This is a genomic window from Kutzneria sp. 744 (assembly GCF_000568255.1).
Classification (GTDB): domain Bacteria; phylum Actinomycetota; class Actinomycetes; order Mycobacteriales; family Pseudonocardiaceae; genus Kutzneria.
The window spans coordinates 8,655,257-8,712,927 of sequence record NZ_KK037166.1 but is presented as its reverse complement, the minus strand read 5'-3'; the positions used below and the strand labels follow the sequence as shown (position 1 = coordinate 8,712,927).

General features: G+C 70.2%; 17 protein-coding genes and 2 pseudogenes (1 of these 19 cut by a window edge). 2 read left to right on the top strand and 17 right to left on the bottom strand.

Annotated features, from left to right (window positions below):
- The 6 genes and pseudogenes from KUTG_RS40020 to KUTG_RS39995 form a co-directional block, all read right to left on the bottom strand.
- Nucleotides 1-5,414 (bottom strand): annotated as a pseudogene (locus tag KUTG_RS40020) (type I polyketide synthase); its annotated part reaches 3,604 nt to the left of the window's first position; the annotation flags it as partial.
- A 35-nt stretch (nucleotides 5,415-5,449) separates the two neighbouring features.
- Nucleotides 5,450-6,763 (bottom strand): methylaspartate mutase, encoded by a 1,314-nt coding sequence (locus KUTG_RS40015; protein WP_052395954.1) that lies wholly within the window; start codon nucleotides 6,761-6,763, stop codon nucleotides 5,450-5,452.
- On the bottom strand, nucleotides 6,760-7,254 hold the full coding sequence (locus KUTG_RS62195; RefSeq protein WP_043724441.1) for a cobalamin B12-binding domain-containing protein: 495 nt from the start codon (nucleotides 7,252-7,254) through the stop codon (nucleotides 6,760-6,762). The genes KUTG_RS40015 and KUTG_RS62195 overlap by 4 nt, the downstream gene beginning before the upstream one ends.
- Nucleotides 7,251-8,486, bottom strand: a complete 1,236-nt coding sequence (locus tag KUTG_RS40005) for a type III PLP-dependent enzyme domain-containing protein (RefSeq protein ID WP_043724437.1) — start codon at nucleotides 8,484-8,486, stop codon at nucleotides 7,251-7,253. The genes KUTG_RS62195 and KUTG_RS40005 overlap by 4 nt, the downstream gene beginning before the upstream one ends.
- The gene (locus KUTG_RS40000) at nucleotides 8,483-10,024 is read right to left on the bottom strand and encodes an AMP-binding protein (protein ID WP_084580345.1); all 1,542 of its coding nucleotides are present in this window, start codon (nucleotides 10,022-10,024) and stop codon (nucleotides 8,483-8,485) included. Before KUTG_RS40000 ends, KUTG_RS40005 begins: the two co-directional genes overlap by 4 nt.
- Before the next feature lie 139 nt (nucleotides 10,025-10,163).
- The gene (locus tag KUTG_RS39995; protein ID WP_043724434.1) at nucleotides 10,164-11,678 is read right to left on the bottom strand and encodes an AMP-binding protein; all 1,515 of its coding nucleotides are present in this window, start codon (nucleotides 11,676-11,678) and stop codon (nucleotides 10,164-10,166) included.
- A gap of 189 nt (nucleotides 11,679-11,867) precedes the next feature.
- Here KUTG_RS39995 and KUTG_RS39990 point away from each other — a divergent pair, with 189 nt between their 5' ends.
- Nucleotides 11,868-12,116: a phosphopantetheine-binding protein gene (locus KUTG_RS39990; protein ID WP_043724431.1), complete on the top strand. Its 249-nt coding sequence runs from the start codon at nucleotides 11,868-11,870 to the stop codon at nucleotides 12,114-12,116.
- 86 nt (nucleotides 12,117-12,202) lie between these two features.
- On the opposite strand, the gene KUTG_RS39985 is transcribed toward KUTG_RS39990, so the two are convergent.
- Nucleotides 12,203-13,147 (bottom strand): ACP S-malonyltransferase, encoded by a 945-nt coding sequence (locus tag KUTG_RS39985; RefSeq protein ID WP_043724428.1) that lies wholly within the window; start codon nucleotides 13,145-13,147, stop codon nucleotides 12,203-12,205.
- A 13-nt stretch (nucleotides 13,148-13,160) separates the two neighbouring features.
- Nucleotides 13,161-14,057, bottom strand: a complete 897-nt coding sequence (locus KUTG_RS39980) for a proline iminopeptidase-family hydrolase (protein ID WP_043724425.1) — start codon at nucleotides 14,055-14,057, stop codon at nucleotides 13,161-13,163.
- A gap of 201 nt (nucleotides 14,058-14,258) precedes the next feature.
- On the opposite strand from KUTG_RS39980, the gene KUTG_RS39975 reads away from it, so the two are divergent.
- Complete coding sequence (locus KUTG_RS39975) at nucleotides 14,259-14,672, top strand: SRPBCC family protein (RefSeq protein WP_052395953.1); 414 nt, start codon at nucleotides 14,259-14,261, stop codon at nucleotides 14,670-14,672.
- 335 nt (nucleotides 14,673-15,007) lie between these two features.
- Here the strand turns inward: KUTG_RS39975 and KUTG_RS39970 are convergent.
- The 9 genes and pseudogenes from KUTG_RS39970 to KUTG_RS39945 form a co-directional block, all read right to left on the bottom strand.
- Nucleotides 15,008-20,791: pseudogene (locus tag KUTG_RS39970) on the bottom strand (SDR family NAD(P)-dependent oxidoreductase); the annotation flags it as partial.
- Nucleotides 20,792-21,190: 399 nt separating this feature from the next.
- Complete coding sequence (locus KUTG_RS64450; RefSeq protein ID WP_232241527.1) at nucleotides 21,191-26,530, bottom strand: SDR family NAD(P)-dependent oxidoreductase; 5,340 nt, start codon at nucleotides 26,528-26,530, stop codon at nucleotides 21,191-21,193.
- Nucleotides 26,439-36,053 (bottom strand): type I polyketide synthase, encoded by a 9,615-nt coding sequence (locus tag KUTG_RS59530; protein WP_052395952.1) that lies wholly within the window; start codon nucleotides 36,051-36,053, stop codon nucleotides 26,439-26,441. Before KUTG_RS59530 ends, KUTG_RS64450 begins: the two co-directional genes overlap by 92 nt.
- Nucleotides 36,054-36,173: 120 nt before the next feature.
- Nucleotides 36,174-36,764: an acyl carrier protein gene (locus tag KUTG_RS64440; protein WP_232241526.1), complete on the bottom strand. Its 591-nt coding sequence runs from the start codon at nucleotides 36,762-36,764 to the stop codon at nucleotides 36,174-36,176.
- Nucleotides 36,761-40,870 carry a type I polyketide synthase gene (locus tag KUTG_RS39960; protein ID WP_157495107.1) on the bottom strand — a complete coding sequence of 1,370 codons (4,110 nt, stop codon included), beginning with the start codon at nucleotides 40,868-40,870 and terminating at the stop codon, nucleotides 36,761-36,763. The genes KUTG_RS64440 and KUTG_RS39960 overlap by 4 nt, the downstream gene beginning before the upstream one ends.
- Nucleotides 40,871-40,891: 21 nt before the next feature.
- A complete protein-coding gene (locus KUTG_RS64435) occupies nucleotides 40,892-51,727 on the bottom strand; it encodes a type I polyketide synthase (protein WP_052395951.1) in 10,836 nt (3,611 codons plus the stop codon).
- Nucleotides 51,681-55,469 (bottom strand): type I polyketide synthase, encoded by a 3,789-nt coding sequence (locus KUTG_RS64420; protein ID WP_084580339.1) that lies wholly within the window; start codon nucleotides 55,467-55,469, stop codon nucleotides 51,681-51,683. Before KUTG_RS64420 ends, KUTG_RS64435 begins: the two co-directional genes overlap by 47 nt.
- A gap of 101 nt (nucleotides 55,470-55,570) precedes the next feature.
- Entirely contained in the window at nucleotides 55,571-56,968 is a 1,398-nt protein-coding gene (locus KUTG_RS39950) for an NAD(P)/FAD-dependent oxidoreductase (protein WP_063753629.1), read from the bottom strand.
- Nucleotides 56,965-57,671: DUF993 family protein (locus KUTG_RS39945; RefSeq protein ID WP_043724418.1), on the bottom strand; the 707-nt coding region annotated here is incomplete at its 5' end. The genes KUTG_RS39945 and KUTG_RS39950, both read right to left, overlap by 4 nt.

Sequence of the window (57,671 nt, the reverse complement as noted above, 5' to 3'; positions counted from 1 at the left end):
AGCACGTCGGCGACCTGCTTGCGCACCAGGTCCAACAGCACCCGGTCACGCTCCACATCGGACAACTCCGCCAGCCGGCGGGCCAGCGTCTGTTCGACGGACACCGGTCCGGAGGCGGTCGGCCGCTGCGTGCGGACGAGGCCGCGCAGCAAGGCCGGCACACCGTCCGAACGGGACTGAAGCGCGCGGGCGTCGACCCGTACCGGCACGGCGTTGGCCAGGTCGGCGGCGACGGCGGCGTCGAACAGGGCCAGGCTTTCGTCGGCGTTCAAGGGATCCAGGCCGAGGCGGCGGATGCGCTGGATGGCCAGCTCGTCGAGCTGCTCCCCCATGCCCGCGCCGACCGCCCACAGGCCCCAGGCCAGCGCGGACGCCGGTAGGCCGAGGGCGTGCCGGTACCGGGCCAGTGCGTCGAGGAAGACGTTGGCGGCGGCGTAATTGCCCTGGCCTGAGCCGTCGACCAAGCCGGCCGACGAGGAGAACAGCACGAAGGCCTTGAGGTCCAGGTCCTTGGTGAGCTCGTGCAGGTGCCAGGCGGCCTCGGCCTTGGGCCGTAAAGTGGTATCGATCCTTTGGGAGGTCAGGGTTTCGACCAGGCCGTCGTCGATCACGCCGGCCGCGTGCACCACACCGGTCAGGTTGGTGATGCCCTCGATCACGGCCGCCAGCGCATCCCGGTCGGCGACGTCGACCGCCGCGATACCAACGGTGGCACCGAGTTCGGTCAGCTCGGCCGACAACTCCGCGGCGCCAGGGGCGTCCGCGCCGCGACGGCTGGTCAGGACCAGGTTGCGCACGCCGTGATTGGCCACGAGGTGCTTGGCGACGATGCCGCCCAGGCCGCCGGTGCCGCCGGTGATCAGCACCGTGCCGTCAGCGGTCCACGGGCCTTCCGCTGCGGCGACGGAGATCTTGGCCAGGCGCGGCACCAGCATCTCGCCGCCGTGCAGGGCCAGTTCCGGCTCGCCGGAGGCCAGCGCGGCCGGCAGCAGCTCGGCGGAGTTCTCGTCCACGTCGACGAGCACGATCCGACCCGGGTTCTCCACCTGCGCCGACCGCAGCAGGCCCCACAGCGGGGCGCAGCTCAGGGCGGCCGGGTCGGCGGAGCCGACGACCGCGCCCTGCGTCACGACGACCAGGCGGGAGGTGGTGAAACGCTCGTCGGACAGCCACTCCTGCACCAGCTCCAGCGCCCGGTACGTGGTGCGACGCACCGCGTTGGGCACATCGCCGTTGCAGCAGGCGAACGGGGCCAGCACGACCTCGCTAGGCAGCGCGCCGTAGTCCAGGGTCTCGCGGTGGGCCTGAAGGTCGGCATGCACGGTGATGCCGCTGCCGAGAGCGTCGGCGAGACCGATGTAGTCCGCGCCGACGACCGCCCAGCCCTTGCCCGACGGGACCTGCTCGACCGGGGCGATGGCCTCCCAGCGCACCTGGAACAGGGCCTCGCCGCCACGGCCGGCAGCCCGCAGCTGCTCCGCGGAAACGGCCCGCACGACGAAGGATTCGACCGTGGCGACGGGGGCGCCGGTCGAGTCGGCGATGTCCATGGCGACGGCCTCACGGCCGGTGGACTTGATGCGCACCCGCAGCGCCGAGGCGCCGGTGGAGTGCACGGAGACGCCGCTCCACGCGAACGGCAGGCGGATGTCGTCGCCGACCGGCTCGTCGGAGGCGAAGTCGGTGGCGTGCAGGACGGCGTCCAGCAGCGCCGGGTGCAGCGCGAACGCTGCGGCCTTCTCCTGCTCCGGCAGCGCGACCTCGGCAAACACCTCGGAACCGGTGCGCCACACGGCACGCAGGCCCCGGAACACCGGCCCGTAGCCGTACCCCTGGTCGGCCATGTCGGCGTACAGGGAGGAGATGTCGATCTTCGTGGCTCCCGGCGGCGGCCACGCGTCCAACGCGACCGGTTCAGAAGCGTTGCCACGCCCAAGGACACCGGCGGCGTGCCGGACCCAGGACTCGTCGGCCTCGCTGCGGGAGTAGAACTCCACGGTCCGACGGCCCTGATCCTCGGCCCCGACCACGATCTGCAGCGCCACGCCGCCGGTCTCGGGCAGCGCCAGCGGGCTCTCCAGGGTCAGGTCCTCGACGACGTCGAGGCCCACCTGGTCGCCGGCCCGAACGGCCAGCTCGACAAAAGCCGTGCCGGGGAACAGAACCACGCCGGACATCACGTGATCGGCCAGCCACGGGTGCGAACGCAGCGACACCCGGCCGGTCAGCACCACTCCGTCACCACCGGCCAAACCGACCACGGCCCCGAGCAGCGGGTGATCGGCGGCGACCTGGCCGAAGCCGGTCGCGTCGCCGGAGCCGATGGCCGCGGACATCCAGTAACGGCGGCGCTGGAAGGCGTAGGTGGGCAGCTCGACCGTTGCCGCGCCGGCAAAGTAGGCCGCCCAGTTGACCTTGGCCCCACGAGACCAAGCCGTGCCGAGGGCGGTCAGCAGCTCGCGGACCTCGTCCCGGTCACGGCGGAGCGCGGCCGCGAAGACGACGTCGCCGTCGACGCTTTCCTTGCCCATGGCCGAAAGAACCGGATCCGGGCCGAGCTCGATGAACGTCGTCACGCCCTCGTCGACCAGGGTCGTGATGCCGTCGGCGAAACGCACGGCCTCCCGCACGTGCCGGACCCAGTAGTCGGGCGAGCACAGGTCGGCCGAGCTGGCGACGCCGCCGGTCACGTTGGACACGACGGGAATCTGCGGCGGCTGGAAATCGAGCACGCTGGCGATGAGCCGGAACTCCTCCAGCATCGGCTCCATCAGCGCCGAGTGGAACGCGTGCGAAGTGCGCAGCCGCTTGGACTTCTCGAACTTCCCGGCGACGGCGAGCGCCTGCTCCTCGACGCCGGACAGGACAATGGATCGCGGGCCGTTGATGGCCGCGATGCTCACACCCTCGTAACCCTCAAGCGCGGCACGGACATCGCCCTCACTGGCCCGCACCGCCACCATCGCGCCGACACGCGGCAGCTCCTGCATCAGCCGGCCGCGCGCGGCGACCAGGGTGGCGGCGTCCTCCAGCGACAGCACGCCGGCGACGTGCGCGGCGACCAGCTCGCCGATGGAGTGGCCGGCGACCAGGTCCGGGGTGACGCCCCAGGACTCCAGCAGCCGGAACAGCGCCGTCTCGACCGCGAACAGCGCGGCCTGCGTGTAAGCGGTTTCCCCCAGCAGCTCCTCGTCGTCGCCGAACAGGACTTCGCTCAGGGGACGGTCCAGCTGCACGTCGAGGTGCGCGATGGCGTCTTCCAACGCTTCGGCGAAGACTGGGTATTTGCCAGAAAGTTCTCGTCCCATGGCGAGACGCTGGGAACCCTGGCCGGTGAACAGGAAGGCCAGCCGGCCGCCGGCCGTGGCGGTCGCGGCGTCGCCGGACGCGATGTTGGCCAGACCACGCAGCAGCTCGTCGCGGTCGCCGGCGATGACCACGGCGCGGTGCTCCAGCGCGGCCCGGGTCGTGGCCAGGGAGTTGGCCAGATCCACCAGCGGGGCATCCACTGTGGACAGCTTGGTGGCCTGCGCCTTCAACGCCTCGACGCTGCGGGCGGAAACGACAAAAGGAGACACCGTGCTTGTCTGCCCCGCCTCCGGCAGGGCGTCGGTCGCGCTCCAAGCCGCCGCCTTCCCCTTGTCTGCTTCGACCGCGCGTACGCCGTCGGCGCTTTCGGCGGGGGGCGCGGTCGAAGCAGCCTGCGGGTCCAGGCGACGGCGCGCGACCGAGTCCGGGGTCGGCTGTGCGGACTCGACATCTCCAGTGGGGGCCTGCTCCAGAATGAGGTGGGCGTTGGTGCCGCTGACACCGAAGGACGAGATGCCCGCTCGGCGAACCTCGCTGTCCCAGGGGACTTCGGAGGTCAGCAGCGTGACGGCCCCGGACGCCCAGTCGACGTGCGGCGAGGGCGCGTCGATGTGCAGGGTCTTGGGTAGCACCCCGTGCCGCATGGCCGTGACCATCTTGATCACGCCGGCCACACCGGCGGCCGCCTGCGTGTGCCCGATGTTGGACTTCAACGACCCCAACCACATCGGGCGCTCGCGGTGGCGGCCGTACACGGCCTGCAACGCGTTGGCCTCGATCGGGTCGCCGAGGGTGGTGCCGGTGCCGTGGGCCTCGACCGCGTCGACGTCCGCGGCCGTCAGGCCGGCGTTGGCCAGCGCCTGGCGGATGACCTTCTGCTGGGCCAGGCCGTTCGGTGCGGTGATGCCGTTGGACGCGCCGTCCTGGTTGATCGCGGAACCGCGGATCACGGCCAGCACGGTGTGCCCGTTGCGCTGCGCCTCGGACAGTCGCTCCAACACGAGAATGCCGACGCCCTCGGCAAAACCGGTGCCGTCGGCCGCCGCCGCGAAGGCCTTGACCACGCCGTCGGCGGCCAGGCCGCGCTGGCGGGCGAAGGCGGTGAAGGTACCCGGGCTGCCCATGATCGCGACGCCGCCGGCCAGGGCCAGCGTGCACTCGCCCAGACGCAGCGACTGCACCGCCAGGTGCAGCGCCACCAGCGAGCCGGAGCACGCGGTGTCAACCGTCAGAGTGGGGCCTTCCAGCCCCAGGGTGTAGGCCACGCGCCCGGAGACCACGCTGGGGGCGTTGCCGGTCAACAGGTATCCGTCGAAGCCGTCGGGCGCCTCGTGCAGGCGCACGCCGTACTCCTGCGGCTCGGCGCCGACGAAGACGCCGGATCGGCTGCCCCGCAACGAGTGCGGGTCGATGCCGGCGCGTTCGAGGGCCTGCCAGGAGGTTTCCAGCACCAGCCGCTGCTGCGGGTCCATCGCGGACGCCTCACGCGGGCTGATGCCGAAGAAGTCGGCGTCGAAGTCGCCGGCGTCGGGCAGGAAGCCGCCGTGCCGCACGTAGGTCGTGCCGGGGTTGTCGGGATTGGGGTCGTACAGGCGATCCAGGTCCCAGCCGCGGTCGGTCGGGAACTCGTCGCTGACGTGACGCCCCTCGGAAACCAGCTGCCACAGGGCATCCGGGGAGTCCACGTCGCCGGGGAGACGGATGCCGATGCCGACGATGGCGATCGGCTCGTCATCCGCGGAAGCGGAGGCAGGCGTCTCCGCCGCCTCCGCCTCCAGGCCGAGCAGTTCCGCCCGCAGGTGGGCGGCCAGCAGATTCGGTGTCGGGTAGTCGAAACCGACGGTGGGCGGCAGGGACAGACCCGTCTCGGCCCCGAGCCGCGTGTGCAGCTCGACCAGGCCGAGCGAGTCCAGACCCAGGTCACGGAAGGCCTCGTCGGGTCCGATCCGGACGGTCGTCTCCGGCCGGATCCGCCGCAGCACGGCGAGTGTGTGCTCGCTCACCAGACCCACCAGGATCCGGATCTGCTCGGCGGGTGGAACCGCGCCCAGCCGACTCGCGAGCGCCCCACCCGCGTCAGGAACGAAGTTTCCGGACTCGCTCATTCGCCCACTCTCCACACCGCTGCCCTCGACGACGCTCAGACGCCGACCTCGACCCGCGTCGACGGCTCCTCGTCATATTTGCGTCGAACGTATGACAAGTCGTCCAGCAAACCGCTAGAAGTGATGCGGCGGGACCGCGTCCTGGGCACCAGGTGCCCCAACGGCAGTGACCCGACCTCACCCCACCGCAGCCAGCCATCGGCGTCGATGTAGCTGCGGCTCCTTCCAGCATTGTCGGGGTGCAGGCAGTAGGGAACATCCAGATATCCCTGCTTGAAAGCCAGCAGCAGGGCCTGTCCGAGGTCGCTGTGCAGGTTCAACACCGCCATGACGAGCGCCCGGGCCTCCTGGTACGTCTGGGAATCCGCCAGTTCTCGCGAACGGCCGATCTCCGGACGGACGACCCGCGTGCTGTTGTGCGCGTGCTCCAGCGCCTGCACGTTCTCCGCGATTGTCGGGATGCGCCGCGACTCCGCGACGGTCTTGACGATCACCCTTTCCGCTCCGGTGGCCACGGCCAGCTGAGCGGCCGAGCCCAGCAGGTTCTCGCACCCGTGGTCGGTGGTCGGGTACATGCCCATGTACGTGTAGATCACGACGTGCCAGTTGTCGGTGGGCAGCAGCTCGGCGCACAGGGCCCGAAGTGCCTGCACCGCCTCGATGTCCTGGTCCAGGTTGGTCTGCTGGGCGTAGCTCACCGACACGCTGCGCAGCCCGTGGTTGGCGAAGAACAGGGCCTCCAGCACGCTGATCGCCACCAGCATGCTCGGCGGGCACAGCTGGCCCATCATGCAGCCGCCGAAGGTCTCCAGGTGCGGCTCGATGCCCCGGCTCTGCAACTGGGTGAACATCTCGCAGCACTGCGACCAGTTACGCACGGAGTCCTGCAGCGGAACCCGGCCGTAGGGCAGGCAGTAGGAGACCGGGCCGCCCTCGGTGGCGTTGAGGTTCAGCGCCACCATGGAGGCGAAGATGTTGAGCGGGGTGGCCGATCCGTGCCGGACCTGCACCGGGAACTCGTCGTCGCGGATGCCGTCCAGCACCCACTGGGTGGTCTCGACCGGGTGGTTGACGATGGGATATCCGTTGAGGGCCAAGCCCTCGCGGAGCGCGGTGTCCGCGGCCTCATGGTCGCCGACGCGGGTGTAGCTGTCCAGGGTGAGCGTGCCGACGGTGTGGGCGTCGGCCTTCTTGGTGGCGATGAGCCCCTCTCGCATGCGGTTCGGGTCGCTGAACCCCATCCTCGGCTGGGCCACGATCGAGCCGCGGCCGCCCCGGCTGCGGACGAACTCCCCGAAGTCGACGGGGTTCTCGTCCGCGCTGGGCCGAGTGGGGAAGCAGGCGCTCACACCGACACCTTGGTCCGGGCCGCTAGCGGTGTCGCCGCCGACGGCAGTCCAGCCATGAAGTCGTAGAAGCTCAGCACGGTGCGGGCGCCGTCCTCGAAGACGGCGTCGAAGCCGGCCGAGACCAGACGGTCCGACGCGCCCTCGTCGAGGGAGCCGGCGATGCCGAGCTTGCCGCCGATCACCACGGGGGTGGCCACGAGCTCGGAGCTGGCGCGGACCTCGTCGATCAGGCGCAGGCCGTCCTGGTAGCCGTGGCCGTTGACGCTGGAGATGACGACCAGCGCCGGCTTGTGCTGCTCGCACTCGGCCACCAGCAGCTCGGCCGGCACGCACGGGCCCAGGTTGACCACGTCGTAGCCGAGCTCCTCGATCATCAGCTGGAGGAACACCAGGTTCCACGTGTGGGCGTCGGAGGCGACACCGCTGACCACGACCGTGCCCCGGCCGGAGGTAGAAGTGGTGTTGCTGTCTTCGAAGATCTGCGCGCTCATCGGGCCACCGCCTGGTTCTCATACGTGCGGCTGTGGTCCAGCCGGGAAACGGACACGATCTCGTCACCGCGCACCACGACCTCGGTGGGCGAGGGGCGGCCGAGGAACATCAGCAGGCTCGCGGTCGGGCCGTAGGCGCCGACGTTGGGAATGGTGATCACGTCGCCGGCCTTGAGGTCCGGCACCTTGACGGCACGGCCGAAGGTGTCGCCGGGGGTGCACAGCGGCCCGACCAGGCTGACCGTCTCGACGGTCTCCTCGTCGTCGGTGGCCACCTGCACCGGCATCAGCCGGCCCAGCCCGGACATGCCGCCGAAGGTGTTGATGCCGGCGTCCAGGATGACGAACTTCTTGCCCCGGCTGACCTTCACGTTGCTCACGCCGGCCAGCAGCGTGCCGCTGGCGCCGATCAGGTAGCGGCCGGACTCGCAAGCCAGCTGCGGCGCTCCCTCGCGCCAGCTGGGGAAGTGCGTGTCCAGGGCGATCTCCAGCTCCTGGCGGAGCTTCGGATACGTGGCCCGGATGCCGGGAACACCGTAGGGAACGGAGAATCCGCCGCCGATGTCCAGGTAGCGCAACGGCAGGTCGAGCTGCTCGGCCAGGGCCGCCGCGCCGGCGATGGTGTTCTGGAACTCGCCGATCAGCGCGTCTTCATCGGTGGTGTTGGACAGGGGGAACAGATGCATGCCCGCGATGGTCACCCCGTCCACGCGGCGCAGCTCCGGCATGACCTCGGGAAGGTGCTCGGCGTCGAATCCGAACTGCGAGGGGGTGCCGGTCATCCGGATGCCGCTGCCGGCGCTGGCCGTGGCCAGGTTGACGCGCAGCAGGCACTCGGCGGTGATGCCCAGTTCCACGGCGACCTGGCCGACGTGCTGCACATCGGTGACGGAGTCCGTGGAGAACATCCGCACGCCCAGGCTCATCGCCTCGCGCAGCTCGCCGAAGGTCTTGCCGGGGCCGGTGTACATGCAGTCGCTGCCGGCGAACCCGGCGGCCAGGGCGTTGGCCAGCTCCCCGGTGGAGCTGATCTCGGCCCGGCACTTGCGGCCGTCGCCGGACCGCAGGGCACGCAGCAGATCGGGATGGGGGTTGGCCTTCAGGGCGTAGAACAACTCGAACGGCTCGGGCAGCTGGTCGAACAGCTGCTCGCGGGCGGCCAGGACCTCCTCGACGTCGTAGACGTACAGCGGGGTGCCGTACTCGGCGGCCAGCTTCTCGTAGCGGCTCATTTCGCGCTCCCTTCCAGCAGGCTCAGGAGCGCGGCCCGCGAGTTCTTGCCGTGCAGGGTCAGCGGGAACTCCTGGAGCACCCGGCAGATCGACGGGATCTTCTGCGCCTCCAGGCGCCGGGACAGCTCGCGCAGCACGATCGCCGGCTGGAGATCGGCCTCCACGAACAGGGCCAGGTCGTGGTCCTGGCTCGGCGGCAGCGCGGCCGCCGCCCGGACGCCCGGAATGTCCATGGCCGCCGCCTCGATCTCCAGCGTGCTCATGCGGATTCCCTTGCGCTTGAACATGTCGTCGCGGCGGCCCTCGAAGTACAGGTAGCCGTCGGCGTCGACGGAGCCGTAGTCCCCGGTGTGCAGCCGGGTGCGGCCGGTGCGCGGGTCGAGGCGGAACGCCTTGGCGGTGACCTCGGGGTTGCGCCAGTAGCCGGGCATCACGTGCGGCCCGTCGGCGACGATCTCGCCGACCGTGCCCGCCGGCACCTCGTCGCCGTTCTCGTCGACGATGGCGACCCGCGTGCCGGGCAACGGAATGCCCGACGAGCCGGGGCGCTCGGCGTCCTCGTCCGGCGGCATGACCGTGATGCGCTTGCACTCGGTCTGCCCGAACTGCCGGACCACCTTGACCCCGGGGAAGTTCTCCCGCAGGCCGTCGATGGTGGCCTCCGGCAGGGCCGCGCCGGTGTTGGTGAACATGCGCACCGGCGGCGGAATCTCCTTGTCCCGCGAGGCGAGCGACACGATCATCGAGGCCAGCGACGGCACGATCGGCACGATGGTCGCGCCGGTCTCCCTCATGCGCCGCAGCAGGCCCAGATCGGACTCCTCGCCGGCCAGCACGATCTCGCACCGGACGGCCGCGGTCATCAGGACCTTGTACAGGCCGTAGTCCCAGGACAGCGGGAACCGGCAGAACACGACGTCGTCCTGGCGGTACTCCAGCGCCTGCACCAGGGCGCGGGTCGCGAACACGACCTGCGAGTGCGGGCACATCACCGCCTTCGGGGCCGAGGTGCTGCCGGAGGTGTAGATGAGCACGGCCAGGTCGGTCGGCCGCACGTCGTGCACGAATGGCGTGGCGTCCTGCTCCTGGACGTCGGGCCAGACGGCGTCGAAGTCGTGCACCGGGATGGTCGCCGCGACCTCCCGGATGGCCTCGACCGCGTTGCCCTTGCCGATGACCAGCCGCGGCTCCGAGTTCTCGAACACCGAGGACATCAGGAACGGCTTCATGGCGGGGTTCAGCGGCACGAGGACCACGCCGGCGCGCACCGCGCCGTGCAGCATCGCGACCAGCTCCCGGGTGCTGGGCAGCTGGACCGCGACGCGGTCGCCGTGGTTGACACCGTGCAGGCGCAGCCAGTGCGCGAACCGGTGGCTGTGCTCGGCCAGCTGGCGGTAGGTCCAGTGGCCCTGCGAGTCGCGGACGGCGACGCTGTCCGCGTTTTCGATAAGGGCGCCGTCGAGCAACGAGTGAATCAGTTCACCCGGTGCGTGGTGCGCCGCGCTGACATTGACGACTGGAGTGGCTGTGGCATCCATGGTCGCTCTCCGTACGCTCGGAAAAGAACGACGAGTGATTCACCTCGCGGCCGGGTAATACCCGACGTGGTGCGAACTAAATCTCCTCACCACTCAAGAGTAAGATTTGTACATACGTTCGTCATCCCCCCTGGCACCCCTAACGTGCGCCCGCCTTCGCCGCCCGCAGCTCGGCCGCCACACCGGCCAGCGCACGCCGGTCCACCTTGCGGTTCGAGTTGAGCGGGAACTCCTCGACGTGCTGGTAGTGCTTGGGCACCATGCTCTGCGGCAGCCGGTCGCACAGCCGCTTGTTGAGCTCGGCGGCGGACACGCGCTCGCCCGTGTAGAAGACGACGAGCTCCAGCCCGCCCGGGGTCTCCCGGGTCACGGTGACGGCGTCCTCCACGCCGCTGGCCCGCACCGCGTTGTCGATCTCGGCCAGCTCGATGCGCAGCCCGTGGATCTGCACCTGGGAATCCAGCCGGCCCAGATAGGCCAGCTCGGTCGGCGTGACCCAGCGGACCCGGTCGCCCGTCCGGTACCAGAGCTTGCCGCCGTACTCCAGGAAACGGCCCTTGTCGTCCTCGGGATCGAGGTAGCCGGGCGTCATCTGCGGGCCGGTGATGCACAGCTCGCCCTCGTCCTCGGTGGGCTCGCCGTCCGGGTTGATGATCAGATGCTCGTGACCGGGGTTGAGGTCGCCGATCGGCACGACGCCGTTGACGCTCAGGCTCTCGGACTCCGTGGACCAGCGGTGGGCGGTGATGGTGACGGTGAGCTCGGTCGGCCCGTACAGGTTCTCCAGCGTCGAGCCGGCCGCGGCCGCCTGCCAGTCCGCGGCGTCCGCGCACTTGAGGGCCTCGCCGGCGAAGAAGCTCCAGCGCAGCGTGGGCATCGATCGGGCGTTCAGGCCGCCCATGCGTTTGACCAGGCCGATCGCCGACGGCGTGGAGAACCAGACGGTGATGTTCTGCGCGGCGAAGTAGGCCGGCATGTCGCGGTAGGCGTGCGGCGGGATCGCGCAGACGGTGGCGCCGGCGCCCCAGGCGCAGAACAGGTCGAACATCGCGCAGTCGAAGTTCAGGTCGAACGTCTGCGAGAAGACGTCGTCCGGGGTGAAGTCGAAGCGCTCGTCGAGGTACGAGAAGTAGTGGTGGGTGTTGCCGTGGGTGATCGGCACGCCCTTGGGCCGGCCGGTGGAGCCGCTGGTGAACAGCATGTACGCGGTGTCGGTCGCGGTCACCGGATGCGGTTCGGCCAGCTTGTGCGCCGAGTCGGGCTCGGTCGTCAGGTCGAACACCGGCATGGTGTCGCCGGCCAGCACGTCCTCCAACACGGCCAGGCCGTACTCGTCGGCCAGCAGCGCGGTCACCCCGGCCAGGTCGATCATGGCCCGCAGCCGCGGGCTGGGGAAGCTGACGTTGAGCGGGACGACGGTGGCGCCGGAGTACAGGGCGGCGAGAAGGCCCTGGTAGGACTCGATGGTCTTGCCGAACAGGACCCCGACGACCGCCGGCGGCCTCGGGCCGCTGCCGTGGAGTGATCCCGCCCACAGCAGGGCCCGTTCGTGCGCCTCGCGGTACGTGACCTCCCGGTCGCCGAACCGGATCGCGGCCCCGTCCGGCGAAGCGGCGAGGCCACGAAGGAAACGTGCGTGCAGCGATGAGTTCATTCTTCCTCCTCTATGACATGCATGGCATGGGTCTACTAGGGATTTCAAGGATCGGCCAGAGATTCGAGGGAAATCCCGCCCCCTGTTTGCGTCATGCTGGACAGGGGTAGCGACCGGGGGGATAGCGGTTTAGCGTCAACATCGGCCACAGCCGGACCAATTCGGCCCGGAAATAGATTGGAGTCACCCATGTGGGACGCACGGTTCGAGGAAGTGCTGCGCCCGTACCTGCCTTTCCTGCCGGCGGACGAGCCGCTGACGCAGGAGTCGAGCCTGCGCGACCTGGGGCTCGACTCGCTGGGCACCGTCGAGCTGCTCGGCGCGCTTGAGCACGAGTTCGGCGTCCGCTTCGTGGACGACGCCCTGAGCCTGGAGACCTTCGCCAACGCCGGCGTGCTCTGGGCCACCCTGGACAACCTGGACAAGCAGGCCGCCTGAGCGCTGCGTCGAAGCGGCCATGTCCACTGTGGACATGGCCGCTTCTGTTTGTAGGGGGACCGGCTTCGTGAGCCGGTCCCCCTTTCTCACGCCGCGGTGCGCTTGCGGGGGCTGACCGCGAGCTTCGGGTCGACCGCCGCGACCTCGAAGTTCTTGGTCGTCACGGCGACCCGGCCGAACAGGCTGTCCTGGCCGGCGATGTGCACCTTGGTCACGCCGAGGCACTTGAGCGTGGCCACCGCGTCCGGCCAGCGCACCGTGTTGACGATGCCGTCGAGCAGCATGTCCCGGACCTGCTCGCCGGTGGTGACGATCTCGCCGTTCTGGTCGTTGACCACGGGCAGCGTGGGGTCGGCGAACGCGAGCTGGTCGAAGACCTCGGTCCGGATCTTCTCGCGCAGCGGGCCGAAGCTGCTCACGTGCATCGGCGGATGCATGGTGTACAGCGACATGCCGCCGTTGCGGCGCAGCTTCTGCTGGAACCACTCCAGGTTGTCCCGGCTCAGCGACACCATGTGGAAGTCGTGGTCGATGTGGCAGGACACGTCGTGCCAGTAGCCCAGCTCGTCCATCTCGGCGAACAGCTGCGCGAGGATGTCCTGCGGCGTCCGGACGAACGAGTGCGTGACCACGTCGGCGAACTCCGTGGCGAAGAACTCGTCGAGGCAGCGGGCGAACTCGTAGGTCATCCACACGGCGTCCGAAAAGGACAGTGAGCCCGTGTAGGCGGCCAGCGCCTTGCCGCCGAAGCTCGGGCCGACGACAACCTCGGGCTTGGCGCCCAGCTCGCCCTCGGCCCACTGGGCCAGGGCGACGCAGTTGACCAGGAAGCTGACCTGGGCGTGCCGGCTGTAGTCGCCCTCGGTGTCGCGGAAGGCGTCCACCAGCGAGTAGCCCAGGCGCTCGTCGGCCTGGGCGACCAGGCGCCGCGCGTAGGGGTTGATGACCATGAACTTGCCGACGTCGGCGAAGCGGGACGGCCCCATGCCGGGGAAGACGACCGCTTCGGACGCGGTGAACTCGGTGCGCATTGGCTTGTCTCCGCTACAGGCTGGACAGGTAGGTGTGCAGGACGTCGTCGAACAGCTCGGGCTCCTCGAGGTGCGGCACGTGGCTGGACTCCTCGAAGATCTCCCAGCGGTTGTGGGGAATCAGGTCCTGGAAGGGCTGGACGGTGGCCGGCGTGGCCTCGTCGTGGCGGCCGGAGATGATCAGCGTCGGCACCTCGATGTCGGGCAGGACGTCGATGACGCCCCAGTCCCTGAGCGTGCCGATCACGTGGAACTCGCTGGGGCCGTTCATGGTGGAGTAGACGGTGGAGTCGTTGTAGATCTCGTACTGCGAGGCCTGCATGTCCCGCGGCGCCGGCTTGATCCGGCAGACGTGCTTGTCGTAGAAGGCCTGCATGGTGTTGTGGTAGTCGGGGCTGTCGGTCGTGCCCTCGGCCTCGTGGCGGCGCAGGATCTCGTCGACGCCGGGCGGCAGCTGGTCGCGCAGGACCTTCATCTCCTGCAGCCACAAGGGGTAGGAGGCCGGTGAGTTGGCGATCACCAGTCCCCTGAGGCCCTTCGGGCGCTTGGCGGCGTGCATGGCGACCAGCAGGCCGCCCCAGGACTGGCCGAAGGGCACGTAGTTGCCGTCGATGCCCAGCTGCCGCACCAGGTTCGTCAGCTCGGCCTCGAACAGCTCCGGGGTCCAGAAGTCCGCGCCCTTGTCCGGCAGGTGCGTGGAGCCGCCGTTGCCGAGCTGGTCGTAGTGCACGACCGGCCAGCCGCGGGCGGCCAGTTCGCTCAGGCGCAGCAGGTAGTCGTGGGTGCTGCCGGGACCGCCGTGGACCACCACCAGCACCGGCTTGCCGGAGCTCGGGTCGCCCGTCACCCGGTACCACGTCTTGTAATCACCGAACTTCACGGTCCCCTTGGCGCTGGGGGCAAGCGACATCGTTCCACCACCTCGTCGATAGTCCTTGGCCGCCAACGCGTGCGGCGGCGCACCGCAGGTCGACGGTAGCGCCGGAGAAGGTGGGGAAACCCTTCGATCGAAGTCCCTAACCTCGGGGGCGTTTGGTCCTTGTGCTGGATCGACGGGTGCTGTACAAATGTATTAGACGTAAGTACGTATGAACTTCACTGGAGGATCCCCGTGTGGCACTACGAGCGCAGCATCGACGCCGACGCGACCCCCGCGGCGGTCTGGGCGCGCTACACCGACGTGGCCACCTGGCCCGAGTGGAACGCCGGCATGGAGAAGATGACCCTCGACGGCCCGTTCGCCGGCGGCTCCACCGGCGTGATCACCAACGCGCAGCAGGGTCCGGCCCCGTTCACCCTCGTCGACGTCGTTGACGGGGTCAGCTTCACCACGGAGACGCAGATCGACGAGAACGTGGTCGTGCGGTCCCACTGCAAGGTCGTGGCGGCCGGTTCCGGTTCCACCATCACCCACCGCACCGAGCTCGACGGCCCCGGCAGCGACGAGATGGGCGCGGCCATCGGCCAGTTCCTCAGCGGCGGCATCGACGCGGGCCTCGACGCCCTGGCCAAGGTCGCGAGCTGAGGTCGTCGCCGAACGGAGGCCGGGGCCGCCGTCCTGACCCGACCTTCCCAAGATCAAGGGACCGATCCTCGCGTTGAACGTCAGGAAGGGCCCCTTCCTGACATCCCCCCACAACTTCATCGCCGGCGCGGCGCCGCGGATGGGATCCCCTCACATCCCGCGGTTTCCGCCCCGGCCACCGGACGTCAACCCCTCTGGCTCGACGCGGCGACCGGTGTCCCCCCCGCAGCCCCCTCCACCCCCTGGGGCTGCCAACAGCCCCGGCGTGATGGTCACGCCGGGGCTGTTGTCGTGCTGCCCCCGGTCTGCCGATCCCAGACCGGGGACAGCCGCCTTTATCGGGACGACAGCCAGTCGTTGACGGCCTGAGCCGTCGCGGCGGCGTGCTCCTCGACGATGGTGAAGTGGCTCGCGCCGGGCACGGTGACCACGTCGTGGGTCTTGTCCCAGGCCACGGCCCGCCAGTCGTCGCCCGTGTCGTCGGGATTCATGAAGGACTTGTCGGCCCGCAGGAACAGCACCGGCGCCTCGATCGGGCCGAGGTCGAAGCTGGGCAGCAGGTCGATGTAGGCGTTCATGCCGCTCAGCCTTGCGCTGTCGAACTTGCCGAACACGGATTCCTTCTCCAGCAGCACAACCGCCAGCTGCTCGAAGACGTCCCGCTCCTCGCCCTCGCTGACGTGATAGGTGTCGACGAGCACCACGCCGTCGGGCTTGATGCCTTGGGACTCAAGGTGTTTCGCCGTCGCGTGGGCCAGCACACCGCCGGAGGAGTAGCCGAGCAGCAGGAACGGCTCGCCCTCGGCCAGCTGGTTCACGGCTTCGCCGAGCACGCTGACGGCCGCTTCCGCCGTGGCTGGCAGGCTTTCGCCGCGGCCGAAGCCCGGCACCGGCAGCGCGTTGACCGACCGGCCGCCGCCGATGTTGGCGGCGACGCGGGCGTGTTGGTGCGTGCCGCCCAAGGCCATCGGGGTGCTGATGCAGATCAGTCGCGGCGTGGTCGTGCCTTCCGCGAAGGTGACCGGCTTGGGCAGGTGGTCGACGTCCGCCACGCCGGTGAACTTCGGCCGGATGTCCGCCACCGCCCGGAGCAGGGTCAGCCCCTTCTGGAGGTTGCCCGACAGCACCGAGTCCCGGAAGAAGTCGCTCAGGGTCTCGTCGGCGTTGCTGTCCTCCGTCTGTGTACTGGACAGTTCAGTACGCAGCCAGCGGGCCAGCTCGGCCGGCGACTTGTTGTCGAACACCACCATCGCCGGCAGGGTGAGGCCGGTCGCCGCGTTCAGGGCGTTGCGCAGCTCCATCGCCGTCAGCGAGTCGAAGCCCGAGGCCAGGAAGTCCCGGTCGGGGTCGACGCTGTCCGCGCTGGCGTGCCCGAGTACGACGGCCGCGTTGGCCAGGATCAGGTCCTTCAGCACCTGTTCCTGTCCCGCTTCGTCCATTCCGGACAGCTGCTTGCGCAGCACAGCCGGGTCGGCCGCCTTGCCCGCCGCCTTGCGGGTGGTGCGGATCAGGCCGTGGAACACCGGCGCCAGCCGGTCCTGTCCCACCGCGTTCAGCGCCTTCACGTCGATCCGGATCGGCGCCAGGGTTGACGTTTCGCTCGCCGTCGCCGCGTCAAACAGCGCCAGGCCTTCTTCCGTGGTCAGGCCCAGCACGCCGCTGCGCTGCATCCTGGCGGTGTCGGCATGGTCGCCCATGCCGTCGTCCCACAGGCCCCAGGCCAGTGACACCGCCGGCAGCCCCTCGGCCCGCCGTAGCTCCGCCAACGCATCCAAGTACGCATTTGCCGCCGCGTAGTTGCCTTGCCCCGGCGTGCCCAGGATCCCCGCAGCTGAACTGAACAGTACAAACGCGTCCAGCTCCAGGTCCTTGGTCAGCTCGTGCAGATTCCAGGCGGCATCGACCTTCGGCCCGAACACCTTGTCCAGCCGCTCCGGCGTCAATGCGGAGATAACCCCGTCATCGAGCACCCCCGCCGCGTGGATCACCGCCTTCAGATCCGGCGTGACCACCTTGGCCAGGGCTTCCCGGTCCGCCGCATCGCACGCCGCGACCTCGACCTTCGCGCCCAGCCCGGCCAGTTCCTCCCTCAGCTCCTGCGCCCCGGGAGCCGCCAAACCGCGACGGCTGGTCAGCACCAGCTCGGTGACGCCGTGCTCGGTCACCAGGTGTCGGGCCAGCTTCGCCCCCAGCCCGCCCGTGCCGCCGGTGATGAGCACCTTGCCGCCGAACGTCTTTGTCGACTCCGGCGCCGGCGCCCGGGCCAACCGGGCGGCCTCGATCTCTCCCCCGTGCACCCGAACCTGCGGTTCCCCCGACCCGATGATCTCGGCCAGCTTGTCGAGCGGTGCCCCGTCTTCCAGGTCCACCAGCACGACCCGCCCCGGGCTCTCCGACCACGCGGATCGCACCAGGCCACCGACGGCAGAGGCTGCGAGGCCGCCGCGGGTGACCACCACCAGCTGCGTGTCCTGCTGGAGCTCGGCTAGCGTGGCGTAGGTCGCCTCGCGCACATCACCGGTCGGCTCGAACACGGTCCAGCCGGCGGTGTCCGCGGGGCTGGCGGTGATCGGCGTCCACGTGAGACCGAACAGGGAATCGTTGGCGCGCCGGGCATTGCCCGCATCCAGGGCGACCGGCCTCAGCATGAGGGACTCGACCGAGACGACACTGCCACCGGCTGGGTCGACGGCGTGCAGGGAGACGACGCCCTCACCCGTAGGCCGGACGTGCACCCGGAGCGCGCTGGCCCCGGTGGCGTGCAGGGAAACGCCGGCCCATGAGAAGGGCAGCGCGGCCTGGTCGCCGGTGACGCCGGTGAGGCTGATGGCATGCAAAGCGGCATCCAGTAGCGCGGGATGCACGCCGTAGCCGTCGATCTCGACGCCCTCGGGCAACTGAACCTCGGCGTACACCTCGTCGCCACGCTTGAACGCCGTGTGCAGGCCCTGGAACACCGGGCCATAGGCGAGGCCGGCGTCGGCCAGGACGTCGTAGTGGCCGGTCAGGTCGACCGCCTCGGCGTTGGCGGGGGGCCATTCCACGGTCTCCGCCCGCCCGCCGCTGCCGAGGCGGCCGGTCGCGTGCCGCGTCCACGTCTCGTCCTGGTCGGCACGCGAGAAGACGCCGAGCTGCCGGTCGTCGCCGACCCGCACCTGCACCGCGACGCCGCCGCGCTCCGGCAGCACCAGCGGGGCCTCCAGCGTCAACTCCTCCACCACGTCGCAGCCGACGAACTCGCCGGCCCGCAGCGCCAGTTCCACGAATCCCGTGCCCGGGAAGAAGATAGAGCCGCCGACCACGTGATCGGCCAGCCACGGCAGCGTGGCCGGCGACAACCGCCCGGTCAGCACCAGCCCGTCGCCGTCCGGCGCGGTCAGCACGGCGCCGAGCAGCGGATGCCCGGCCGTCTCCAGCCCGGCCGACACCACGTCGCCCGCGCCGCCGCCGAGCCACGAATTGGCCAGGTAGTCCTGCGCGGTCAGCCAGAACGTCTCGTGCTGGAACGCATAGGTCGGCAGGTCCACCCGCCGCGCCTCGCGCCCCTCGAGGAACGCGGCCCAATCCACGTTCACGCCGTGGGCAAACGCTTGCGCCAGCCCGGAAACCAGCTCTCGCTCGGACTCCCGGTCGCGCCGCTGGGTGGCCACGAACACCGCGTCGTCCACGCAGGTGGCCGCCATCCCGGTCAGCACACCGTCCGGCCCGATCTCCACGAACCGGCCGACGCCCTTGCCGGCCAACGTCTTCACGGCGTCGGCGAACCGCACGGCCGCCCGGACGTGGTTGACCCAGTACTCCGGCTGGCTCCACTCCCCGCCGCCGGCGGACGTGGTCACCGCCTGGATCTTCGGGGCGCTGAACTCAAGCCCGGCGACAACAACGCGGAACTCGTCGAGCATCGGCTCCATCAGCAGCGAGTGGAACGCGTGCGACACCTTCAACCGCGACGTCTTCCGCCCCAACGCCTCGAACTCCGGCTGGATCGCCAGCACGGCCTCTTCGTCGCCAGAGATCACCAGTGACTTCGGCCCGTTCACGGCAGCAATGCCCATGCCGTCACGGAGCTTGACCTCGTCCTCGCTCGCCTGCAACGCCACCATCGCACCACCGGCCGGCAACGCCTGCATCAACCGCCCGCGAGCCGACACCAGCTTGCAGGCGTCTTCGAGGGACAGGACACCGGCGATGTGCGCGGCGGCGATCTCGCCCACGGAGTGACCGGCCACGAAGTCCGGCTTGACGCCCCAGGACTGAACTAAACGGTACAGTGCAACTTCGAACGCGAACAGTGCGGGCTGGGCGAAACCGGTCTGGTTGAGAAGGTCCTGGTCGGTGCCCCAAACGATGTCGCGCAGGGAAGACGACGTCGACGAAGCAGCGCCAAGGGCGGTAGCGAGGACCGGGTCGAGCAGATCAATGACCTCGTCCCAAGCCGCCGCGAACACCGGGAACCGCTCGTACAGCTCACGGCCCATGCCGATGCGCTGGGCGCCCTGACCCGTGAACAAAAAGGCCGTCGAGCCGCCACCACGCGCCGATCCACGCACCACACCCGGCGCGGAAGCGCCTTCGGACAAGGCGATCGCGCCCCGACGGAGCTCCTCAAGATCGGTACCGACGATCACGCCCCGGTGCTCGAACGCAGCACGGCCCGTCGCCAGCGAATAGGCGACGTCCAGCGGCACACCATCCACATGCGACAGCTTCGCAGCCTGATCGGCCAGCGCCTCGGGGGTCTTGCCGGAGAGGATCCACGGCACCGGCCGCTGGGCGACCGTGCGCTCGGCGATCTCCTCTTCGGGCGCCTCCTCGATGATCACGTGGGCGTTGGTGCCGCTGATGCCGAACGACGAGATACCGGCCCGGCGCGGGCGATCGGCCGACGGCCACGGCCGCGACTCGGTGAGCAGCTCGATGTTGCCGGCGGTCCAGTCCACCTGCGGCGTCGGCACGTCCACGTGCAGCGTCTTCGGCATGGTCCGGTTGCGGATGGCCATGACGACCTTGATGATGCCGGCCACGCCGGCCGCCGCCTGCGTGTGGCCCATGTTCGACTTGATCGACCCGAGCCACAGCGGCTCGGCCCGATCCTGGCCGTAGGTGGCCAGAAGTGCTTGCGCCTCAATGGGATCGCCCAGGGTGGTGCCAGTGCCGTGCGCCTCGACCATGTCCACCTGGTCGGCCGAGACCTGCGCGCCGGCCAGCGCCGCCTTGATCACCCGGCGCTGTGAGGGACCGTTCGGCGCCGTCAGGCCGTTCGACGCGCCGTCCTGGTTGATCGCCGAGCCCCGCACGATGGCCAGGACCTCATGCCCGTTGCGGCGTGCGTCGGAAAGCCGCTCCACCACCAGCATGCCAACGCCTTCGCCCCAGCCCGTGCCGTCGGTGGCCCCGGCGAAGGACTTGCACCGACCGTCCTTGGACAGCCCGCGCTGCTTGCTGAACTCGACGAACGTCTCCGGCGTCGCCATCACCGCCACGCCGCCGACCAGCGCCAGCGAGCAGTCCCCCGCCCGCAGCGCCTGTACTGCCCAGTGCAGTGCAACCAGCGACGACGAGCAGGCCGTGTCGATCGTGACCGCCGGTCCTTCGAGCCCGAACGTGTAGGAGACCCGGCCCGAGGCGATGGCACCGGTCGAGTTGTTGGCCGCGTAGTCGTGATACATCATGCCGGCGAACACGCCGGTGGAGCTGCCCTTGAGCGTCGTCGGGTCGATGCCCGCCCGCTCCAGCGCCTCCCAGGTCGCCTCCAGCAGCAGGCGCTGCTGCGGGTCCATCACCAGGGCTTCCCTCGGTGAGATGCCGAAGAAGCCCGGGTCGAAGTCCGCCGCGCCGTGCAGGAAGCCGCCCTGGTCCGTGTACGTCGTGTTGGGCCGCTGCCCGGTCGGGTCGAAGATCCGCTCCGCGTCCCAGCCCCGGTCGGTCGGGAACGACGTCACCGCGTCCTCGCCGTCGCGCACCAGCCGCCACAGCTCTTCCGGCGACGACACCCCGCCCGGGTATCGACACGCCATGCCCACGATCGCGATCGGCTCCCGGATCACCGCGTTCAGCTTCCGGTTCTGCTGCCGCAGCCGCTCGGTCTCCTTCAGCGACGCCCGCAGCGCGTCGACCAGCTTCTTGTCGGATTCGGCCATCGCACTCTCACGCTTCCCGCATCGCGTCGTCCAGCTCCAACCCGCTCAGCGCCTCGCCGACCGGGCCCCTTCGCCTGTCGCCCCTCCACATCCGCAACCGGGCCGCCTCCCGTTCAGCTCCGCCCACCGCGCTCACGCCTCCCGGGTCGCGTCATGGGGATCCACTCCCTGTCCGACCTCCGCGATCAGCCCCTTCTCGCATCCGGCCACCGCGCTCACGCCTCCCCAGTCAGGTCGTCGAGGTTCATCCCGACCGGCTGCGCGCCGACCGCTCTCCCGTGTCCGGCCATCACGCTCACGCCCGCCCGGCCGCGACATCGAGAGCCGGCTCCCAACCACCACAACCGGTTGTGCTCCACCGACGTCCGGTCATCGCGCTCACGCCTCCCGCATCGCGTCGTCGAGGTCCAGGTCGCCCAGGGCCATGCTGATCAGGCTGTCGGTGTCCATGTCGTCGATGGACTCGGTGTCGTCCTCGGTCCCGGCGGCCGGGGCCTGCTCCACCCGCACCCCGGCCAGTTCGAGCAGGCTGTCCATGAGGCCGGAGTCCCGCAGCCGGGCCAGCGGGATCGACTGCAGGACACGGCGGATCTCGTCGTCCCCGCTGCCGTCGGTGACGGTCGTCGCCAACTCCTCCAGGAGGTGGTCGGCGAGCGCCTTCGCGCTCGGGTAGTCGAAAATCAGCGTGGCCGGCAGCTTGAGCCCGGTCACGGTGTTGATCTGGTTGCGGAACTCGACCGCGGACAGCGAGTCGAAGCCGAGTTCGGAGAAGGCACGGTCCGGTTCGATGGCCTCCGGCCCGGCATGGCCGAGCACGGCGGCGGCTTCCCGACGCACCATATCCAGGACGGTGCTGGCACGATCCTCGATCGGCAGCCCGATCAGCTTGTCCCGCAGCGACCCGGCGACGGCGCCGCCGGCGGCCCGGCGGGTGGGGCGGATCAGTCCGTGGAACACCGGCGGCAGGCGGTCGGCGCCGGCGGTGTTGAGGGCCCGGATGTCGATATGGATCGGTGCCAGCGTGGGCGTCGAACTGCCGCACGTGGCGTCGAACAGGGCCAGGCCCTCCTCGGTGGACAGCCCGAGCACACCGGACTTCTGCATCCGGGCGGCGTCGGCGTGGTCACCGCCCATGCCGTCGTCCCAGAGGCCCCAGGCCAGCGACACGGCCGGCAGGCCCTCGCTGTGCCGGAGTTCGGCCAACGCATCCAAGTAGGCGTTTGCTGCCGCGTAGTTGCCCTGGCCGGGCGTGCCGAGCGTGCCGGCAGCTGAACTGAACAGTACAAATGCACTCAGATCGAGGTCGCGAGTCAGCTCGTGCAGGTTCCATGCCGCGTCCACCTTGGGCCGGAACACCTTGTCCAGCCGCTCGGGCGTCAGGGCGGAGATCACGCCGTCGTCCAGGACGCCGGCGGCGTGGATGACCACCCGCAGGTCCTTGGTGATCACCTTCTTCAGCGACTTCCGGTCGGCCGCGTCGCACGCCGCGATCTTGACCTTGGCCCCGAGCTCCTTCAGCTCCTTGGCCAGCTCCTTGGCCCCCGGGGCTTCCAGCCCTCGACGGCTGGTCAGCACCAGATCCGTGACGCCGTGGTTGACCACCAGGTGACGGGCCAGCTTCGCGCCGAGGCCGCCGGTGCCGCCGGTCAGCAACACCTTGCCGTCGAACGGATTCGTCGGCTCCGGCGTCGGCACCTTGGCCAGGCGGGCGGCGAACAGCTGCCCGTCACGCACCCGCAGCTGCGGCTCGCCGGACCCGATGATCTCCGCCAGCTTCTCCAGCGGGGCCCCGGGTTCGAGATCGACGAGCACGATCCGCCCCGGGCTCTCCGACCAGGCCGACCGCACCAGACCGGTCACGGCGGCAGCAGCCAGGCCAGCGTCGACCGCGCCAGCCGAGACCGCGCCGGTCGACCCGACGCCAGCCGATCCTGCTCCCCCGGCCAGGCCGCTGCGGGTCACCACCACGAGCTGCGTGTCCTTCTGGAGTTCGGCCAGCGTGGCATAGGTGGCCTCGCGGACGTCACCGGTCGGCTCGAACACCTCCCAGCCGGCGGTGTCGGCCGGTGTGGCGGTGATCGGCGTCCAGTTCAGGGCGAAGAGCGAGTCGTTGGAACGGCTGGTGGCCAGCTGGTCCATGGACATGGCCCGCAGGGCAAGCGTGGTCACGGTGACCACGGCACCGCCGGCCGGGTCGACGGCGTGCAGCTCGACGACGCCTTCGCCGACGGGCTTCACCTTGAGGCGCAAGGCCTTCGCACCGGTGGCGTGCAGGGCAACACCGCCCCATGAGAAGGGCAGCGCGGCTTGGTCGCCGGTGACACCGGTGAGACTGATGGCATGCAAAGCCGCATCTAGTAGCGCGGGATGCAGGCCGAAACCGTCGATGTCGACGTCGTCGGGCAACTGAACCTCGGCGTACACCTCGTCACCGCGCTTGAAGGCGGTGTGCAGGCCCTGGAACACCGGGCCGTAGGCGAGGCCGGCGTCGGCCAGGTTGTCGTACAGGCCGTCGAGGGAGATCGGCTCCGCGTCGGCCGGCGGCCATTCGACCGCGGTGGCGGCCGGGGCGCCGGTGCCGAGTCGGCCGGTGGCGTGCCGGGTCCACGCCTCGTCCTCGTCGGGACGGGAGTAGACGGCGATGCCCCGGTTCTCGTCGACCACGACCTGGATCGCCACGCTGCCGCGTTCCGGCAGCACCAGCGGGGCCTCCAGGGTCAGGTCCTCGACCACGTCGCAGCCGATGTGGTCGCCGGCCCGGACGGCGAGCTCCACGAATCCCGTGCCGGGGAAGAAGATCGAGCCGCCGACCACGTGATCGGCCAGCCACGGCTGGGTGTTGGCCGACAGCCGTCCGGTGAACACCACGCCCTCGGTGCCGGCCAGCGGAACAGCCGCGCCGAGCAGCGGGTGGTCGGCCGTGGTCAGGCCCATCGACGCAGCGTCGCCGCCGCCGTTGAGCTGGTCGGCCCGCAGCCAGAACCGCTGGTGCTGGAAGGCGTAGGTCGGCAGGTCGATCCGGCGCGCCCCGGCGAAGAACTTCGTCCAGTCCACGGCGACGCCGTTGGCGTAGGCCTGCGCGAGGCCCGCAACCAACTCCTGCTCTTGTGGCCGCTCACGCCGTTGGGTCGCGACCAGCACGGCGTTGTCCACGGAGTTCGCCGCCATCCCGGTCAGCACGCCGTCCGGCCCGATCTCGACGAACTTCGTCACGCCCAGCTCGGACAGCTGCCCGACCGCATCCGCGAACCGCACCGCCTCACGGACGTGGTTGACCCAGTACTCCGGCTCGCTCCACTCCCCGCCCCCGGCCGACGTGATCACGACCGGAATCTTCGGCGCGTTGAACGTCAGGCCGGCCACGACCTCGCGGAACTCATCCAGCATCGGGTCCATCAGCGCCGAGTGGAACGCGTGCGACACCTTCAACCGCGACGTCTTCCGCCCCAACGCCTCGAACTCCGGCTGGATCGCCAGCACGGCCTCTTCGTCGCCAGAGATCACCAGTGACTTCGGCCCGTTCACGGCAGCAATGCCCATGCCGTCACGGAGCTTGACCTCGTCCTCGCTCGCCTGCAACGCCACCATCGCACCACCGGCCGGCAACGCCTGCATCAACCGCCCGCGAGCCGACACCAGCTTGCAGGCGTCTTCGAGGGACAGGACACCGGCGATGTGCGCGGCGGCGATCTCGCCCACGGAGTGACCGGCCACGAAGTCCGGCTTGACGCCCCAGGACTGAACTAAACGGTACAGTGCAACTTCGAACGCGAAGAGCGCCGGCTGCGCATTCCCGGTCTGGTTGAGGGCCTCCTGGTCGTCGCCCCAGACAGTGGCGGCAACCTCCGGATCAATAGCCGCGTCCCACGCCTCAGCGAACACCGGGAACCGCTCGTGCAGCTCGCGCCCCATGCCGATCTGCTGCGAGCCCTGGCCCGTAAACAAGAACGCCGTCTTGCCACTTGCGGCCGTGCCGGTGGTCACGCCGGCACCGGAGGTGCCGGAGGAAAGGGCGATCAAGCCCCGGATCAGGTCGTCGCGGTCGGCGCCGACGACGACGCCGCGGTGGTCGAAGGCGGCACGGCTGGTGGTCAGCGAGTAGGCGACGTCCAACGGCTCCAGCGCGTCGACCCTGGTCAGGAGCCGGCTGGCCTGCTCGCGCAGGGCCTCTCGGGTCTTGCCGGAGACGACCCACGGCACGACGGTCGGGGTGATCTCCCGCGCCGGCTCCGCGGCCGCCGGCCCCTGCTCGATGATCACGTGGGCGTTGGTGCCGGAGATGCCGAAGGACGAAACACCCGCGCGGCGGGGACGATCCACGGACGGCCACGGGCGAGACTCGGTCAACAGCTCGACGCTGCCGGCGGCCCAGTCGACGTGCGGGGTGGGCTCATCCACGTGCAAGGTCTTGGGCAGCACGCCGTTACGCATGGCCATGACCATCTTGATGATCCCGGCAACACCAGCAGCGGCCTGCGTGTGCCCCATGTTCGACTTGATCGACCCCAGCCACAGCGGCTCATCGCGATCCTGACCATAGGTCGCCAACAAGGCCTGAGCCTCAATGGGATCACCCAGGGTCGTGCCGGTGCCGTGAGCCTCGACGGCGTCCACATCGGACACTGTCAGACCAGAGTTGGCCAGTGCCTGACGGATGACCCGCTGTTGTGCGGGACCATTCGGCGCGGTGAGGCCGTTCGAGGCGCCGTCCTGGTTGATGGCGGACCCGCGGACGATGGCCAGAACCTCGTGTCCATTGCGGACGGCGTCGGAAAGGCGTTCCACCAAGAGCAGACCGACACCTTCGCCCCAGCCGGTGCCGTTCGTCTGGCCGGCAAAGGACTTGCAACGGCCGTCGGGCGAAAGACCGCGCTGACGGGAGAACTCGACGAACGTCTCGGGTGTGGCCATCACGGTCACGCCGCCGGCCAGGGCCAGCGAGCACTCGCCGGTGCGCAGGGCCTGGATCGCCCAGTGCAGCGCGACCAACGACGACGAGCACGCGGTGTCGACCGTGACGGCCGGGCCCTCCAGCCCGAACACGTACGAAACCCGGCCGGAGGCAATGGATCCCGTGTTGTTGTTGGTCACGTAGTCGTGGTACATCATGCCGGCGAACACGCCGGTGTCGCTGCCCTTCAGCGTGGCCGGGTCGATACCGGCCCGCTCAAAGGTCTCCCACGCGGTCTCCAACAGGAGCCGTTGCTGCGGATCCATGATCAGCGCCTCGTTGGGGCTGATGCCGAAGAAAGCCGGATCGAACTCGGCCGCGCGGTGCAGGAAACCGCCCTCACGGGTGTAGGTGCTGCCGGGCCGCTCGCCGCTCGGGTCGAAGATCCGCTCGGTGTCCCAACCGCGGTCGGTCGGGAACTCGGAGATGGCGTCCACGCCGTCGAACACCAGCCGCCACAGGTCTTCCGGCGACAGCACGCCGCCGGGATAGCGGCAGGCCATGCTCACGATGGCGATGGGCTCGTCGGACGCCGAGGCTGTGGCCACGATCGCCGCCCCCGGCCCGTCGCCGCCGAGCACCTCGCCGAGCAGGTACTCAGCCAGCGCCACCGGCGTCGGGTAGTCGAACACCATCGTCGCCGGCAGGCGGATGCCCGCCTCCTCGCTGAGGGCGTTACGGAACTCCACGGAGGACAGTGAGTCGAAGCCCAGCTCGTTGAACGCCTTCTCCGGCTCGATCGCCTCCGGCCCGGCGTGGCCGAGCACGGCGGCGGCCTCGCGCCGGATCACGTCCAGCACAACGGTCAGCCGCTCCTCCACCGGCACGCCCGCGACCCGCTTCTGCAATGCGCCGGCCGCGGCGGCACCGCCGGCGACACGACGGCTGGCGCGGACCAGGCCGTGGAACACGGGCGGCAGCCGGTCGGCGCCGGCCGCGTTCAGGGCCCGGATGTCCAGGCGGATCGGCACCAGCGCGGCGGGCGTCGCTGCCGCTGACCGCGTCGAACAGGGCCAGGCCCTCCTCGGCCGACAGCCCGAGCACGCCGGTCCGCTGCATGCGGGCGGTGTCGACGTGATCGCCCATGCCGTCGTCCCAGAGGCCCCAGGCCAGGGACAGGCCCGGCAGACCCTCGGCCCGCCGCTGCTCGGCCAACGCATCCAAGTACGCATTTGCTGCCGCGTAGTTGCCCTGGCCGGGCGCGCCGATCACGCCGGCAGCTGAACTGAACAGTACAAATGCGCTCAGATCAAGATCGCGGGTCAGCTCGTGCAAGTTCCAGGCCGCATCGACCTTGGGGCGGAACACCTTGTCCAGGCGCTCGGGCGTCAGCGCGGAAATCACGCCGTCGTCCAGCACGCCGGCCACGTGGATCACGGCCCGAAGGTCGTCGGTGATCACGCCCGCCAGCGAGGCCCGGTCCGCGGCGTCGCAGGCCGCGACGGTGACCGTGGCACCGAGCTCCGCCAGCTCCGACCGCAGCTCAGCGGCCCCGGGCGCTTCCAGGCCGCGCCGACTGGTCAGTACCAGCTCGGTGACGCCGTGGTTGACCACCAGGTGCCGGGCCAGCTTGGCGCCGAGGCCGCCGGTGCCGCCGGTGATGAGCACCTTGCCGTCAAAGGGATTTGTCGACTCGGGCAGCGGCACCCGGGCCAGGCGCGGAGCCTCCAGCTTGCCGTCGCGGAGCCGGAGCTGCGGCTCGCCAGCGCCGATGACCTGCGGCAACACGGAGTTCGCGTCGACGCCGGGCTCCAGGTCGACCAGCACGAACGGCTCGGGGTTCTCCGACTGCGCTGAACGGACCAGCCCGGCCACCGCCGCGCCGACCAGGCCGCCGCGGGTGACGATCACCAGCTGCTCGCCGGTCTGGAGCTCGGCGAGCGTCGAGTAGGTGGCCTCGCGGACGTCACCTGACGGCTCGAAGACGCGGAAGCCCTCCACGGCAACGGGATTGGCGGTGATCGACGTCCAGGTGACGCCGAACAGCGAGTCTGCGGTGCGGCGTGCCCCGACCTGCTCGACCGCGACCGGCCGCAGCATCAGGGAGCCGACCGACACCACCGCAGCGCCGGCCGGGTCGGCGGCGCGCAGCGTGACCACGCCGTCGCCGGTCGGCTTGACGTGCACGCGGAGCGCGGACGCCCCGGTGGCGTGCAGGACGACGTCGGCCCAGGCGAAGGGCAGCGCGGCCTGCTCGCCGACGATGCCGGTGAGGCCGATGGCGTGCAGGGCCGAGTCGAGCAGCGCGGGGTGCACGCCGTAGCCGGCGACGTCGGTGCCGGCGGGCAACTGAACCTCGGCGTACACCTCGTCGCCGATCTTCCAGGCGTTGTGCAGGCCCTGGAAGGTGGGGCCGTAGTTCAGGCCGGCACCGGCGAGGTTGTCATAGAGACCATCCAGGTCAACGGGTTCCGCACCGGCCGGCGGCCACGCCGCCAGGTCGAACGTCGAGACCGGGGCCTTGCCGACGGCGGCGGTGGCGTGCTTGGTCCACGAGGTGTCGTCGTCGCCACGCGAGTACACGGTGACCTGGCCGTTGTCGACCACGAGCTGGAGCGCGACGCCGCCCAGCGGGGGCAGGACGAGCGGGGCCTCCAGAGTGAGATCCTCGATGACATCGCAGCCGACCTGGTCGGCCGCGCGCAGCACAAGCTCGACGATTCCGGTGCCGGGGAACAGGATCGTGTCACCGATGGCGTGATCACCCAGCCAGGACTGGGATCCGACGGTCAGCCGGCCGGTGAACACGAGGCCGTCCGACTCCGGCGAGCCGAGGATCGCGCCGAGCAGCGGGTGCTCGGCCGACTCCAGGCCGGCCGACAGCACGTCACCGAGCCCGGTAGCGGCCCCGGCCCATGCTTCCTTCATGTAGTTGGTGGTGCTGATCCAGAACGCCTGGTGCTGGAACGGATACGTCGGCAACTCGACCCGCCGCGCCCCGGTGCCCTCGAAGAACTTCGTCCAGTTGACAGGCACGCCGTTGGCGAATGCCTGCGCCACACCGGAAACCAGCTCGCGCTCCTGGTCCCGGTCGCGCCGCTGGGTCGCCACGAACGCCGCGTCCTCGACGGAGTTGGCACCCATGCCGGTCAGCACGCCGTCCGGTCCGACCTCCACGAACTTCGTCACGCCCTGCTCGTGCAGCGACGTGATGGCGTCCGCGAAGCGCACGGCCGCCCGAACGTGGTTGACCCAGTACTCCGGCTGCGTCCAGTCGCCGCCGCCGGCCGAGGTGATGACCACCGGGATCTTCGGCTCGGCGAACTCCAGACCAGCGACAACGGCCCGGAACTCATCAAGCATCGGATCCATCAACGGCGAGTGGAACGCATGCGACACCTTCAGCCGCGAAGTCTTGCGCCCCAACGCCTCGAACTCCGCCTTGATCGCCAGCACAGCCTCTTCATCGCCAGAGATCACGACCGACTGCGGACCGTTGATCGCCGCGACACCCATGCCCTCGCGAAAGGTGACCTCGTCCTCGGTCGCCTGCAGAGCCACCATCGCGCCACCGGCCGGCAGGGCCTGCATCAGGCGACCACGGGCCGCGACCAGCTTCTTCGCGTCGCCCAGCGACAGCACACCGGCGACGTGCGCGGCGGCGATCTCGCCGACCGAGTGACCGGCCACGAAGTCCGGCTTCACGCCCCACGATTCGAGGAGCCGGTACAGCGCCACCTCGAAGGCGAACAGGGCGGGCTGGGCATTGCCGGTCTGGTTCAGGAGATCCTGGTCGTCGCCCCAGACGAGGGCGTTGAGGTCGGCGTCGATCGCCGCGTCCCAGGCCCGGGCGAACACCGGGAACTTCTCGTGCAGCTCGCGACCCATGCCGACGCGCTGCGAACCCTGGCCGGTGAACAGAAAGGCCGTCGCACCGGTGGCCCGGGCCACGGAACGGTTCCGACCGGCGGCAATGGCTTCCAGCCCGCTGTCGAGCGCGTCGCTGAGGGCCACGGCCCGGTGCTCGAAGGCGACCCGATCCGTGAGCAGCGTGTACGCCAGGTCCAGCGGTGAAACGTCCGCTGCGGACAGTTGAGCCGCCTGCGCCGCCAGCGCCTCGGGGGTCTTGCCGGAGACGATCACCGGGACGATCCGTGCCGTCTCCGCCCGCTCGACCGGGGCGGCCTCGGGCACCTGCTCGATGATCACGTGCGAGTTGGTGCCGGAGATGCCGAACGACGAGATACCGGCCCGGCGCGGACGATCCACCGCCGGCCACGGGCGAGACTCGGTGATCAGCTGCACATTGCCGGCAGTCCAGTCCACGTGCGGGGTCGGCTCGTCGACGTGCAAAGTCTTGGGCAGCACGCCGTTCTGCATGGCCATGACCATCTTGATGATCCCGGCAACACCAGCAGCGGCCTGCGTGTGCCCCATGTTCGACTTGATCGACCCCAGCCACAACGGCTCGTCCCGATCCTGACCATAGGTCGCCAACAAGGCCTGAGCCTCAATGGGATCACCCAGAGTCGTACCGGTGCCATGGGCCTCGACAGCGTCCACATCGGACACCGTGAGACCGGCGGACGCCAGCGCCTGGCGGATAACCCGGCGCTGCGAAGGGCCGTTGGGGGCGGTCAAGCCGTTGGAAGCGCCGTCCTGGTTCACGGCCGAGCCGCGGACGATGGCGTGTACCGGGAGGCCGCGGCGCTTGGCCTCGGAGAGGCGGGTCACCAGCAGCATGCCGACGCCCTCGCCCCAGCTGGTGCCGTCCGTCGCGCCGGCAAAGGACTTCGCCCGGCCGTCGTGGGCCAGGCCCTTCTGCCGCGAGAACTCCACGAACAGCTCCGGCGTCGCCATGACTGCGACACCGCCGGCCAGCGCCAGGGTGCACTCCCCCGACCGCAGCGCCTGCATGGCCAGGTGCAGAGCCACCAGCGACGACGAGCAGGCGGTGTCGATGGTGACGGCCGGGCCTTCCAGACCGAACACATAGGACACTCGGCCGGAGGCGATGGCGCCGGTGCTGCTGTTGGCGGCGTAGTCGTGGTACATCATGCCGGCGAACACGCCGGTGTCGCTGCCCTTCAACGTCGCCGGGTCGATGCCGGCCCGCTCGAACGTCTCCCAGGTGGCCTCCAGCAGGAGCCGCTGCTGCGGGTCCATCATCAGCGCCTCGTTCGGGCTGATGCCGAAGAAGGCCGGGTCGAACTCGGCGGCCTCGTGCAGGAAACCGCCCTGGTTGGTGTAGCTGGTGGCCGGCCGCTCGTTCGCCGGGTCGAACAGCGCGGCCGTGTCCCAGCCGCGGTCCTCCGGGAAGGGCGTGATCGCGTCCACGCCGTCCGCCACCAGTCGCCACAGCTGCTCGGGCGTGGAAACCCCACCGGGGTAACGGCAGGCCATGGACACGATGACGACCGGATCGTCCGAAGTGGACGTGGTCGACACCGGCGCGACGATCTTGGCGTCCTCGCCGCTGCCCGAGACCTCGTCCAGCAGGTAGCGGGCCAGCACGATCGGCGTCGGGTAGTCGAACACCAGGGTCGCCGGCAGCCGCAGCCCGGTCTCGGTGTTCAGTGTGTTGCGCAGGTCGACCGCGGCCAGCGAGTCGAAGCCCAGGTCGCGGAAGGCCCGCTCGGGCTCGACGGCCTTGGCCGAGCTGAAGCCCAGCACGGCCGCGACCTTGGTCAGCACGAGGTTGAGAACCGTGCTTTCCCACTCCTCGGCCGGCAGCGCGGCCAGCAGTCGCCGCAGCGCACCGGATTCCGCCTTCGCACCAGCGGAACGCCTGCGCGCCAACGGAACGAGCGTGCGGAACAGCGGCGGCAGCTCCTCACCACGGGCCTTCAGCGCGGACAGGTCCAGGTGCACGGGAACGACGGCGCCACGATCGACAGCCAGTGCGGCGTCGAACAGCTCCAGGCCCTCATCCTTGCCCAGCGCGACCAGGCCGCCGGCCGAGATGCGGGACCGGTTGGCGTCGTCGATGGTGTCGGTCATGTCGCTGGAGTCGGCCCACAGGCCCCACGCCAGCGACAGGCCCGGCAGGCCCTCGGCTCGGCGCTGCTCGGCCAGCGCGTCCAAGTACGCATTTGCTGCCGCGTAGTTGCCCTGGCCGGGCGCGCCGATCACACCGGCAGCTGAACTGAACAGTACAAATGCCGAGAGGTCACGGTCGCGGGTCAGCTCGTGCAGGTTCCACGCCGCGTCGACCTTGGGGCGGAACACCGTGGCCAGGCGCTCGGGCGTCAGTGTGGAGATCACGCCGTCGTCCAGCACACCGGCGACGTGTACCACCGCGTTCAGGTCGGGGATGTCGGCCAGCAGTGCGGCCAGTGCGTCCCGGTCCGCGACGTCGCAGGCGGCAAAGGTGACCGCGTCGCCCAGCTCTGCCTTGAGCTCGGCCGCGCCGGGGGCGTCCGGGCCGCGTCGGCTGGTGATCAGCAGCTTGCTCACGCCGTGCTCGTTGACGAGGTGCCGGGCGAACAACACGCCCAGGCCGCCGGTGCCGCCGGTGAGCAGCACCGTGCCCTCGCCGAACGGCGTCGCCGGCTCATCCGGCGTGACGCGGGTCAGCCGGGCGGCCTGAATGACGCCGTCACGAACGATGACCTGCGGTTCGCCGGAGCCGATCACGTCCGGCAGCACGGAGCCGACGTCGACGCCGGGTTCCAGGTCGATCAGCACGTACCGGTCGGGGTTCTCCGACTGGGCCGACCGCACCAGGCCGCGCACGGCCGCGCCGGCCAGGTCGCCGCGCGTCACCACGGCCAGCACCGGGGCTTCGCTGGTCTGGAGCATGGCCAGGGTCTCGGCCGCCGCACCAAGGGCGGAGTTCGTAGCGGGCTCGAACACCTCGACGTCGCTGATGTCGGCGGGCGTGGTCGGGATCGGCGACCACGTGACACCGAACAGGGACTCGGCGGACTTCGACGCGCTGAGCTGGTCGACCGCGACCGGCCGCAGCATCAGGGAGCCGACCGACACGACCGCCGCACCGCCGGCGTCGGCAGCCTGCAACGAGATCGTGCCTTCGCCCACCGGCTTGACCCTGACCCGCAGCGCGGACGCACCGGCGGCCAGCAGCGTGACATCGGACCAGGAGAACGGCAGCGCCGCCTGGTCGCCGACCACGCCGGTCATCGGCACCACATGCAGGGCCGCGTCCAGCAGGGCCGGGTGCAGGCCGAACCGCTCGGCGTCGGCTCCCTCCGGCAACTGAACCTCGGCGTACACCTCGTCGCCGACCCGCCAGGCCGCCTTGAGGCCCTGGAACGTGGGGCCGTAGTTCATGCCGGCCTCGGCCAGGCCCGCGTACGTGCCGGTGACGTCGATGGCCTCGGCGCCGCGCGGCGGCCATTCGGTCAGATCGAACGAGGCGGAGGCCGTGCCGAGCACACCGGACGCGTGCCGGGTCCACGCCAGGTCGTCGTCGCCACGGGAGTAAACGCTGACTTGCCGCCGGCCGTCCTCGGGGCCACCGACCACGACCTGCACCGCGACGCCGCCGCGCTCGGGCAGGATCAGCGGGGCCTCGATGGTCAGCTCTTCGACCGCGTCGCAGCCGACCTGGTCGCCCGCGCGCAGGGTGAGCTCGACGAATCCCGTGCCGGGGAACAGGATCGCGCTCCCGATCACGTGATCGGCCAGCCACGCCTGGTTTCCGGCCGGGAGGCGGCCGGTCAGCACGACGCCGTCGGAGTCGGCAAGGGTGACGGTGGCACCGAGCAACGGGTGGTCCGCCGCGCCGAGGCCCATGGCGGTGGGGTCGCTGCCGACCACGCCGTCGCCACGCAGCCAGAACCGCTCGTTCTGGAACGCGTAGGTCGGCAGGTCGATGCGCCGAGCACCGTGGCCGCCGAAAAACGCCTCCCAGTCGGCCGACAGGCCCGAGACGTACAGGGCGCCGATCGCCGCGATGATCGCGGAGGCTTCGTCGCGGCCCTTGCGCAGCGCGGGAATCAGGGTGGCGTTGTCGACCGAGGCCTGGGCCATGCCGGTCAGCACGCCCTCGGGGCCGATCTCCAGGAACCGTCCGACGCCTTGGGCCGCAAGGTTCTTGACCGCGTCGGCGAAGCGGACGGCCTCGCGCACATGCTTGACCCAGTACTCCGGCTCGGTCCACTGCCCGCCACCGGCCGAGGTGGTCACGGCCGGGATCTTCGGCTCAGCGAACTCCAGACCAGCGACGACGGCCCGGAACTCGTCCAGCATCGGATCCATCAGCGCCGAGTGGAACGCGTGCGACACCTTGAGCCTGGTGGTCTTGCGGCCCAGGGCTTCGAACTCCGCCCTGATGGCCAGGCAGGCGGCCTCGTCACCGGAGATCACCACCGACTGCGGGCCATTCACCGCCGCAATGCCGACACCGTCGACCAGCGTGATCTCGTCCTCGGTGGCCTGCAACGCCACCATCGCGCCGCCGACCGGCAGGGCCTGCATGAGCCGGCCGCGAGCGGACACCAGCTTCCGCGCGTCCTCCAACGACAACACACCGGCCGCATGAGCGGCCGCGATCTCGCCGACCGAGTGACCGGCCACGAAGTCCGGCTTGATGCCCCAGGACTCGAACAGGCGGTACAGCGCGACCTCGAAGGCGAACAGGGCCGGCTGCGCGTTGCCGGTCTGGTTCAACAGATCCTGGTCGTCGCCCCACACGACGGCATTGAGCTCGGAGTCGATCGCCGCGTCCCACGCCTGGGCGAACACCGGGAACGCCTTGTGCAGCTCGCGGCCCATGCCGACGCGCTGCGAACCCTGGCCGGTGAACAGGAAAGCCGTCGGCACGTCCGCAGCCACGCCGCGAAGCGTCAACTCCGCCAGGCCTTCCAGTGCCTCCTCGCGGTTGCCAGCGACCACCGCAGCTCGGTGCTCCAAGGCGGCGCGGGAAGTGGCGAGGGAGTAAGCGAGGTCCAGGAGGTCACCCTCCACAGCGGACACTCGCGAAGCCTGAGCGGCCAACGACTCGGCGCTACGGCCGGACACCAGCAGCGGTAACGGCACACTGGCCGGCCACGGCGTGACGGGCTCGGTGTCCTCGGCCGCGTCGACCGCCGGCGGCTCCTCGATGATGATGTGCGCGTTGGTGCCGCTGACGCCGAAAGACGAGATGCCGGCCCGCCGGGGCTGGTCGGACGTCGGCCACGGCCGGGATTCGGTCAGTAGCTTGACATTGCCGGCGGTCCAGTCCACGTGCGTGGAGGGGTTCTCGGCGTGCAGGGTCTTGGGCAGCACGCCGTGCCGAATGGCCATGACCATCTTGATGATGCCGGAAACACCGGCCGCCGCCTGGGCGTGGCCGATGTTGGACTTGATGGACCCGAGCCACAGTGGACGGTCCTCGGGCCGGCCCTGACCGTAGGTGGCCAGAAGTGCCTGAGCCTCGATGGGGTCGCCCAGAGTGGTGCCGGTGCCGTGGCCCTCGATGAGGTCGATCTGCGACGCCGTGATCTGCGCGTTGGCCAGCGCCTCGCGAATCACCCGTTGCTGGGCCCGGCCGTTCGGCGCGGTCAGGCCGTTGGAGGCGCCGTCCTGGTTGATCGCCGAACCGCGAACCACAGCCAGGACGGGGTGTCCGTTGCGCTGGGCATCGGAAAGACGCTCCAGCAACAACATGCCGGCGCCCTCGGCCCACCCGGTGCCGGCGGCCTCGTCGGAGAAGGCGCGGCAGCGGCCGTCGAACGCGAGGCCCTTCTGCTTGCTGAAGGCGATGAACGGGCCGGGCGTGGCCATCACCATCACGCCACCGGCCAGGGCCATCGTGCACTCACGCTTACGGAGTGCCTGCGCCGCAAGGTGAAGGGCCACCAGCGAGGACGAGCAGGCGGTGTCGATGGTGACCGCCGGACCCTCAAGACCCAGCGTGTACGAGATGCGACCGGAGATCACCGCGGCGGCGTTGGCCGTGGTCAGGAACGCCTCGGCGATCTCGGGCTGCTGCGCCAGCACGTACTCGTAGTCCTGCACGCCGGAACCGGCGAACACACCCACCGGCTCACCGCGCACGGCATGCGGGTTGATGCCCGCGCGCTCGAAGGCCTCCCACGAAACCTGGAGCATGAGCCGCTGCTGCGGGTCCATGGCCAGCGCCTCGCGGGGCGAGATGCCGAAGAAGCCCGGGTCGAAGTCGCCGGCGTCGTGCACGAAACCGCCGCTGCTGACGTAGCTGGAGCCGGTGTCCGAGCCGCCGCTCAGCGCGTCCAGGTCCCAGCCGCGGTCGGTCGGGAACGGGGTGATCGCGTCGACGCCGTCGGCGACCAGCCGCCACAGGTCCTCGGGGGAGGAAACCCCGCCGGGGTATCGGCAGCTCATCGCCACGATGGCGATCGGGTCCTGCTCCTCGGTCTCCACCTCGAAAAAAAAGCATGCGCGTCTGGTGGAGCTCCGCGGTCACCTTCTTGAGGTAGTCGAGGAGTTTCTCGTCGTTCGCCATCCCAGCCTCACGCGTCCTTCAAGTGGGTCACCGCACGGTCAGGCAAGACCGAGTTCCTTGTCGATGAAGTCGAAAACGTCGTCGGCGCTGGCGTCGTCCAGTGCGACGCCCTCCTTGCCGTCGCCCAGCAGGTCGCCGATCCGGCCGATGAGGCTCTGCAGCCGGGAGGTGATGCGGTTTCGCTCAAGGTCCTCGGCCGACAGCGCCAGCACGGTCTCCTCCAGCCGGTCCAGGTCGGCCAGCACCGGCAGCACGCCGCCGGCGCTCTCGCCCAGCAGCGACTTGAGGTAGTCGGCCACCGCGGAGGTGGACGTGTACTCGAAGACCAAAGTGGACGACAGCTTCAGACCCGTTGCCGTGCCGAGACGATTGCGCAGGTCGACGGCGCTGACCGAGTCGAAGCCCAGCCCCTCGAACGGCCGACTCGGGTCCAGTGTGGACGGATCGTCGTAGCCGAGCACGGCGGCGACGTGGCTGCGCACCAGGTCCAGCACCGCGCGGCCGCGCTCGGCGTCGGACAGGCCGGCCAGCTTGGCGGCGAACGCCGACTCGCCGGCGGCTTCCTCTCCACCGTCGAGGACCTCGCGGACGTCCGGCAGCGCGTCGAGCAACGGCCGCGGGCGGGTCATGGTGAAGGTGGGCACGAACTTGGCCCAGTCGAAGTCGGCGATGACGATGTGCGCGTCGGCGTTGTCGAGGGCCTGCTGCATGGCGTTGATGGCCTGCTTGGGCGGCATCGCCGGCATGCGCTGCATGAAGGCGACGACCATCTCCTTACCATGCCGCTTTCCCAAGAGCTCCAGGCGATCGAGGTGACCGTGCGACCCCGGGCAATGCGTTGGTGGGCCAGGGCGTCGAGGTGGGCGTTGGCCGTGCCGTAGCCGGACTGGCCGCTGCTGCCCCAGATCGCGGAGCCGGAGGAGAAGAGCACGAAGGCGTCGAGCTCACGGTCCCCGAGCAGCTCGTCGAGGTGCACGGCGCCGAGGACCTTGGCCCGACCGACCTCGGCGAACTCGTCCAGCGTGATCTCCTCGACGGCCGCGATCCGTTGCGACACACCGGCCGCGTGCACGACGGTGGTCAGATTCGGGATGCCGTCGAGGAGTTCGCGCACGGCCTCGCGGTCGGCGACGTCGCAGGCGACGACGCTGACCTCGGCGCCAAGCTCCTTCAGCTCCGCCTCCAGCTCGCTGACGCCCTCGGCGGCGCTGCCCCGACGGCTGGTGAGCACCAGGTGCTCGGCGCCGTTGCCTGCGAGCCAGCGGGCGACGTGGGCACCGAGCCCGCCGGTGCCGCCGGTGATCAGCGTTGCGCCACGCGGCTTCCACGACCGCTTGGGCGCGGATCCGTTCAGGCCGGCGCGAACCATGCGGCGGGCGAATCGACCGTTGGCCCGCAGCGCGATCTGGTCCTCGTCGTCGATGCCGGACAGGGCGCCGAGCAGGCGGCGCACCGTCGTCTCGTCGACGCTCTCGATGTCGATCATGCCGCCGAAGGTGTCGGCGTGCTCCAGCGCCAGGACGCCGCCGAGGCCCCACAACGAACCCTGAGTGGCGCTGGTCAGCTCGGTGCTGTCGGCCACGGCGACACCGCCGGCCGTGACGCACCACAGCTTTCCGGTGACACCGGCGTCGGCCAAGGCCTGGGCGAGGGCGACGGTCGCGGTGCCGCCGGTGGACATCGCCGGGTAGAGCGGGTGCGGTGTGTCGTCCAGCGCCAGCAGCGAGAGCACGCCGGCCGGGGCGTGGCTGCCGAGCTGGGTGACGAGGCCGGCGCGGTCGGCGTCGGCGAACTCGAGGATCTCGACGTCGGTCGCGGCGGCAACGGCCCTGGTCAGCTCGTGGTCCTTGAAACCCTTGGGCACCACGACGAGCCAGGTGCCGAGCAGGGATTCGGCCTGCACCTCCTCGACCGGCAGCCAGCTCACCTTGTAGCGCCAGGAATCCACCATGGCCTGGTCGCGGTACTGCCTGCGCCACGCGGACATCGCCGGCAGCACCTCGCCGAGCACGCCCGGCTGGAGCTCCAGTCGGTCGGCCAGGTCGGCGAGGTCCTCACGCTCGACGGCGTCCCAGAAGGCGGCGTCGATCGGGTCGGCCGAGGCGACCAGGGCTTCCTTGTCCCGCCAGTAGAACTGGTGCTGGAAGGCGTAGGTCGGCAGGTCGATCCGCCGTGCCTCGCGGCCCTCGAAGAACTTGGTCCAGTCCACGGTCACGCCATGGGCAAACGCTTGCGCCAGGCCGGAAACCAGCTCGCGCTCCTCCGCCTTGTCGCGCCGCTGGAGGGCCGTGAAGGCCGCGTCCTCAACACAGTTCGAGCCCATGCCGGTCAGCACGCCGTCCGGGCCGATCTCCACGAACTTGGTCACGCCCTGGGCCCTGAGCCCGGCCACCGCGTCGGCGAACCGGACGGCCGCCCGCACGTGGTCGACCCAGTACTCCGGCTCGGTCCACTGCCCGCTGCCGGCCGAGGTGGTCACCACGCTCAGGGACGGTTCGGTGAAGGTCAGACCCTCGACAACCTTGCGGAACTCGTCCAGTATCGGCTCCATCAGGGCCGAGTGGAACGCGTGCGAGACCTTGAGCCGGGTGGTCTTGCGACCCCGCGCCTCGAAGTCCGCCTTGATCGCGAGACACGCGGCCTCGTCACCGGAGATCACCACCGACTGCGGGCCGTTGACCGCCGCGATGCTCACGCCGTCCCGCAGCTCGATCTCGCCCTCGGACGCCTGTATCGCCACCATCGCGCCGCCGGCCGGCAGGGCCTGCATCAGCTTGCCGCGGGCGTTGACCAGCTTCCGGGCGTCCTCCAGGGACAGCACGCCGGCCACGTGGGCCGCCGCGATCTCGCCGACCGAGTGGCCGGCCACGAAGTCGGGCTTCACACCCCAGGACTGAACTAAACGGTACAGTGCGACTTCGAACGCGAACAGCGCCGGCTGCGCGGTGCCGGTGCGGTTCAGAACGTCCTGGTCAGCGCCCCAGACCTGTGCGGACAGGTCGGCGTCGACCGCCTCGTCCCAAGCCGCCGCAAAGACCGGAAAAGCCGCATGCAGCTCGCGGCCCATGCCGATCCGCTGCGAACCCTGACCGGTGAACAGAAAGGCAGTCTTGCCGGCGAGGGCGGCGCCGGTCACCACTCCCGCGCCCGGTGTGCCGTCGGCGATGGACTTGAGACCGCGGATGAAGTCGTCCTGCTCGACGCCGATGACGGCGGCCCGTTGGTCGAACGCGGTACGCCCGGTGGCCAGCGAAAACGCCGCGTCGACCGGCTCAGTAGCGTCCACATCGGACAGACGCGAAGCCTGGTCCGCCAACGCCTGCGCGGTGCGGCCGGAGATCAGCCACGGCACCACCCGGCGTTCGACGTTCCGCGCCGGCACCTCGGCCACCGGCGCCTCTTCGATGATCACGTGCGCGTTGGTGCCGCTCAGGCCGAACGACGAGATGCCGGCCCGACGCGGCTCGCCGGTCTCCGGCCAGGGCTTGGTCTCGGCCAGCAGCTCGATGTTGCCGGCGGTCCAGTCCACCTGCGGCGTCGGCTCGTCCAGGTGCAGCAGCTTCGGCATGACGCCGTGCCGCATCGCCATGACCATCTTGATGATGCCGGACACGCCGGCCGCCGCCTGGGCGTGGCCGATGTTGGACTTGATCGAGCCCAGCCACAGCGGCCGCTCGCGGTCCTTCCCATACGTGGCCAGCAAAGCCTGCGCCTCGATCGGGTCGCCCAGCGTGGTGCCGGTGCCGTGCGCCTCGACGACGTCGACCTGGGCGGCGGAAAGCTGCGCGGCGGCCAGCGCCGCCTCGATCACCCGTCGCTGCGACGGGCCGTTGGGGGCGGACAGGCCGTTGGAGGCGCCGTCCTGGTTGACCGCGCTCCCCCGGACCACCGCGAGGATCGGGTGGCCGTTGCGCTGGGCGTCGGAAAGCCGCTCCACCAACAACATGCCGATGCCTTCGCCCCAGCCGGTGCCGTCGGCCGCGGCGGCGAAGGACTTGCAGCGGCCGTCGGCGGCCAGGCCGCGCTGCTCGCTGAAGCCGACGAAAGAGTCCGGTGTGGACATGACGGTCACGCCGCCGGCCAGTGCCAGCTCGCATTCCCCGTTGCGCAGGGCCTGCATCGCCCAGTGCAGCGCGACCAGCGAAGACGAGCACGCGGTGTCGACGGTGACCGCCGGCCCCTCCAGGCCCAGTGTGTAGGCGACACGGCCGGAGACGACGCTGGCCAGGCTGCCGACGCCGCCGCCGGGCCAGTAGTCGTGGTAGGCGACGCCGGCGAACACGCCGGTGCGGCTGCCCTTCAGCGTGGTCGGATCTATACCGGCGCGTTCAAGTGCCTCCCACACCAGCTCCAGCAGGAGCCGCTGCTGCGGGTCGGTCTCCTTGGCCTCGCGCGGGCTGATCCGGAAGAAGTCGGCGTCGAACTCGCCGGCGTCGTGCAGGAAGCCGCCCTCGCGCGAGTACGTCTTGCCCGGCGTGCCCGGCTCCGGGTCGTAAAGGCCCTCGACGTCCCAGCCGCGGTTGGTGGGCAGCATGCTGATGCCGTCGCCGCCGGAGGCGACCAGGTCCCACAGGCCCTCCGGCGTGGTGACGTCCCCGGGATAACGGCAGCTCATGGCCACGATGGCGATCGGCTCGTGCTGCCTGGCCTCGGCCTCGCGGAGCTGGCGGCGCACCTGCTGCAGTTCCGAGGTGGCCCGCTTGAGGTAGTCGCGGAGCTTGTCGTCGGTGCTCATCAAGTCAGCCAATCTCCGTGGTCAGGAAATGCCGAGTTCGTTGTCCAGGGCCGCGAACAGCTCGTCGTCGGTGGCCTCGTCCAGACTCCCCTCCGAGGCATTGGCGATTTCCTCGTTGTCGCGCCATTTGCGCAGCAGGGCCTCCAGCCGGGCGGTGACCTTGGGTCGGGACCCGTTCACCTCGGTGGCCGACAGCGTGGCCTCCAACCGGCCGATCTCGGCGATCAGCTGCTGGGCCGGGTCGAACTCGCCGGGCTGCAGCAGCTCCCGCAGGTGGTCGGCGACGTCCTGGGAGGTCGGGTAGTCGAAGACGAGCGTGGCCGGCAGCTGGAGGCCGGTGGCAAGGCCGAGTTGCTTGCGCAGCTCGACGGCGGTCAGCGAGTCGAAGCCCAGCTCCTTGAACGCCCGGTCCGGCTCGATCGAGGTGGACGAGTCGTGGCCGAGCACCGCCGCCACATGCTTGCCGACCAGGTCGAGCAGCAGCCGCTCGCGGTCGGCCTCGGGCAGCTCGGCCAGCCGTTCACGCAACGAAGTGTCACTTTGCTGCGACTGCCGGGCCGGGATCCGGACCAGGCCGCGCAGCAGCGTCGGCAGGCCCTCGGGCCGGGCCCGCAGCGCCGCCTTGTCCAGCTTCAGCGGCACGACCAGCGTGTCGTCGACGGTCAGGGCCCGGTCGAACAGGGGCCCGATCTCGTCGGCGGTGAGCACCGGGGTTCCCATGCGGCGCATGCGTTCCGCATAGGCCTCGTCGCCGTTGTCCAGCGCGCCGAAGGCGATGGCCACGCCGTTGTGGTGCGCGGCCAACAAGTTGAGGTAGCCGGTGGCGGCGGCGAAGTTGGCCTGGCCGGTGCCGAGCAGCAGGCTCGTCGCCGAGGAGACGAGGATCAGGTTGGCATCGCGGTGGTTCCAGGCGCCGTCGATCGTCTGGTCGAGGACGCGGTCGAGCTGATCGTCGGTCATGTCGGCCAACAACGCGTTGTCGGTCAGCGACTCGGCGTGGATGACCGTGTCGATCTTCTGTTTGCCCGGCTTGTGCAGGACCTTCACGCCCTTGGCGGCGAGGTGGTCGGCGATGGCCTTGCCGATGCCGTGCTTGCCGCCGGTGATCAGCACGGTCTTGCCGATCGGGCGTTCGGCGCCCGGTCGGGCGGCGGTCAGCCTCGGGATGAGGATCTTGCCGTCGCGGACGCGCAGCTCGGGTTCGCCGGTGTCGACGGCCTTCTTGGCGTCAACGCTGCCGTCGGTGTCGAGCAGTGCGAACCGGCCGGGGTTCTCCTCCTGGGCCGAGCGGACCAGGCCCCACAGCGCGCCGTTGTGGCCGGTGAGGACCAGCTTTCCGTCGAATTCCCGGATCAGGCCGAGGAGTTGTCGGGCGGCGGCCTTGGCCTCGGTCGGCGAGCCGTCGGGCGGGCACTGGACGTGCACGACGTCCGCGGCGTCGAGGGTCGGCAGCCACTCGGCCCAGTCGGCCAGCGGCAGCTCGTCCGACCACGTCTCGTCGGTGGGGCGGCCGTTCGGGGCGGCGACCCAGTCGACGCGGTACAGGTCGTCACCGGTCGCGGCGAGCTGGTCGGCGGTGATCGGGCGGGTTTCGACCGCGGCGATGGTCGCCACCGGGCCGTTGTCGTCGGCCAGGGTGATCGTCCCGCCGGCGATGCGAGCCCGAATCGTGCCGGTTCCCGTGCGGTGCAGGGCGATTCCGCGATAGGTGGACGGGATCACGGTGTCGGTGATCGTCGGCTGGAGCGCCGTTTCGAGCAGCGCCGGGTGCAGCGCAAAGCGCTCGTCGACCTCGGGCACCGTGACTTCGGCGTAGATCTCGTCGCCGACCTTGACCGCTTGGATGCCTTGGAGGGTTGGCCCGTAGCCGAAGCCGAGGGGCAGCAGGTCGATGTCGATCGGCGTGCCGCCGGTGGGCAGGTCGAAGGTCTCGCCGGCCGGGGCGCCGGTGGCCAGGACAGCCGTGGCGTGGCGGATCCACCCGTCTTCGCCGCGGGAGTAGATGCTGACTTTGTTGCTCGTGGCGACGACCTGGATCGTCACGTCGCCGGTCTCGGGCAGCACAAGCGGGGCTTCGAGGGTGAGCTCCTCGATCAGGTCGGCGTCGACCCGGGCTGCTGCCTGGAGGGCCAGTTCGACGAAGCCGGCGCCGGGGAACAGGATGCTGCCGAGCACGTCGTGGTCGGCCAGCCAGGGCTGGGTTTCCGTCGAGATGCGGCCGGTCAGCACCACGCCGTCGCCTTCGGCGGCCGGGACGGCCGCGCCGAGCAGCGGGTGGTCGATGGCGTCCAGGCCGGCCGAGTTGACGTCCGCGCCGTCGGCGATGACCGAGTTGACCCAGAAGTGCTGGTGCTGGAAGGCGTAGGTCGGCAGCTCGACGCGGCGGGCCTCGCGGCCGGCGAAGAACTTCGTCCAGTCGACGGTCACGCCGTTGGCCCAGGCCTGGGCCAGGCTCGCCACCAACTCCCGCTCTTGTGGCTTCTCCCGGCGCTGGGTGGCGAGGAACACCGCGTCCTCCACACAGGTGGCCCCCATGCCGGCCAGCACGCCGTCCGGTCCGATCTCGACGAACTTCGTAACGCCTTGGACGTTAAGTTCCGTGATGGCATCGGCGAACCGAACCGCTTCGCGGACGTGGTTGACCCAGTACTCCGGCTCCGCCCACGTGCCGCCGCCGGCCGAGGTGATCACCGCCGGGATCTTCGGCTCGGCGAAGGTCAGGCCTTCGACGATCGCCCGGAACTCCTCCAGCATCGGCTCCATCAACGGCGAGTGGAACGCGTGCGACACCTTCAGGCGTGTGGTCTTGCGGCCCATGGCCTCGAACTCGGCTTGGATGGCCAGCACGGCCTCTTCGTCGCCGGAGATGACCACGGACTGCGGGCCGTTGATGGCCGCGATACCCATGCCTTCGCGCAGGGTGATCTCGTCTTCGGTGGCCTGGATGGCGACCATGGCACCGCCGGTCGGCAGCGCCTGCATCAGACGACCACGGGCCGCGACCAGTTTCCGGGCGTCGGGCAGCGAGAGGACCCCGGCCACATGGGCCGCCGCGATCTCACCCACGGAGTGACCGGCCACGAAGTCGGGCCGCACGCCCCAAGACTGAACTAAACGGTACAGTGCAACTTCGAAGGCGAACAGCGCGGGCTGAGCGTTGCCGGTCTGATTGAGGGCATCCTGGTCCTCGCCCCAGATGATGGCGGCAACCTGGGGATCTACCGCCGCATCCCAAGCCTCCGCGAACACCGGGAACCGCTCGTACAGCTCCTGCCCCATGCCGATCCGCTGCGAACCCTGACCGGTGAACAGGAACGCCGTCAGGCCCTTGCCGGCGACGACGCGGTTGGCCGAAGCCAGCCCGCGGGCCAAGCCCTCGCGGTCGTCGGCGACGAAAGCGGCGCGGTGCTCCAGCGGGGCCCGCAGCGTAGCCAGCGAGTAGGCGACGTCCAGCACATCGCCGTCCACATCGGACAGACGCGCGAGCTGAGACGTCAGGCCATCGGCGGTCTTGGCGGAGACGAGCACCGGGACCGGGCGCGACTCGACGGTCCGCTCGGCGATCTCCGGCTCGGCCTGCTCGATGATGACGTGGGCGTTGGTGCCGCTGATGCCGAACGAAGAGATGCCGGCCCGGCGAGGGCGGTCGACCGACGGCCACGGGCGGGCCTCAGTGAGGAGCTCGATGTTGCCGGCGGTCCAGTCCACGTGCGGGGTCGGCACGTCGACGTGCAGCGTCCGTGGCAGCACCCCGTGCCGCATAGCCATGATCATCTTGATGATGCCGGCAACACCCGCGGCCGACTGGGTGTGGCCCATGTTGGACTTGATCGACCCCAACCACAGCGGCTCGGACCGGTCCTGGCCGTAGGTGGCCAGAAGTGCTTGCGCCTCAATGGGATCGCCTAGGGTGGTGCCGGTGCCGTGTGCCTCGACGGTGTCGACGTCGGCCGCCGACAGGCCGGCGTTGGCCAGGGCCTGCTGGATCACGCGCTGCTGCGCGGGGCCGTTGGGCGCGGTCAAGCCGTTGGACGCGCCGTCCTGATTGACGGCCGAACCCTTGACCACAGCAAGAACGTTGTGGCCGTTGCGGCGGGCGTCGGACAGCCGCTCGACCAGGATCAGGCCGACGCCCTCACCCCAACCCGTGCCGTCGGTGGCCCCGGCGAAGGACTTGCAGCGGCCGTCCGGAGAAAGCCCGCGCTGCTTGCTGAACTCGACGAACGTCTCCGGCGTCGCCATCACCGCGACACCGCCGGCCAATGCCAGCGAGCACTCCCCCGACCGCAGCGCCTGGATCGCCCAGTGCAGCGCGACCAGCGAGGACGAGCACGCCGTGTCGATGGTGACGGCCGGCCCCTCGAAACCGAAGGTGTAGGAAACCCGGCCCGAGGCAATGGATCCCGTGTTGTTGTTGACCTTGTAGTCGTGGTACATCATGCCGGCGAAAACGCCGGTGTCGCTGCCGCGCAACGGTCCCGGGTCGATGCCGGCGCTCTCGAACGTCTCCCACGCCGTCTCCAGCAGCAGCCGCTGCTGCGGGTCCATCTCCAGCGCCTCGTTCGGGCTGATGCCGAAGAAGCCCGGGTCGAACAGGGCCGCGTCGTGGAGGAAGGCGCCGCGCTTGGTGTAGGTGCTGCCGGGGCGCTCGCCGCTCGGGTCGTAGATCCGCTCGGTGTCCCAGCAACGGTCGGCCGGGAAGTCGGTGACCGCGTCGACGCCGTTGAACACCAGCTGCCACAGGTCGTCCGGCGAGGTGACGCCGCCGGGGTAGCGGCAGGCCATGCCGACGATGGCGATCGGTTCGTCCGAAGTGGACCTGGCCCGGGTCTTCACGGTCTTGGCCGCGCCGGCGAAGCTGTTCACCAGGTAGCCGGCGACCGCACGGGTCGTCGGGTAGTCGAACACCAGGGTGGCCGGCAGGCGCAGGCCGGTCTCGCCGCCGAGCTGGTTGCGGAGCTCGACCGCGGACAGCGAGTCGAAGCCCAGCTCGTTGAATGCCCGGTCCGGGTCGATCGCGTCGACCGTCGCGTGGCCGAGAACCTCGGCGACGTGCTTACGCACCAAGGCAACCAGTAGCCGCTCGCGCTCGCCGGCGTCGAGGCCGGCCAGTCGGCGCTCCAACGACGAGCCGCCGCCGGCGGTCCGCTTCGACGGGACGCGGACGAGGCCGTGCAGGATCGGCGGCTGCACCGCGGCCTGCGCGCGCAGCGTGCTCAGGTCGAGCCGGAACGGCACCACCGTGGCGAGATCGGCCTTGAGAGCGCTGTCGAACAGGGCAAGGCCCTCCTCCGGCAGCAACACCGGCATGCCGGCCCGCTCCAGGCGCTGGAGGTCGGCGGCCGTCAGCAGGTCGGCCATGCCGCCCACCTGCGCCCACGGCCCCCAGGCCAGCGACACCGCCGGCTGTCCGTTGGCCCGCCGATGCTGGGCCAGCGCGTCCAGGAAAACGTTGGCAGCAGCGTAATTCGCCTGCGCGGTTCCGCCGAAGGTGCCGGCGACCGAGGAGAACAGCACGAAGGCCTTGAGGTCGCTGGTGAGTTCGTGCAGGTGCCGCGCGGCTTCTGCCTTCGGGGCCCACACGCGCTCGATCCGCTTGGCGTCCAGCGCGGACACCACGCCGTCGTCCAGGACGCCGGCCGCGTGCACCACACCGGTGAGCTGCGGAATTCCCTTGAGCAGCTGGGCAACCGCGTCGCGGTCGGCCACATCGCAGGCAGCGACCATGACCTGAGCGCCGAGGATTTCCAGTTCCTGGACCAACTCGGCGGCACCGGGGGCGTCCGCGCCGCGGCGGCTGGTCAGCACGAGGTTCGGGACGCCTTGGGACGCAAGGTGCTTGGCGAACAGCGCGCCGAGACCGCTGAGGCCGCCCGTGATCAGCACAGTGTCGCCGAAGTCGGTGTTGCCGTTGACTTCGGTGACCCGGGCCAGGCGCGGCACCCGCAGTTCCCCGCCCCGGACCGAGACTTCCGGTTCGCCGAGCGCGATGGCGGCGTCCACGTCGTCGCCATCGGTGTCGATCAGACCGAAGCGGCCCGGGTTCTCGGCGATCGCCGACCGGACCAGGCCCCACACCGGGGCCACGTCGAGGTCGATGTCGTTGGTGTCGACGGCATTGCGGGTGACGAAGACCAGCCGGTTGTCCGCATTGGACTCGTCGGCCAGCCACTCCTGCACGCGTCCGAGGACATGCGCGAGGGCGTTCTTGCCGGCCGGCACGTCCTCGTGGACCGCTTCTTCGTTGCCGACGGCGGGCATCGGCGTCCACACGACGTGGAAGAGCGAGTCGTGCTGGCGGTCGACACTGAGCTGCTCGACCGAGACCGCCCGGGAGACCAGGGATTCCACGAACAGGATCGGGTCCCCGAGCAGGTCCGTGACCAGCACGGACGCCGAGTCGTCGCCGGTCTTGCGGATCCGGACGCGCAGCTCGGCAGCGCCGGTGCGGTGCAGGGTGACGCCGTTCCAGGCGAACGGCAGCTGCGTCTCGCCGCCTTCCTCGCCGGTGACGAGCTGGGCGTGCAGGGCGGAATCGAGCAGCGCCGGGTGCAGGCCGTAGCGCTCGGCGTCGGCGCCCTCGGGCAGTGCGACTTCGGCGTACGTGTCGTCGCCGTCGCGCCAGGCCGCCTTGAGGCCGCGGAACATCGGCCCGTACACGTATCCCTGGTCGGCCAGGTTCTCGTACGCGCCGTCGAGGTCGACTTCCTCGCCCGGCGGCGGCCATTCGGCCAGGTCCTCGGCGGTGTCGCCGCCGGTGCCGACCACTCCGGTGGCGTGCCGTGTCCAGGTCAGGTCGTCGACGCGGGAGTAGATGCTGACGTTACGAGCCCCGTCGACCACCACCTGCACCGCCACGCCGCCGCGCTCCGGCAGGATCAGGGGGGCTTCCAGCGTCAGCTCTTGCACCACATCGCAGCTGACGTGGTGGCCGGCCTGCAGCGCCAGTTCGACAAAGGCCGTGCCCGGCAACAGAAGCGCGCCGAGAACGTCGTGATCGGCCAGCCAGGGCTGGGTTTCCACCGACAGGCGGCCGGTCAGCACCACTCCGTCCGTCTCCGCCGAGGCCACCGCCGCGCCGAGCAGCGGGTGTTCCACCGCGGTCTGCCCCACCGAGGTGACGTCCCCGCCGTCCCGGTTCGAGGTCAGCCAGAACGTCTGGCGCTGGAAGGCGTAGGTCGGGAGGTCCGTGCGGCGGGCCCCGGTGCCGTCGAAGAACTTCGTCCAGTCGACCGTGACCCCGTTGGCCCAGGCCTGCGCCACTGCACTGACCAGTTCACGTTCCTGCGGCCGCTCCCGCCGCTGAGTGGCGACAAACACGCCATCGTCCAGGCCGCCTTTCGCGTTCTCCACGCAGGTGGCCCCCATCCCGGCCAGCACACCGTCCGGGCCGACCTCCACGAACTTGGTCACGCCCTGCTCGTGCAGCGTCGTGATGGCGTCCGCGAACCGCACGGCCTCACGCACGTGGTTGACCCAGTACTCCGGCTGCGCCCAGTCGCCACCGCCGGCCGAGGTGACCACCACCGGCACCTTCGGCACAGCGAACTCCAGACCAGCGACAACGGCCCGGAACTCATCAAGCATCGACTCCATCAACGGCGAGTGGAACGCGTGCGACACCTTGAGCCGGGTGGTCTTCCGGCCGCGCGCCTCGAACTCCGCCTGAATGGCCAGCACGGCCTCTTCAACACCCGAGATCACCACCGACTGCGGGCCGTTGATCGCCGCGATGCCCATGCCCTCGCGCAGGGTGATCTCGTCCTCGGTGGCCTGGATCGCCACCATCGCGCCGCCGGCCGGCAGGGCCTGCATGAGGCGGCCACGGGCGCTGACCAGCTTGGCCGCATCGTCGAGGGAGAGGACACCGGCGATGTGCGCGGCCGCGATCTCACCGACCGAGTGACCGGCCACGAAGTCCGGCTTGATGCCCCAGGACTGAACTAAACGGTGCAGTGCAACTTCGAAGGCAAAAAGGGCGGGCTGGGCGAACCCGGTCTGGTTGAGAAGGTCCTGGTCAGCGCCCCAGATCACGGCCTGAAGCTGCCCGTCCAGCTTCCCGACCACCTCATCCCACGCCGCAGCGAACACCGGGAACCGCTCATACAGCTCCCGGCCCATGCCGATCCGCTGCGAACCCTGGCCGGTGAACAGGAAGGCCGTCTTGCCTGGAGCGACCGTTGCGCTCGTGAAGGTGTCGGTGGCCAGGGCGAAGGCGCGATGGTCGAAGGCGACGCGGTCGGTGGCAAGGGTGAAAGCGATGTCCTGGGCGGGGCCGGACACCGCCGAGATCTGGGCAATCTGGGCGGTCAGGGCGGCGGGGGTCTTGCCGGACACCAGGAAGGGCAGGATGCGTGGGGAGACGGCCGGGGCCGGCTCGTCCGACACCGCCTGCTCGATGATGACGTGGGCGTTGGTGCCGCTGAGGCCGAAGGAAGAGATGCCGGCGCGGCGCGGGCGGTCCACAGACGGCCAAGGGCGGGGCTCAGTGAGGAGCTTGACGTTGCCGGCGGACCAGTCGACGTGGGGGGTGGGCTCGTCGACGTGCAGGGTCTGCGGCAGCACGCCGTGCCGCATGGCCATGACCATCTTGATGATGCCGGCAACACCGGCGGCGGCCTGGGTGTGGCCGAGGTTGGACTTGATGGAACCGAGCCAGAGGGGCTCGGAGCGGTCCTGGCCGTAGGTGGCGAGCAGGGCCTGGGCCTCGATGGGGTCACCGAGCTTGGTGCCGGTGCCGTGGGCCTCGACGGAGTCCACATCGGACGTGTCGAGACCGGCGTTGGCCAGGGCCTGACGGATGACCCGTTGCTGGGCGGGACCATTGGGGGCGGTGAGGCCGTTGGAGGCACCGTCCTGGTTGATGGCGGTGCCGCGAACGACGGCGACGATGGGGTGCCCGAGGCGCTCGGCGTCGGACTTGCGCTCGACCAGGATCAGGCCGACGCCCTCGGACCAGCCGGTGCCATCCGCCGCGCCGGCAAAGGACTTGCAGCGGCCGTCCACGGAAAGGCCGCGCTGCTCGGAGAAGTCGACGAGGGCCTCGGGTGTGGCCATGACGGCGACACCGCCGGCCAGGGCCAGAGAGCACTCGCCGGAACGAAGAGCCTGGATGGCTAGGTGCAAGGCGACCAACGAGGACGAGCAGGCCGTGTCGATGGTGACGGACGGCCCCTCGAAGCCGAAGCTGTAGGAGACGCGACCGGAGGCGATGGAGCCGGAAGCGCTGTTCAGGGCGTAGTCGTGGTACATCATGCCGGCGAACACGCCGGTGGAAGAGCCCTTCAACGCTCGGGGGTCGATGCCGGCCCGCTCGAAGGTCTCCCACGCGGTCTCCAGCAGCAGGCGCTGCTGGGGATCCATCAGCACGGCCTCACGCGGGCTGATGCCGAAGAAGTCGGCGTCGAACTCGGCGGCGTCGTAGAGGAAACCGCCGTCGCGCGTGTAGGACTTGTTGGGCTTGCCCGGTTCCGGGTCGTACAGGTTGGCCAGATCCCAGCCGCGGTTGGTCGGGAACGGGCCGACGGTACCGGAGCCGTCAGCGACCAGCCGCCACAGGTCCTCGGGCGAGTTCACGCCGCCCGGGTAGTGGCAGGCCATGCCGACGATGACGATCGGGTCGTCGTCGAGCGCCGCCACCGTACGGACTGCGGCGACGGAAGTGCCTGCACCGCCGACCTTCTCGCGCAGGTACCCGGCGACCGCGCGGGAAGTCGGGTAGTCGAACACGAGCGTCGCCGGCAGCCGCAGCCCGGTCTCGGCGCCGAGCAGGTTGCGAAGCTCAACGGAGGCAAGGGAATCGAAGCCCAGCTCCTGGAAAGCCCGGTCGGGCTCGATCGCGTCGGTCGACGAGTGACCGAGCACGGCGGCGACGTGACGACGCACCAGCTCCAGCAGCAGGGCGTCGCGTTCCTCCTCGCCGAGCCCGGAAAGCCGGTCGGCCAAAGAGTTTCCGGTGACCGAGCCGGCGCGGGCCGCCTGCCGCTGCGGCACGCGAACCAGGCCACGCAGCACATGCGGCACCTCGCGGGTACGGAGCGTGCCGAGATCCAGCTTCACCGGCACGAGGTTGGTCTCGCCGGAGTCAAGTGCGGCATCGAAGAGCTGAAGGCCCTCGGCAGCGGACAGCCCGGGCAGGCCGGACTTGCGCATGCGCTCCAGGTCGACGTCGCCGAGTTCCGCGCCGAGACCGGCGTCGACGGCCCACAGTCCATAAGCGAGCGACGTGGCCGGCAGGCCGCGCGAACGGCGGTGCTGGGCCAAAGCATCCAAGAACACGTTGGCGGCGGCGTAGCTGGCCTGCCCGGCCGCGAGCAGAAGCCCGCCGGCCGACGAGATCAGCACGAACAGGTCGAGGCCACGGGTCAGCTCGTGCAGGTGCCAGGCCGCATCGGCCTTCGGCCGCAGCACCGCGTCCAACTCCTCGGCGGTGACGGCCTCGACGAGGCCGTTCTCCGCGATGCCGGCCGCGTGCACCACGCCCTTCAGGTCGGTGATGCCCTCCAGCAGGAAGGCCAGGGCGTCCCGATCGGACACGTCGCACGCGGCGACGGTCACGGTGGCGCCGTGACCCTCCAGTTCGGACACCAGCTCAGCGGCGCCAAGGGCCTCGATGCCGCGCCGGCTCGTCAGCACCAGGCTGCGGAAGCCTCGCTCCGTCACCAGGTGCCGAGCGAACAGCGCACCGAGGCCGCCGGTTCCACCGGTGACCAGGACCGTGCCGTCGGCTGCCCCATGGCCGGCGGTGCCGGTGGTCACGCGGGCCAGCCGGGGAACGAACACTGCACCGCCGCGCACCGCGACCTCGGGCTCACCGAGCGCCAGGGCCGGGGACAAGTCGTCGGAGTCGGTGTCCACCAAGACAAAACGACCAGGGTTCTCCGCCTGGGCGGCCCGCACGAGACCCCCACACCGGGGCCACGGTCAGGTCGACGTCCTCGCCGCTGACCGAAACCGCGCCGCGAGTGACAAAAGCGATCCGGGTGTCCTCGGACAACGCCGCCCGGATCCGCTCCAGGACAACGGAAGCGACCGAACGGACGCCGCCGAGCACGTCGCCCTCAGCCGAAGCGACGTGCTCGACGACCAGATCGGAATCCACAAGGGATCCCGTGGTTGCCGGCTGCCAAGCAAGCTGGAACAGCGGTTCCGCGGAGGACAGCTGCGCCGGAGTCACCGGCCGGGAGGCCAGCGACGCCACCGTCAGCACAGGCTGGCCGGTCAGGTCGGCGACGGTGAGGGAATGCTGGTCGTTGCCCGCCGGAGCCATCCGAACCCGCAACGCCGACGCCCCGGAGGCGTGCAGCGTGACCCCGCTCCACGCGAACGGCAGGTGTGTCTCGCCGTCGCCCAACAGCTCGCCGTGCATGGCCGAGTCGAGCAGCGCCGGGTGCAGCCCGAACCGCTCCGCCCCCGCGCCTTCCGGCAGCGCCACCTCGGCGAACATCTCCTCGCCGCGCCGCCACACCGCCTTCAGGCCCTGGAACACGGGCCCGTAGGCGTAACCGCGGCGGAGAAGCTGGTCGTACGCACCGTCGATGTCGACGCGACTCGCGCCGGCCGGCGGCCACTCGGCCAGCTCCACAACCGGGACCTGCGCACCTACGGCCAACACACCCAGCGCATGCCGCGTCCACGGCAACTCCGAGTCGTCGAGCCGCGAGTACACGCTCACCGGGCGCGCGCCGTCGTCACCGGCCGCGCCCACCACCACCTGGATCGCCACGCCGCCCCGCTCGGGCAGCACCAGCGGCGCCTCCAGGGTCAGCTCCTCCACCACGTCACAGCCGACGTGGTCGCCGGCCTGGATGGCCAGCTCCACAAAAGCCGTGCCGGGCAACAACACCGTGCCCAGCACGTCGTGATCGGCCAGCCACGCCTGGGTCTGCGTGGACAGCCAGCCGGTCAGCACCACACCGTCGCCCTCGGGCGCGGCGACCACCGCGCCCAGCAACGGGTGCTCGGCCGCCGCCAGGCCGGCCGAGCCCAGGTCCGAACCCTGCGTCCAGACCGAGTTGATCCAGAAACGCTGGTGCTGGAAGGCATACGTCGGCAGGTCGGCGCGCCGCGCGTCACGACCGGCGAAGAACGCCTCCCAGTCCACCGACACACCCAGAGCCCACGCCTGCGCGACGCCGGCGACCAGCTCTCGCTCCTGACCACGTCCACGTCGTTGCGTGGCAACAAAAGCCGCATCCTCGACCGAGTTGGCGGCCATCCCCGTCAGCACCGCATCCGGGCCGACCTCCACGAACCGCGTCACGCCCTGCGTCGAAAGCTCCACCACCGCGTCCGCGAACCGCACCGCCTCGCGGACATGCCCCACCCAGTACTCCGCCGAAGACCACGCACCACCGCCGGCCGACGTGGCAACCACGGCCAGCGTCGGCTCGGCAAAAGACAATCCATCAACCACCGCACGGAACTCGTCCAGCATCGGATCCATCAGCGCCGAGTGGAACGCGTGCGACACCTTCAACCGGGACGTCTTGCGCCCCAACGCCTCGAACTCCGCCTTGACCTCCAGCACGGCCTCTTCGAGGCCGGAGATCACCACTGACTGCGGGCCGTTGACCGCGGCGATGTTCACGCCCGGCCGCAGCACAACCTCGTCCTCGGCCGCCTGCAACGCGACCATCGCGCCGCCGGCCGGCAACGCCTGCATCAACCGCCCCCGCGCGGACACCAGCGCGCGGGCATCCTCCAGCGACAGCACCCCGGCGATATGCGCCGCCGCGATCTCACCCACGGAATGGCCGGCCACGAAGTCCGGCCGCACACCCCACGACTCCAGCAACCGGTACAGCGCCACCTCGAACGCGAACAGCGCGGGCTGGGCATTTCCGGTCTGGTTCAACACGTCCTGGTCGGAACCCCAGGCAGCGGCCGAACCACCCGCCGCGTCCCACGCCTCCGCGAACACCGGGAACCGCTCGTACAGCTCACGGCCCATACCCAACTGCTGAGCGCCCTGCCCGGTGAACAGGAACGCGGTCTTTCCGGCGCCGGCCGTCACCCCGGCCACGCCGGAAAGCCCCGCCACCAGCTCGTCCAGCGACGAGCCGACGACCACGGCCCGCTGCTCCATCGCGGCCCGGCCGGTGGCCAAGGTGTACGCGACGTCCAGCGGCTCGACACCCTCCACAGCAGACAGTCGAGAAACCTGCTCCGACAAGGCGTCCGGGGTCTTGCCGGAAATCAGCCACGGCACCGGACGCGCGACCACCGAACGCTCGACGGCCTCGACCGAAGGCGCCTGCTCGATGATCACGTGCGCGTTGGTGCCGCTGATACCGAAGGAGGAGACGCCCGCACGGCGCGGGCGCTCCACCGCGGGCCACGCCCGGGACTCCGTCAACAGCTCAACCGAGCCCGCAGTCCAGTCGACGTGCGAACTCGGCGAGTCCACGTGCAGAGTCTTCGGCAGCACACCATGCCGGATCGCCATGACCATCTTGATGATCCCGGCGACGCCGGCGGCCGCCTGCGTGTGCCCCATGTTGGACTTGATCGACCCCAGCCACAGCGGCTCGGAGCGATCCTGGCCATAGGTGGCCAGCAACGCCTGGGCCTCGATGGGATCGCCCAGGGTCGTGCCGGTGCCGTGCGCCTCGACGACGTCCACATCGGACGTTCCGAGGCCGGCGGAGGCCAGCGCCTGGCGGATGACCCGCCGCTGCGACGGCCCGTTGGGTGCGCTGATGCCGTTCGACGCGCCGTCCTGGTTGACCGCGCTTCCCCGCACGACAGCCAGAATCGGGTAGCCGAGCCGCTGGGCGTCGGACAGCCGCGCCAGCAGGAGCATGCCGGAGCCCTCGCCCCAGCCCACACCGTCGGAGCCGTCGGCGAACGCGCGGCAGCGACCGGTGGGCGAAAGTCCGCGCTGGCGCGAGAACTCCACGAACGTCTCCGGCGTGGCCATCACGGTCACGCCGCCGGCCAGGGCCAGCGGGCAGTCGCCGGCCCGCAGCGCCCGGATCGCGGTGTGCAGTGCCACCAACGAGGACGAGCAGGCGGTGTCCACGGTGATGGCCGGGCCCTCAAGACCCAGCGTATAGGCCACACGGCCCGAGACCAGGCTGCCGTCGCTCGTGCCGGCGCCGTAGTCGTGGTACATCACGCCGGCGAACACGCCGGTGCGACTTCCCTTCAGGGACAAGGGATCGATGCCGGCCCGCTCCAGCGTCTCCCACGCGGTCTCCAGCAGCAGCCGCTGCTGCGGGTCCATCTCCGCCGCCTCGCGCGGGCTGATGCGGAACAGCTCCGCGTCGAACCCGGCCGCGTCGTCGAGGAAGGAGCCCTCGTTGGAGTAGATCTTGCCGGTGGCGCCGGGGGTCGGGTCGTAGATCCCGTCCAGGTCCCAGAACCGGTCCGTGGGCAGGGGTCGCACGGTGTCCACCCCGTCGAGGACCAACTGCCACAGGTCCTCGGGCGACCCCACACCGCCGGGGTAGCGGCACCCCATGCTGATGATCGCGATCGGCTCCTGCTCGCGCCGTTGCGCGTCGGCCAGGCGCTTGCGGGTATCCCGCAGATCGGACGTCGCCCGCTTGAGGTAGTCGAGAAGCTTCTCCTCGTTGGACACCTCACGCCACCTCATCTGTTCGATCGGAGAACATCAGCGGTAACCGCCCCTTGTCCCACAAGAGGAAACCGCACCCGGTGCCAATTGTCGCCGGCATCGGGTGCGGTTTCACTAGGTCAACTGCTAATCCTGGTGCGGCGGAGGTCCGCCAGTTCCGGGAACTGCGCGATCGCCTGCTCGGCGGTGAGGTCCGGCTTGCGCGGTCCACGCAGGGTGGACAGCAGCACCGGCAGCGTTGCTCCGCGCGACGGCGGCGCGGCCAGCGTGTAGACCTCGTACACCGCGTTGCCGACGACCGGGTCGCTCAAGGCCGTGCGGGACATGCGGTCGGCGAACTTGGCCTGTCCCTTGCTGACCTTGACGTCACGATTCGCCTTGGTGCCGGGGAATCCGCGGTCCTGGCCGCTCGCCGTGGACCACGCGAAGTCGGCGGCCTGGGCGATGGCGGTCTGCGCGTTGCGGGAGGTGCCCGGCTTGATGCCGCCGTTGGCCTCCAGCGCGCCGCGCAGGGCCACGGCACCGAGCGCCGCGACGGACATGCCGTGCGCGTACACCGGGTTCAGCGCCGTAGCGGCGTCGCCGATGACGACAAAGCCTTCCGGCACCGGCAACTTGTCGTAGAAGCGGCGGCGGTTGGCCGTGCCGCGGTACGGCTTGACCTCGCCGAGCGGGCTCATGCCGGAGATCATCTCGGCGATGATCGGGTGCCGCTGCGACTCGGCGAACTTGAAGAAGCCCTCCTCGTCGGCCGGCGGCTCACCGCCGCGGGTGCCGGTCATGGTGCAGATCCACAGGCCGTTCTCGATGGGGAACAGCGTCGCCCCGGCGCCCGGCTGGCCGGTGCCGGCCTGCGGCTGGATCAGGATCACCGGGATCTCCGAGCCGCCGGCCGGGGCCCGGAACAGCAGCGTGGAGTACGACAGACCCGAGTCGACGGTCTCCTCGTCGACGGCCGGAAGGCCAAGCGAAACAAGGAACTTCGGCGACTGCGAGCGGCGACCCGTTGCGTCCACGACGAAGTCGGCGTCGATGGTCTCGGACGGGGCGTCGCCGCGCTGGATTCGCACGCCGGTGATCCGAGAGGCGTCACCGACCAGACCCTTGACCTGGGTGCCCTCCAGCACGCTGATCTGGGTGTTGCGCAACGTCTGCTGGCGGACGATGTGGTCCATCAGCTCGCGGCTGCACACGATGGAGTAGGCCGGGCTCGGGCCACGGCGGTGCCAGCCGACCGACGACAGCGTGAGCGAGCCGCCGGGCAGCTCGCGGCGGTGCGCGCCGGCCGCCTGCAGCAGCTTGCTGGTGCCGGGCAGCAGCTGATCCATGGCCTGCGCGCCGCCGCCCATGAACATGTGCGAGTGGTAGCCCTGCGGAAGTCCCTTGCGGGGCAATGGGGTCTCGGGGAACGTGTCGCCCTCGACGACGGTGATCGCGTCGGCGTGCCCGACCAGCGCGGCGGCGGCCAGCATGCCGGCCATGCCACCGCCGAGAACAACGGCGTGCGAGTTGCTCATGCCGTGACCCCCGCGTCGGCCAGGTACTGGCGCATCCGCTGCTCGGCCAGGTCCGGGTCCGGGAACAGGTCGAAGGCGTCGGCCAGCTGGTAGGCCTTGGCCAGGTGGGCCGGCGAGCGGTCGTTCTGCTCGCTCCAGATCATCCTGAAGTGGTCCTGGTGGCCGGAGAGCCAGGCCAGGAAGGTGAAGCCCGTCTTGTAGAAGCGGATGTCCATGCCGGTGCCCTCGAAGAGGTGGAAGGACATCTGCACGGTCGGGCCGAGCAGCTCGGTGAAGGCGGCGGTGTCGCCGTCGTCCAGCTTGCGCACGGCCGCGGCGGCCAGCGGCGCCAGCGGGTCGAGAATGCCCAGCAGCGCGTGGCTGTGGTGGGTGCCGTCGCCGGCGATCAGCGTGGGGTAGCTCATGTCGTCGCCGGTGTAGCACTTGACACCCTCGGGCAGCCGGCGTCGCATGTCGATCTCGCGGTCGAGCGCCTGCGGCAGCACCTTCACGCCGTCGATCTTGTCCTTGTTCTCGGCCACCACGACGAGGAAGTTCTCCAGCGCCGTGTCGGGGTCGGCACTGCCCCAGTAGCCGGCCAGGCCCGGGTCCATCATCTCGCGAACCCAGTGCAGCACCACGGGCTTGCTGGCCTGCTTGATCAGCTGGCGGTAGACCTGGGCGTAGTCGTCCGGGCCGGTCGCGGCCGCGGCGAGCTGCCGGC

Bases quoted from the DNA above. Each gene is read 5' to 3' on its own strand.
- KUTG_RS40005 (WP_043724437.1), bottom strand. From the start codon at position 8,486: ATGAGCCGCTACGAGAAGCTGGCCGCCGAGTACGGCACCCCGCTGTAC.
- KUTG_RS39960 (WP_157495107.1), bottom strand. From the start codon at position 40,870: ATGAGCACCGACGACAAGCTCCGCGACTACCTCAAGCGGGCCACCTCG.
- KUTG_RS39950 (WP_063753629.1), bottom strand. From the start codon at position 56,968: ATGAGCAACTCGCACGCCGTTGTTCTCGGCGGTGGCATGGCCGGCATG.
- KUTG_RS64440 (WP_232241526.1), bottom strand. From the start codon at position 36,764: ATGACCCGCCCGCGGCCGTTGCTCGACGCGCTGCCGGACGTCCGCGAG.
- KUTG_RS39995 (WP_043724434.1), bottom strand. From the start codon at position 11,678: ATGAACTCATCGCTGCACGCACGTTTCCTTCGTGGCCTCGCCGCTTCG.
- KUTG_RS40000 (WP_084580345.1), bottom strand. From the start codon at position 10,024: ATGGATGCCACAGCCACTCCAGTCGTCAATGTCAGCGCGGCGCACCAC.
- KUTG_RS62195 (WP_043724441.1), bottom strand. From the start codon at position 7,254: ATGAGCGCGCAGATCTTCGAAGACAGCAACACCACTTCTACCTCCGGC.
- KUTG_RS64420 (WP_084580339.1), bottom strand. From the start codon at position 55,469: ATGAGGTGGCGTGAGGTGTCCAACGAGGAGAAGCTTCTCGACTACCTC.
- KUTG_RS39980 (WP_043724425.1), bottom strand. From the start codon at position 14,057: ATGTCGCTTGCCCCCAGCGCCAAGGGGACCGTGAAGTTCGGTGATTAC.
- KUTG_RS39990 (WP_043724431.1), top strand. From the start codon at position 11,868: ATGTGGGACGCACGGTTCGAGGAAGTGCTGCGCCCGTACCTGCCTTTC.
- KUTG_RS39985 (WP_043724428.1), bottom strand. From the start codon at position 13,147: ATGCGCACCGAGTTCACCGCGTCCGAAGCGGTCGTCTTCCCCGGCATG.